This window comes from Paenibacillus sp. cl123, assembly GCF_900101595.1.
In the GTDB taxonomy this organism is placed as follows: domain Bacteria; phylum Bacillota; class Bacilli; order Paenibacillales; family NBRC-103111; genus Paenibacillus_G.
Window position 1 is genome coordinate 442,585 of record NZ_FMYY01000001.1, and the last position, 57,671, is coordinate 500,255.

Genomic DNA, 57,671 nt, shown 5'->3' on the forward strand with positions numbered 1-57,671 from the left:
AGGAGCAGGAGCAGGAGCAGGAGCAGGAGCAGGAGCAGGAGCAGGAGCAGGAGCAGGGAGCAGAGAGCAGAAGCAGGGAGGAGGAACAGGAAGAAGGAACGAGGAAAAAGAAAAAGAAAAATATGCGGGATTTAAGGCTTGCGCAATAAGTAAATGTGGATTAGAAAAAAATAAACCGTCAGCCATTTACATACATACTGTATGTATGTTAAATTAGAGCTACCAAAACCGAAAGGGGTTTTCCATCCATGAAAGTATCCAGCTTCTATCCCGTGATTTTAACAGACCAAGTCGATTCCACCGCGGCATTCTACGTAAAGCATTTTGGATTTGAAAAGGTGTTCGATGGGGAGTGGTACGTCAGTTTGAAAATGTCCGGCGCGGATCAACCGTTTGAGTTGGCGGTGCTTGATGCCGCTCATCCGACCATTCCCGACGCCTACAGGAAGAAAACGAGCGGGCTGATCCTTAATTTTGAAGTGGAAGATGTCGATACTGAGTATGAAAGGCTCATTCAAAAGGCCAAGCTTCCTTTGGAGCTGGATATCCGGAGCGAAGATTTCGGACAACGTCATTTCATCACTGCCGATCCGAACGGAATTTTGATCGATGTCATCACCGTCATCCCTCCTACGGGCGAATTCAGCAGCCAGTATGTCGAGGAAAGCTGGAAATAAAGTGTTATGAATGGAGAACCAGCCCAATATGAGGAAAAAGAAAGAGGAGGCAACCGAAACGATTAGGAAACTGATCGAGGTTGCCAGAACACATTTTACAGCGTTTGGATATGCGAATGTGGCCTTGGAATCGATCGTTCTAGAAGCGAATCTGACACGGGGTGCGGTGTATCATCATTTTCGCAGCAAAAAAGAGCTGTTTCGTATTGTCCTGGAAGATGTCCAGCGCGAAGTCGCCGAAAATGTGGAGCTGGAGGCCTCGACAAGCGATGATATATGGCAGCAGCTTTACCTGGGTTGCCGGGCGTTTATTATGGCCGCGGTAGAAGAGCGGAACCGGCGCATTATGCTGATCGACGGCCCGGCGATTCTTGGCTGGGAAGTTTGGCGAGAGATGGATAGCAACCATTCGATGCGTCTGTTGAGGGAGCAGATTAAACTTATGCAGGAGCAGGGCTGCTTCCGAATGACGCCCCTTGATGCTTTGACCCATTTTATATCCGGGGGATTGAATGAGACGGCGCTTTGGCTTGCCAATGAATCCTTGCAGAGGCCGGATGCTCTGGATGAAACCATGAAGCTGCTTGGCGTGTTTCTGAATGGATTCAAACAAAATACGGCTCCATGATCCGACCGACGCATAATGAAGGGCATGGGCGAATTGGCGAAGAGCGGGCATTGTCCCGCTCTTTGCTTGCTGCGGAGCTTGTTCGATTTCCCGGTCGGTAATCGCGCGGCTTCTAAACATGTGGGCTAAGCAGCTGCTTGTCATACCGGTGAATTATTTGAGCGATGAGAGCAAGGAATCTACGCAATTTTGTACAAATAGGCGATCGGGCCGCGCTTTCAACAGGACGGTAAGTCCGATCAATGAGATAACGAACGATTGCGCTAATGCTTTAGGGCTTGTGTCTATGGTCAATTCCCCTGATCGTACACCGCTTTCGATGGCTTCTTGAAAGATAGCCGCAAGATACATCTGATGCTCTCTTGTCAGTACTTCAAATTTCTCGTTATGAGGGGCAAGCTCAACCATCGTGTTGATGCAAAAACAGCCTCTGTTGGGACCTCCTTCATAACCGTCTGCGATCAGGCCCTCAAAAAATCCTCGGAACGCGTCTCTAACAGACGACTTGCCTTGAAGTTTGGACCGCACATGCGAAGCATGGGTTTTCGTATATTTACGCAACGCAGCTTCAAACAGAGCCTCCTTGTCTCCGAAGGCGGAATAAATACTTGGCCGTTGGATGCCCATGCGAGAGGTCAAATCGCTTAATGATGTGGCGTCGTATCCTTTTTCCCAAAAAAGCTGCATGGCTGCGTCCAAAGCTTTTTCTTCATCGAATTCACGCGGTCGTACCATCGTACGCCGCCCCCCTTCTCCTTTTGTTAACCGCTACATAACATATCGATCAGTATGATATTAGTTTAGCCATTACAGGTTTTTTTGTCAAATGTTGCGCTATATGGTAGGGTATCTTGTTCGGAAAAAGCGAAGACTACGGTTAAAGATTAGGAAATACCAACTTGACAATACCGTCCTTTATGGGCTATTTTTTAAATTAAATTTGTACCGATCGGTACGTTATAATAGTTGAATATTCACAGAGGAGCGTGGAACCGAGGATGAAGGAAACGAATACAAGCACATTGGCGTCGATTGACGAAGAGCATCGCGATCAGCTAATCGAATCGGGCACCGGAGATGTTGAGCAGGTCAGACCGGGGCGCGCTTCTTCCATATCCCGGACTATGGCGCTGTTATTTGCCGCGGCATGCGGGATGGCCGTTGCCAACATCTACTATGCGCATCCGCTTCTTGACACATTGTCGGGCGAATTTGGCATTGGGCATTCAAGGATCGGCATTCTGATCACCGTCACTCAAATTAGTTACGCGCTCGGTTTGCTGTTATTGGTGCCGTTAGGAGATCTGCTTGAGCAACGGCGTCTGATCATCAGTCACATGTTATTGTCCGTGTTAGCCTTGGTTGTGGTGGGTTGCGCGGCTACGAGCACAGTACTGATCGCCGGCATTGCCGCGGTCGGACTTCTGGCCGTTGTAACCCAGACGCTGGTAGCATTCGCCGCAGCGCTAGCTGCGCCATCCGAGCGCGGACGAGTCATCGGCTTGGTAACCAGCGGCGTCGTGCTGGGCATTCTGCTTGCGCGGGTCGTCGCAGGCCTATTGACGGATCTTGCCGGGTGGCGTTCGGTCTATCTCGTCTCCGCGGCATTCATGCTGCTTATCTCGGGCGTGCTGCTGAGGGCATTGCCGAAGGTGGAACGGGAGAAAACGACTCTTTCGTACGGGGAGTTGATTCGTTCCGTTTTCTTATTGTTTGTTCAAGAACGGATGCTGCGCGTGCGCGGGGTACTGGCTTTTTTCATTTTCGCTGTATTCAGTATATTTTGGAGCTCGCTGGCGCTCCCTCTAAGCGAACCGCCGCTCTCTCTTTCGCATAGCGCGATCGGGGCATTCGGTCTGGCAGGCATTGCCGGTGCGTTAGCGGCGGCCAAAGCGGGACGTTTGGCGGATCGGGGGAGAGGACAACGGACAACGGGCATCGCATTGGCTCTGCTGTTCCTGTCATGGCTGCCCATCAGCTTAACTCGGCATTCCCTATGGGGATTGATCGTTGGAGTGATTATACTGGATTTTGCCGTACAGGCCGTACATGTGACTAACCAGAGCATGATTCTAGGCGCACGTCCCGAATCGCGCAGCCGTCTCACCGCCTGTTATATGATCTTTTATTCGTTAGGCAGCGCGATCGGATCGATTGCATCAACTGCCATCTACGCCTATGCAGGCTGGAGCGGTGTGAGCATATTGGGAGCTTCAGTCAGCGCCGTCGCCCTGCTTTATTGGAGACTAACGCGCCGGTGATCGGGTGAGGCGCAAAGGCCACCGCCCCTCCCGGCGGCCGTGCAGCTTAATAAAAATTTTATTTATTGCCGCGCTTATTTTTAAGAAGTCTCCCTTATTCTGAATGAAAGTCAGCCAAGACCGGGAGGGAGCTAGCCGTGAAAAAGTGGGTATTTGGGATCGTGATATTGATTGGATGCAGTTATTATTTTTCTGAAATTAAGCCGCAGGCAGTGGAACAGCAAACAGAAGTGATCGGCGAAGAAGCCGTATCGACCATTCAAATAACCAAGGATCAAGTATATAAAGGGAATCTGTTGTTGGTTAATAAGGATTATCCTGTGCCTCCGGAAGCGCGGGCTTCTATCCAGGCCAAGGCTGTAACCTTGTCCAAGCATAAAAAGCTGACCGAGGGATTTGTTTTGCTTGATAACCATATTCAGCTGTCCGCCGATATGGCCGAAAAGTTCTCGGCAATGGTTGCAGCTGCAAGAAAAGACGGCGTTAATCATTTTATACTGAATAGCGGGTACAGGAATCATGAGGAGCAGCATGAGCTGTATGAGCAGCAGGGCGCCGAGCTGGCGATGCCTGCAGGCTACAGCGAGCATAATCTGGGGCTTTCGCTCGATATAGGGTCATCGCTGGGGAAGATGATGCAAGCGCCGGAGGGAAAATGGCTGGAGGAAAACGCATGGAAATACGGATTTATATTGCGTTATCCGCCGGATAAAGTCGATATTACGGGGATTGAGCATGAGCCTTGGCATTTTCGTTATGTGGGGCTGCCGCACAGTGCCATTATGCAGGAGAAGAATATGGTGCTGGAGCAATATTTGGACTATGTAAAAAAACAAAAGCGCATGACGATAACGATTGGCCAGCGCACCTACGAGGTTTCTTATTATCCAGTGACCAGGAAGGGGGGCTCTACGGTGAATGTGAAGGGTCCCTATGAGATTTCGGGCAACAATAAGGATGGGGTTATCGTGACGAGCTGGACAACAAAAGCCGCCAAGTGAATCCATAAGGCCGAAAGTTTGATACAATGAGAAGCAAACCATAGCGGGCGGGAGTGGGCAGAATGAAGCCGGTTACGATACTAATTGCGGAAGATGATGCGGAAATCGCAGACTTGATAGAGCTGTACCTGAATAAGGAAGGGTATCACTGCATAAAAGCGGCGGACGGACAAGCGGCGGTCGATGCCGTTGCGAGATATGCGATCGATTTGGCTATTCTGGATATCATGATGCCGAGGCTGGACGGTCACGAGGTGACCAGACAAATTCGCGACAAGCATGTGATGCCGATCATTTTTTTAAGCGCCAAAGGATCTGATCTCGACAAAATTACAGGGCTTATCGGCGGCGCCGACGATTATATGACCAAGCCGTTTAATCCGATGGAGCTGGTCGCCCGGGTCAAGGCGCAGCTGAGACGATCCATGCAGTTCAGCCAGCCGGTAACCGGCAAATCCATTGTGGAAGCCGGAGGATTGGTCATTCATCCGGATGAGAGGACGGTCATATGCAACGGCGTTCCCGTAGAGCTGACGCCCAAAGAGTTCGATATCTTGCATTTGCTGGCCAGCGCCCCCAAGAGAGTGTACAGCTCGGAGCAAATTTTCAAGCAGGTATGGGGGGAGGATTACTATGAAGGCAACAATACCGTCATGGTTCATATCCGGACGCTGCGCAAGAAGCTTGGAGATGACATAGACAAAAATAAATGGGTCAAAACCGTATGGGGGGTGGGATATACATTCAATGGCTAATATGCTGCGAAGTTTTCGGTCAAGAATGATCCTGCTGTTTGGCCTCAGCATGTTGTTTGCGGGGCTGATTACCTTTGTCATTTACAAGCTGCTCCAGCTTTATTACTATACGACCAGATATGAAAATCCGTTGACCCGTTTTCGTTATTTCATAAGGGAAGTGGGCGACATCAACTTTTTCTTGATTTTTTTTATTCCGCTTTCGATTTGGTTTTTCTTTCTCCTTACCGAACGATACGCCGCATACTTCCGCGTAATATCCGGCGGTATCCATCAGCTTGCAAACGGAAACTTTAACAATCAGATTTATATCCCTTCCCAGGACGAATTCGGCGATATCGCGCGGGATATTAATCTGGCCGGTGTCAAGCTGCGTGAAGCTTCGGAGAGAGGCGATGTCGCCGAAAACAGCAAGGAACAGCTGGTCTTGAATTTGGCCCATGATCTGCGCACGCCGCTGACTTCGGTTATCGGTTATTTGGATTTTATGCTGAAGGACGAGGATTTGACCCCGGCGCAAAGGAAGCGTTACATCACGGTGGCCCATGCGAAATCGCTTCGTCTGCAGCGGCTAATCGACGAATTGTTCGAAGTGGCCCGCATGAGCTACGGCCGGCTGGCGATCGAGGCAAAGCCGGTGGATTTGAGCGAGCTGCTGCTCCAGTTAACCGAAGAGCTGTACCCTGTCCTTGAGAAAAACGGCTTAACCTCCCGTCTGCAGGTGTCGCCGTTAACGGTGCGGGGGGACGGCGAGCTGCTGGCTCGGGTATTCGAGAACTTGCTGAGCAATGCCGCCCACTACGGCCGGGACGGACAATATATTGATGTGCGCGGCTTTGCGGATAAGAATGAGGCCGTCGTTCAAATCATCAACTATGGCGAATATATTTCTTCCGCGGATTTGCCGCATATCTTCGATATGTTTTACACCGGCGATAAAGCGCGTGCGTATCATGATGGAAGCACGGGGCTCGGCTTGTTTATTGCGAAAAACATTGTCGAGCAGCATCGCGGCTCCATTGCTGTGGAAAGCAGCCGGGCTTGTACCCGGTTTGAGGTTCGGCTGCCGCGGCCCGTCCCGGCTGATGCCGGCCATGCATAGACAGAGGCGGGGTTTTCTGGATTTTGCGGTGATTATACCGGGCCACGACTTATTGGAACGAATAATAATCCGCCATTCCGGCCAAGCATTGACCTGGCGTGCAAGTTTGATGATAATATAGGGGACATTCCCTTAAGCCATGCTATGCCAAAGCGGGTGATGACCTTCGGGAGATTGGAGCTGTACCGTGAGATATCATAATTTGGAGCAATGTATTAATGATCTTGAGAAACATGGGCACCTGGTTCGCATCAAGGAAGAAGTGGACCCTCATCTGGAGATGGCTGCCATCCATTTGAAGGTATATGCGGCGGGCGGACCGGCCTTGTTGTTCGAGAAGGTGAAGGGTTCGAAGTATCGGGCGGTATCCAACCTGTTCGGAACGATGGAGCGCAGCAAGTTTATTTTCCGGGATACGCTGGAGCAGGCGCAGAACGTTATTGCTCTGCGCAACGACCCGATTAAAGCGCTCAAAAGTCCTTTTCAATATATAGGAACCGGACTGGCTGCCAGAAAGGCGCTGCCGCTCAAAAAAACGAGCGGGCTGCCGGAAGGGTTCCGGGAAATTCAAATATCCGATCTGCCTCAAATTAAACATTGGAAAGATGACGGAGGCGCTTTTGTCACCCTGCCTCAAGTGTATTCGGAGGACCCCGAGAAGCCGGGGATCATGAACTCCAACCTGGGCATGTACCGCGTTCAGCTCAGCGGCAACGACTATGTGCTCAATAAGGAAGTCGGCATTCATTATCAGATCCATCGGGGCATCGGCGTCCATCAGGACAAGGCGAACAAGCTGGGTCAGCCGCTGAAGGTCAGCTGCTTTATCGGGGGACCGCCAGCCCATACGCTATCCGCGGTCATGCCGCTGCCGGAAGGCATGAGCGAGCTGACCTTCGCCGGCTTGCTCGGGGGACGGCATTTCCGCTACAGTTACGTCGACGGCTTTTGCATCAGTCATGACGCTGATTTTGTGATCACCGGCGAGATTCATCCCGGGGAAACGAAGCCGGAGGGACCTTTCGGCGATCATCTCGGTTATTACAGCCTGGTTCATCCTTTTCCGGTCATGAGGGTGCATAAGGTGTACGCCCGAGAGCGTGCGATATTCCCGTTCACGGTCGTCGGACGGCCGCCGCAGGAGGATACCTCGTTCGGCGAATTGATCCATGAGCTGACAGGGGGCGCCATCCGGCAGGAAATCCCGGGGGTGAAGGAGGTCCATGCCGTGGACGCGGCCGGGGTGCATCCTTTGCTGTTTGCGATCGGCAGTGAGCGATACACGCCCTATGAGCAGGTGAAGCGGCCGGCGGAGCTTCTGACGATCGCCAACCGGATATTGGGCACCGGCCAGCTGAGCTTGGCCAAATATTTATTCATTACGGCTGAAGAAAAGCAGCCTTTAAGCACGCATCGGATGGAGGATTTTTTAACTTATATTCTGGAGCGGGTCGATCTTCACCGTGACATTCATTTTCAAACCAACACGACCATCGATACGCTCGATTATTCAGGAACCGGGCTGAACACCGGCAGCAAGGTTATATTCGCAGCGGTAGGGGACAAGATCAGAGACTTATGTCAAGAAGTGCCCGGCGTTCTGAAGGAGCTGGGTCACGCGAAGCTGATTATGCCGGGTGTTGTGGCGCTGCAGGGCTCGGCATTTACGAGCTACGAGGAAGCGCCGCAGGAAATCAACCGTCTGTGCGGCTCGATTCGCGACAAGGGCCCGCTGCCCTCATGTCCGCTGATCGTTTTATGCGATGACAGCGACTTTATGAGTGCGTCGACTGCTAATTTTCTTTGGGCAACGTTCACCCGCAGCAACCCTTCCCATGATATTCACGGAGTGAACAGCTACTATGAGCATAAGCATTGGGGCTGCGACAATGTGCTGATTGACGCCCGCACGAAGCCGCATCAAGCGCCGCCGCTGCTGCCCGATGCGGAGGTGGAGAGCGCTATCCGGCATTTGTTTGCGCCTGGCGCGAGCTTAAGCGGCATTTCAATCTAGCGGCCGGCAGATTCACGGAAAACCATGCAGCAGAAGCATGGTTTTCTGCCGTTCCTTGCCGTTTAGCCGTCCGGAGCGGCTGGTGCGAGCCGCCAACTGACGGACCGCGGCAGCCTGTCAATCTATTCGGGGTCCCCCGGGAAAGGTGAAATGTGGATGGTCCCGCCACTTATAGACACGAAGCTGTGCATCCCGCCGTCTCGGCCCAGAGCCGTGCTTCGAGAGCGATTGATTGACCGGATTCAGGAAGGATTGTACCGGAAGCTGACTTTGATCTCGGCTTCGGCGGGGTATGGCAAAACCACGTTGGCCGGCCAGTGGTTATCCCGGGAGAAACGGCCGGCTGCGTGGCTGTCGCTGGACGAAGGAGACAACGCTCCTCATCGTTTCTTGACCTATCTCTTTGCCGCGCTGCGCACGATCGAGGCGAAGCTGGGGGAGGGCGCAGCGAAGCTGCTTCATGCTCCGCAGCCGCCTCCGCTAGCAGCGATAATAACTGTTTTGATCCAGGATCTGATAAAGTTCCCTGAGAAGTTCGTAGTCGTCCTGGATGATTATCATGTCATTCACTCGCCAGGCGTCGACGAAGCGATATCATTGCTGCTGGATTACATGCCGCCGAATATGCATATGGTCATTCTGACGCGCGAGGAGCCGAATCTTCCTTTGGCACGTTTGCGGGTCAACGGTGAAGTAACCGATCTTGGCGCTCCTGACTTGCGGTTTCATACGGCTGAAGCTGCCGGTTTTCTTACGGACGTGATGCGGTTGAAGCTTTCTTCCGAAGCGGTATCGGCCGTGGAAATCCGCACGGAAGGATGGATTGCCGGCCTGCAGATCGCAGCCCTGTCGATGACGGGACATTCCGGCGCCGCTCAACCGGTGCCGGCGTTTCAGGATAGTCCCCGGCTATTGATGGACTATCTGATGGAAGAAGTGCTGAGCAAGCAATCGGCGTCCGTGCAGAAATTTTTGCTGTATACCTCGATCCTGGGCCGATTCTGCGGTTCGCTTTGCGATGCCGTTATGCTGCATGAGGCCCGGGTGCCCGGCGATCAGATGCTGCGCGATCTAGAACGCGCGAATTTGTTTATTGTTCCGCTGGATCGGGAGCAGCGCTGGTACCGGCATCATGCGCTGTTTGCCGAACTGCTGCGGAAGCAATTCAAGCGCCGGATGCCGGCTTCCGCCGACGGGGTCGAGGAGGCCGAGCTGCATGAGCGGGCGAGCCGATGGTATGCCAGCAGAGGCTTTGCCATGGAAGCCTTCCGCCACGCAGCGGCTGCCGGCAATCATAAGCTTGCCGCCCGGCTTGCGTTAGGAGACGGCATGCCTCTGCATTTGCGCGGCGAAGTGCTCCCGGTGCTTGACTGGCTGGAGTCCCTTACCGAAGCGGAGCTGGCCGACAACCCGCCGCTATGGGTCATCTATGGCTCGGCTTTATTGCTGGCAGGCAGGCCGACCGAGATCGAGCCGAAGCTGCAAGCTGCGGAAGCAGCCATGCCCGGACCTGGGACGGATACCAGGACTGACGGACTCATCGGCTTGATCGCCGCCACGCGCGCAGCGGTAGCCTCGATAGGGATTACCGGACAGCCCGTTTCCGCGAAGCCGAGGCTGTTAGCCGCCGAGGACGCGCTGCGGCGGACGGAAGCTGACGATAAAACCCATGACCTGGTAGAGTTGATCCTCCCTGCACATGCGGCTTCGTCGCCAGAGCCGGAGCTGCTGGATACGGTAATCGCGCTGTCACGACGAGCCGCTGCCTACCTGAAGCCAGCCATGCACCCGGTCCGCCAGACGATGCTTTGGCTGATGGGGGTTGCGTATCAGCTCCGTGGAGACCGCGCCGAAGCCATGGAGGCTTATGCCGGGTGTTTGGCTATGGGCGGGAAGAAGGATGGAACGATATTGGACATGATGGCGTCCGTCGGATTGGGAGGCTTGCTGGAAGCGGACAACCGGTTGTTCGAGGCCGAGGAGTGTTATGCGAGCGCGCTGCTGTGGCTCGGCGATCTGCCGGTGCGCGCTGCTTGCGAAGCGCACCTGGGGCTGGCGCGTATCAGCTACGAACGTAACGATCTCGAAGACGCCAGGCGGCATGCACAGCAGAGCGAGCATGTGGCGCGGCAGCTGGCAAGCGGTGACAGCCTTGTCATGTGCGAAATGTTGGCCGCGCGGCTGAAGGCGGCGGAGAGCGACTGGGTTCCGGCATCCGTCCATACGGCCAACGCCGTACGCATCGCCCGTACTCACGGCCTTTGGCATCGGCTTCCCCAGATTGCCGATATTCAGGCGCTGGCTTTGCTTCGCCGGGGGGACGCGGCCGATGCCCTGCATGTGGCCCGGAAGCATGGGCTCTCGCTGACGGAGGCGCGGGCTCACCTGGCACTCGGGGACACGCCTGCTGCGTTGTCCCTGCTTGAGCCGCTCCGAAAGCGGGCGGAGGCAAGGGGCTGGGCGGATGAGCGGCTGAAGGCGATGATTTTGCAAGCGGCGGCGCTGTATGCACATGGGGACAGAACCGGTGCCGTCCGGCTGCTGCTCGAGGCGCTTGAGCCGGCCGAGGAGAGCGGGCTTCTCCGCACCCTGATCGATGAAGGCCCGGTTCTCATTCCAGTGTTGAAGGAAGCGGCTGTGGCGGGGAGATTGCGTGCATATATGGGGATATTGCTGGATTCGTATACTGAGGAAAAGAAACGGGAGGAAGTCCAAGCCTATCCTTGGATAGAGCCGTTGTCTTCGCGCGAGCTGGAGGTGCTTCGGCTTATTGCCCAAGGCCTCTCCAATCGGGAAATCGGCGAGAAGCTGTTTCTGTCGCTGGACACGGTAAAAGGGCATAATCGTCGAATATTCGACAAGCTGCAGGTACACAGACGCACAGAGGCGGTAGCGCTTGCCCGCAAGCTGGGGTGGACGGATTAATCCGGGGCAAGCCGCCGCCGGGCAAGCACAGCAACACTTAAGTGTCTATACGTCCGACTTCCTTGCCGATATGCTGGAGTTAATGCTGCATGTCGAAAGGGGAAGGGACAATGGATACTTACCAACGCAATGCCAAACTAGCAGGCGCCTTGTTTTTGCTGGCGACGGCTGCTTTTATGACGGGAAGCGGGATCATAGACGCTGTGCTGAACGAACCGGAGTTTCTCGCACGGCTCTATCCGGAGCGAATGAAAGTGCTCGCCGGATTGTCGCTGGAGCTAATTAATTCCATAGCTGTGGTCGGGATAGCGATGCTGATGTATCCGATTCTGAAGCCGCAGCATGAAAGCCTCGCGCTCGGTTACTTCGGTTCGAGAATCATCGAAGCGGTGCTGCTCGCTGTGGGGATGCTTATGACGTTAATGCTTGTTGCCGTAAGTGAAGATTATATCGCTGCAGGGAACGATGAGTCGGACGGCTATTTCGCCGCGATAGGGAGCATGATGATTCGGGGACAGGATATGGCTTTTGAGCTGGCGATGCTTGCGCTAGGTTTGGGCAGCCTTATGTTCTGCTATGTGCTGTACCGTACGAGGCTGATTCCCCGCGGTATTTCTTTGCTGGGCGTGATCGGTTACCTGGCGCTGCTGGCAAACAGCTGCTTGAAGATTGGCGGAGTTGACCCCGGGTACATCTTGTTTATTCCGGGCGGAATCTTTGAGATCGTCTGCCCGCTCTGGCTGATTGTGAAAGGCGTGAGGTTGACCGTGACCGAATGATAGCAACAAGCAACGCCAAAAAAACGCCTTGCTCGATTAAACTGAACTGTGACCCCATTCGTGGACAGATATTAAAAAGCAGCTGGCTTAAGCTGTAAGCAAGTGACTCCTGTATTCGTCAGGGGTCATTTGCTTTAATGTCCATTGATAACGTTCTGAATTGTAGTAGGCGATGTAGTTGGCCACTTGGGCCCTGACCTCATCGATGGTTGGCAGTCCACAAACTGAACATCGTCTTTGAGGTGACCGAAGAACGATTCCATGGAAGCATTATCCCAACAGTTCCCTTTTCTCGACATCGACTGTTTAAACCCGGCTTTCTGAATTCGCAGCCGAATTTTAGGATGAGTGTAGTGCATACCTTGATCGGAGTGAAGGATGGCTTCCGGATGCAGGTTGCCGCCCAAGCGCTCCAGCAAGCGATCTAACGTCCGTTCAACGAGGGAGAGCTCGAGCGTCGAGCTCACGTACTCCGCCAAGATCTGACGGGTCGCACCATCCTTCACACAGGACAGATAGGCCCACTGACCGTTTCCATAACGCAGGTAGGTAATATCGGTCAGAAGTACTTTTTCGGGCTCCCCCTGATCAAACTGACGTTTGAGAAGATTAGGGCAGGTCTTGTGCTCTTGCGTCGCTCTGGCCATCTTTCGATAGGGATTCGCTTGACGTATGGTGGCGACCAAATGAAATTTACGCATAAGCCGTCTAATCTTCTTGTGATTCATAATGACCCCGTCGATCCTCTCCAGACGCATTTTAATGACCAAGGCACCTATTTTGCCTCGCCTGGCTTCAAAGTGCTGTTTAATGAGCCGGAAGTCACACGCATCTGCCGCTGCCCGCTTTTGGCGGTGCTCCTCCGCTTTCAGCCATCTGTAATAGCCGCTGGTACTGACCGCCGCTTGATGGCACAAGTAGCGCGTCATCCGCCTAAGACCGTGCTGGCGAATCGTATGATAAATGATTTCGTAGCGCTCGGAGGGCGTTAGCCGTTCTCTTTCTGCCGCTCGAGCGCTTCGAGCTTTTTTAGGAAATCCACCTCGGCTTCCAACAGCTTAATGCGTGCGTTGGCACGTGCGAGCGCTTCTTCTGCCGACAACGCCCTAGCTTGCCGTCTGCCGGTGCTGCCTTTACCTCTTCGCTCTGCCAGGAGACCTGCTTCACCGTATTTGGCATAGGTCTCACGCCAACGCTTTAAGCTGTGCTTAGGCTTGTTATGCCGATGAGGTCAAGGTCGAATCCTGCTTTAATAAAGATTTCCGCTGGTGTTTGACCTGTTTGATAAGCAAGCACCGCCGCCACTTTAAACGCAGGTGTATACGTGATATCGGTCTCTGATACGTGATGAACGTTTGGATTGCCTTCCAGCTTTTTCATGTTCTCTTCCGTAAACAACGTCCGATTCATATTCCCCATGATTGGCTCCGCTCCTTACCTTTGATCTGATTAAAACACAAATGACCCGCAAGAGGGTCACTTTTTTCAAAGTGTCCTTCTTACGGGTCAGAGTTCAAACGGGCAAGGAGCTTTTTTGGTTTGATTCGGTATCCCGTCAACGGCGCGGCGGTTATCCATGGGATGGGGAGATGACTATTGAACCGGCTTCAGCGCCTTTACCTCGGCAATGGAGAGCCCGCTTGCTTGGGCGATCACCGAAACATCCATACCCATCGAGAGCATGTTTTTGGCAATTTCAACAGCTTTGGCAAGTTCTCCTTCAGCCCTGCCTTCAGCCCGTCCTTTCTTCAGCCCATTCTCCGTCGCCCATTCGATCATGGACGCCTCATCATGCAAGTATTTCTGACGCTCCTCGTACAAGCGGCGTGCTTCCCGGTCCTGGCTCAGAAACTCGAGCGTATCCATTGCTTTCTTCAAAGTCGGTTCGTTCATCCTCAGTACCTCCCAATTCGATTTGTCGGCCCCTTTGAGAAACAGCAACCAATTTATCAAACCGCCCTCCATCGGAACAGCCCGTTCGTCCAGCTTGGATAACTCCATAAAATGGACTTCGATATCGTCGCTCAATTCGAGTCCCGTATGGTCTTCCCTCAAATGAAACACATTATGATAAAGTTCATTAGAGATAAAAGAATAGTTCAAAATGTTGATAGTAACACATTTTTTAAGCTCTTTGTAAGTTTGTCCTTCTTGCAGCTGGCTGGAGTAGCGTTTACTCCAATAGTAAAGCGTCCGTTTTTCTATGTCATATTTATTGAAAAGCTGCATTTCGATATTTATCAATTTTCCCTCGGTCGTCTTCGCCCAGATATCAAAGATGGACTGTTTATCGAGAGGAGCGTCTTTGTCCGTGTAGGGGTTGAGCAAAACAATTTCGCTGAGCGGCAGCTCTCCGGATTCAGCAAACGTGCGATTCAAGAAAGCAAGCAGCACATCCTTATTGTCCTCGCTGCCAAAAATACGTTTAAATACAAAATCATTTCGAGGGTCAAGCAAGTCCTGCATCTGACAATCAACTCCATTTCTTCTTATTATATCATGTATGACCGCTGTTTTTGTAGCTCGGCGCAACGAAGCAAAAGCTTGCCGGGCCGTTCGATTCCTAAATTAAAGCTTGAATTCATAATTTGAAATTGAATTGACGCCTGCTTGCCTCTAGGATAGACGCGAGGGGAGAGGGGGGAGCGGCGATCAGGGTCTGAACAGGAAGGGAAGGGCCATATCCAGGTGTCGGCCGGCACATCCGCTTTTAAACGACGAAAGGATGAGAGGGGATGCAGTTATGAGAAGGCTTCAAACAGAAATGCGGCGCTTGCTCGCAGTTCTGCTTGTATTCGGTTTGATCGGCAGCGAGGCGGCTCCGCAGCAAGCTTCGGCGGAGGCGATCGCATTCCAGGACGGCTTCGAAGCGGGCTTCGGCGGGTGGACGACTGTCCACGGCACGCCTACGGCCAGCTCGCTGCGCGTGCATAACGGTAAAAGCAGCTACATACTGGACCAGGATCAGGATGTGATTCAGCGGCTTGCTTCAACGGCCAGAGGCGATGCCGTCGAAGTTTGGTTTTACGATGACGCCTCGAACAGCAATATGAGTGCATATGCATTTGTGGATGCCAATACATCGGCGGCTGTGGCGCTTGGCGTAAACACGTCGGTAAGCGGCAATGAATATGTCGTGCGCCTCGGCGCAAACAGCTCGGCGTCCGGCGTCGCGAGGACGACGGGCTGGCATTCGTTCGTATTTGACTATCGCTCGGGCAGTAAGGTCGTGTTGTATATCGACGGCAAGCAGGTTGCCGACTCCAATTCCGTAACCGCTTACAAGAGGGTGGCATTGGGCGATTATTGGAGCGACGGCAAAATTAGCGGCGCGTACTTTGACGATATCCGCATCAGCGACAAGCTGCCGTGGGAGCCGTATACGGTGCCGGCGCCGGCGGCTTCCAGTGCGCTGCCTGTGGCCGAGCCGGGGGGCGTCGTTTTCTATGACGACTTCGAATACGGGCTGGGACGCTGGACCACGCTTTACGGAACGGCAGATGCAAGTACGGCCCAGGCGGCAAGCGGAACGAGCAGCTATGCGGTGAACGAGGATCAGGATGCGATCCAGCATAAGCTGGCTGCCATGCAGTCCAAGGTGGCGGTCATCAACTTCTATGATGATGCTGCGGATCAAGAGCTCGCAGTTATGGCATATGCGGATGCTTATGATTCCGCACTGACGATTGCCGGGCTTGGCGTGAACACCGATATATCCGTGACCCATTACGTGTATCGCTTTGGTACGTCTGACGGCGCAACATCGATCCAGCGTGCCGCAGGCTGGCACTCTCTTGTTTTCGACTACCGATCCGCCCAGCAGGTGTCCCTGTATATCGACGGCGTGCCGGTCGGCCAATTTGCGGGAGACGAGGGGTTGAGCCGAGTGGCATTCGGCGATTTCTGGCAGGATGCGAAGACGGGCCATGTTTATTTTGACGATGTTCGTATCCAGGACCATCTTCCATGGGAGCAGCCTGCTTATCCGCAAGGGCTGAGCTTCCAGGAGTCCTTCGATGACGGGCTGGACGGCTGGACGACGCTGCACGGCTCGCCGACTGTTTCCGCCGACCGGGCGCGCGACGGCGAGCGGAGCTACAAGGTGGACCAGGCCCAGGATGCGATTCAGCATGCGTTCCAGGCCCCGCTGAATCAGGCGGCCGTGATCTGGTTTTATGATGATGCGGACAGGGAAATGAACGTCATGGCTTTCGCCGACAGCGGCACGGTGCCGGTCGGGATCGGGGTGAACAGCGCGGAAGCTTCGGCCCATTATGTGCATCGGATTGGCTCGGTCACAACGTCGTCCGGCATTCCCCGCTCTACCGGCTGGCATAGCCTTGTGTTCGACTACAGGTCGGGCAGCGGGGTCGTGCTCTATATCGACGGCGCGGAGATAGCGTCCAGCACGGCGGCAACGGCGCTGCAGAGGATCGCACTTGGCGATTGGTGGAGCGGCGGACCGGTTGCGGATGTGTATTTCGACCGGCTTAGCGTCCAGGACAGCTTGCCATGGGACGCGCCGTTCGCGGACGGGCTGACGGCCGAAAACTTTGACGCCGGCTTTGCCAACTGGACAGCGCTGAGCGGCACGCCCACGGTCACGACAGCGCGCGCTCACAACGACTTGTACAGCTTCGTGCTCAGTCAAGACGAGCAGACGATCGGACATAACTTTGGGATGAATTTCAATCAGGTAGCTGAAATCTGGTTCTACGACGAAGCGGGGCGTGACTCGCTGCGCACGATGGTGCGCGTCGACCGGCTGCTGACGGAAATCGGTCTTGGAGTAGATGCGGCCGTCTCAGATTCGCATTATGTGTACCAGATCGGTTCGGCGGTGACGGCTTCCCCGATCGAGCGGACAACAGGGTGGCACAGCCTGGCGTTCGACTACCGTTCAGGCACAGGGGTAGCTCTCTACATCGACGGCAAGCTGATTGCGGAATCGGCGGCCGAGTCGGCTTTTAACCGGATTGTCCTGGGCGATTTCTGGAAGGACGGTCATGTGGCGGGCATCATGTATGACCAGCTTCGCATCGGGGGAGAAGTGCCGCAGGAGCCGGGAATGATATTCAAGGACGGCTTCGAGCACGGCTTTGACCGGTGGGTCAGCGTATCGGGCACTCCGCTGGCCTCGGCCAATCAAGCCTATGAGGGGACATACAGCTACGCGCTGGACGAAGACCTCGATGTCATCCAGCATCAGCTTGCGGCGCGGTCCAACGATGTGGCGGTCATCCGGTTCTACGACGATACGTCGGTTGCCCGGACGAATGCACTGGCATATGCCGATCGCAATTCGACGGTTATCGGCCTCGGCGTCAGCACGCCGGTCAGCGCCTCTCATTACGTATACCGGGTCGGCGGCACGACTTATGCCTCCAGCGTAAGCCGCACGACCGGCTGGCATAGCCTTGTCTTCGACTATCGCTCCGGAACCGGAGTGACGATGTACATTGACGGAGTAGAAGTGTACAGCTCGACCGGAGCGACATATATGACGCGGATCGCTCTTGGAGATTATTGGACCGGTTACACAAGCGCGGTTTACTTCGATGACGTCCGCGTTCAGACGAAGCTGCCTTGGGAGACGGACCCTGTTCCCGAACCGGTCGTCACCAGCGATACCTTCGGCTTCGAGGATATCGGAGCTTGGAGAAGCGAAGCATACCTGCTGGAGGATAACCCGGGCTGGAAGGACTCCAATCTGCTGGCAACCCGTACGACGACCTTGGAGCAGCTTGCAACCGGAGGAGTAACAGCTTCCAGCGTTCATGTAAAGGAAGGGCAGTCCGCCGGCAAATGGGCTAACCATCCTTATTACCCGACGATTTCCACACGATCGTTCGAACAGGACTGGTCGGCGAGCAATTCCGTCTCGTTCTGGATCTATGCGGAGGCCGCTACGCAGGAAAACGTGTCGCTGATCCTGCATTCCGATCATCCATCGACTTCTTGGCGGGAATTTTATTCCTACACGTTCCCGATTGACTTCGCAGGTTGGAAGCAGATCGAAATCCCGTTTCGCTCCTTCACGGCCTCGGGAGAGACGGCAGGCTGGCATCGGATCGAGCAAATGAGCTTCTCGGCCAAAGCCTTCAACAAGGAGCCGAGTCCGCATACGGTTCTCTATCTGGACGATATCCAGCTGCATGACCGGGGAGTGAACGAGCTGGCGGCACTCACCTCGCTGACCGAGGCGGAGCCGAGCATGCTTGTCTCGTATGCGGTCGCCTATCCCGACGGCTTCGAGGCGATGCCGTTAACTGCTTATTTACGTTATGTGAACAACAAACTCGAATATGAAACCGCATCGCCGTCGCGTCGCCAGGAGATCGAGCAGGAGCAGGCAGCGCTGCTCACCGCTCACGGTCTAGGGAGCGATACGTATGCGCTGAGCCAGTTCGTGGAGACAAGACCGCGGATCGCGGCCCAGCACGATATCGTGCCGATGGAGGCGCATCAGTTGAATCATGGCGCCGCTGAAATCAGGGAGCAGCCTTCGGGCCCGGTCGTTCATGAGCCATACTGGAAAACCGAGCGGGCCGTATACGGATATTACCCGCAGTTTATGCCCGGACCGGTCAGCTTTGCGCCAGGCGGCAGCCGCTATGTCCGCTACGGCAACTCGGTGATTCAGGTATACGATCAGGAGAATCAGCGCTGGTATCAGCATGATCTCGAGCCGGTATTCGAGCGTTATGCGGCGCAGCAGCTCGGCTGGTACGGCTACAAGCACCGGGACGACAACTTCTACCAGGATGTCAACATCCGGTTTGATTCCGATGGCGATGCCTATATGACAGCCACGATCCAGCAGGTGAATGCCGACGGAACGACGGGCGTTCTCCGGTCGCTGCTGCTGCACTCCGCCGATCAGCTTAAAACATGGAAGGCGTACCCGCTGACCGGCTCGTTCGCCAAGCTGGAAGCGCTCGACACGCATAATACGGACGCGCTCAGCAGGCCGCCTGTCATTACGCTTCATGATTACTGGACTTCGAAGAATAAAAGCGGATATTTCGTCATCCCGCAGAAGCTGCCGAGCGGAGAGCTGTACATCCCGCCGAGAACGAAGGTGTGCGAAAGCTGCCTGACTATGGGGCCGACGCATTCGGGGGATACCAACGTAGCTGTGACGGTTACAGACAGCGTTTACTTTATCTACAGCGTCATGGAGCTGGAGAAAGCGCCGGCGATACCGGCCAATCATCCGGCGACCGCTCTTACGTGGACGGCCGGCAATCAGCTGCGCGAGAGCCGCAAGGGGCTGCCTGCTTACGTCGTCAGCTACGATATCCCGACCGGACAGCTGTCGGAGCCGGTGTTCGTCGGATACGGGGGCAGAGCCAACGACGATCATAACTGGCCGGCGATCGCGGTAGACAGCCAAGGTTATTTGCACGCCTTTGTAAATGGACACCATGATCCGGTGTATTATACGAGGTCGTCGCTGCCCCGCAACATATCGGAGTGGAACGCGCCTGAGCTGATCGGTCAGGCGAATTCCTACGCATCGGTTGTCGTGGATCAGGACGATACGCTGTATCTGGTCACGAGGAACTCCCAGCGCGGCTACAACTTCGACATGACGCTGTACCGCAAGCCGGCGGGCCAGGCTTGGGCGGCAAGCGTCAATCTGGCCGAACGCTTCAAGTCGTATTACGAGGTATGGAATCAGAAGCTGAAGGTCGACCCGGACAGCGGTGATCTGTACTTGACGTATTACAGCCAGTCGCGGCAGAGCCAAATGTTCAAGGACGAATACGACGCCTATATGTTTGTATGGCCGGACCGGGAGCAGCTGAAAAACCCGTCCGGAACGCTGACGCCTATGGGCACCTATCAGACGCAAGGCCGCAAGTATACGACATTCAGCGGTATGGTGCCGACCGGCATGAGCACGCTGATCTCCCGGGACAGCGGGCTGACGTGGCGGCTGCTGACGACAGCCGACTTCCAGTCGCCTTAACCGGGATAAGCCCGCACATCCATTCCTTCCCACGCACCAAAAGCAGGGAGCCTTACGTGGGAATGTTCAAGCACCTAGCTCAGCTAAGCTTTTCTTCATCGGACGGCTTTCCGCGCCGCCGCTCGATTATGCATTTACGCCGGGCGGATTCGTCCGTATGATGAGATGAGAGAGAACGACAGAAACGGACGGGGGCAGACGGATGAAGCGACTTATTCAACATCGATCCGATTTTTGGAGACGGCTGATCTTGTCGTATTTGGCGCTTATGGTTGTGATCATCTTGGCATTCGGAGGATACTTGACCAAGCACGCGCAGGAGCTGCATACGCAGGAGCTCTCCCAGGAAAATTTACATCAGCTGCAGCGCGTCCAGCACGTGATCGAGGAAAATTACTTGAACCGGTACGAGTTATCCGGACTGAACAAGGCGATGACGACCATCCGTTCCTCCGGTCCGGAAGAAATCAATTTTTTTCTGGAGCATGAGCTGGCGGGCAATTATTCCAAGGTAAGAAGCCTCAGCAACGATCTGAGCACGCTGAAGATGGCATCGCCCGGGCTCGAAAGCATATCGTTTTATTTCAAGCGATCGGAGATTGTGGTGGATCAGGACTATTTCTACGAAATTCCGGCCAATTCCCCAAGCCGAGAGCTGCTTGCGCATATAGACAGCCAGGAGCCGCACCGCTGGTTCGCCCGCTCGATCCTCCAGCCGGACGGGACGGAGCAGCCGCTGCTCAGTTATATTTACACCCTGCCATACCGGTCGAAAGGGGCGCAGGTCAAAGGCTATATGATTATCGATCTGAGCGTGAGGGAAGTGGTCGGCCAGCTTCAAGCGCTTATCCAGAATGAAGAGGATCGCTATTATATTTTTACGGAGCAAGGCGCGCTGGCCGTATCGAACACGCTCTTGGACGGGGGGCGGCAATCTGATCTGTCCTGGATGAACGGCTTGCTGGAGCGTGCCGGTCCGGAAGGGCGGACGACTCTGACTAGCTTCGAGGGGAAAGAGGTCAGCTTGTCGGCGTATCAATCGAACCTCGGCTGGACCTATGTCAGCCTTCGCCCGCTGAACTCGATCACGCTGCTTACTCAAGAGCTGAAAAAGAAAGTATGGATCATCAGTTCGATGACGATGCTGATCGGGCTTGCATTGTCCTATGCGATGTCGCTTGGTTTCCACAAGCGGGTGCAGGGGCTTATGCTCAGGCTGCAAAGCATGCTGGAGGTGCAGCACAACAAAAGCTTGTATGATGTGCTGGCTGGGCGGATGCCGGCCGGAGAGCAGCCGCTGCCGCTTCGCCCGGACGGACTTTTTGTAGCTGCGCTGCTGCAAGTGGAAGCTCCGCATACGGCCGAAGCGCTCCAGAAGCAGCTGGAGCTGAAGACCGGCAGCCTTCCGAGCTATGCCGTGCCGGTCGACAGCCAGCGAGTGGCGGTCATCTACTGCGTAGACGACTTGGATGGGCAGGAGATGATTCCGCATGTCCGCCGCGAGCTGGAGCATCTGCGCATCAAGCTTGGTCCCGAGTACGGCTTCGCTGCGGCGATGGGCACCGTAGCGTCCGGCACGGAGCAGATTCATATCTCCTACGCCGAGGCTCAGGAAGCGATGGGTTATGTATTTGTGTTCGGCATGAAGCTGCTGATCGCCTACGAGGAATTGGAGCATAAGCAGCCGATCTCAATGGAGCTGCTGGATATCCAGGCGCTGGAGAACAAGCTGAGGTCCGGCGACGAGTCGCTCGTCCGGCAGCATTATGCGATGTGCCGGGACACGCTGCTGCAGTCCAATCTGACGATCGACGCTTATGAGCTGCTGCTGCATCATATGGCGCTGGCGCTCGCCAAGGTCGTGATGGATTCGGGCCGGGGCAGCTTCCGGCTGACTTCGTCAGAGGTCATTGCCTTCTACCGCAAGCGCTCGCTGGATGAAACACTGCATCACCTGGAGCAGCTGAGCCTCGAGTTTGTCGCCAGCCAGAAGGGCATGGGCGAGTCGTTGTACGAGCGGGTCGCCCTCTCGGTGAAAACTTACATCGACGAACGGCTGGACCGCGACCTGTCTCTCGATGAGCTGGCCGACTATACGTCGTATTCCAAGCAATTTATCGGCCGGGTGTTCAAGGAGCAGTTCAACTGCACGATCGCCGATTATATGAGCAGGCGGCGGCTGGAGCTGGCGAAAAAGCTGCTGTCCGAGAAATCTCACACGATAGCGGAGGTTGCCGGAATGTGCGGGTTCCGCAGCGTTCCGTATTTTACAACGAAGTTCAAGCAGTTCTGGGGCGTCACCCCCGCCCAATTCCGCGATCAATAACCGACGCAGGCTTCCATTCAGCCCCGGCAACCCGCTGCCGGAGGCTGTTTTTCTTTTCCTGAAAGCCGAATTCAGATATTGAAATTGAAGAAGGCTGCGCCAAGCTGTACGCTAAGCACATGAAAACGAGAAAGGGGACACCTGCAACATGAGAGCGATTACAGCCGTGTTTGGCGCAGACGTTCGCAAAGAGTACCGCAAGTGCAAATATTTATTTCTTATGCTGCTCCCGGTCCTGCTCTACTATTTGATCTTCGAGTACGGACCGCTGTACGGGGCGCAGATCGCCTTCAAGGATTACCGGATTCGGGACGGGATTATGGGCAGCCCGTGGGTCGGCTTCAAGCATTTCCACTATTTATTTACGGCTTCGCCGGATTTCATGCGGATTATGCGCAATACGCTGCTGCTGAGCTTTTACCACATTGTGTTCGGGTTTCCGGCTCCCATCGTGCTGGCGCTTTTATTCAACGAGGTCCGCAGCCGGGTGTTCAAACGCGTGACGCAAACGATCAGCTATCTGCCGCATTTTCTGTCCTGGGTCGTGCTTGGCGGGCTGCTGATTACAATTTTGTCGCCTACGACCGGCGTTGTGAATCAACTGCTGGCGCTTGTCGGCATCGATCCGATTTATTTCCTCGGAGACCCGGAATACTTCCGGTTTACGCTGGTCGTCTCCTCCATCTGGAAGGAGATCGGCTGGGGGACGATTATTTATTTGGCCGCGCTGGCCGGGGTAGATCCGTCCCTGTATGAAGCCGCCGTCGTCGATGGCGCCGGACGCTGGAAGCAGATTATGCATATTACGCTGCCGGGGATCGTGCCGGTTATTACGATTATGTTTATTTTCCGGATCGGAGCGGTGCTGAACGCCGGGTTCGACCAGGTGCTGAATTTGTACAGTCCCAATACGTACAGCGTCGGGGATATTTTGGACACCTATGTGTACCGGGCCGGCCTGACGCAGCTGCAGTACAGCTTGACCGCCGCCGTAGGGCTGTTCAAAAATGTTGTCGCTTTCACGCTGGTGCTGCTTACGAACTATGTGGTCAAAAAGCTGGGGCAGGAGGGAATTCTGTAATGAAGCTCATAGGCGCCCGCAAGGCCGAAGCCGTCTTTCAGTTCTTCCTTCTGCTGTTCATCACCTTGTTCTGCATCAGTATTCTGTATCCGTTCATCCATGTGCTGTCCATTTCGCTGAGTACGCCCGAGGAAGCGATCCGGCCGGGCATCCATCTGTATCCGCGATCGTTCACGACGGCGGCCTACGCGCAGGCCTTCCAGACGAAAGGAATCTGGATGGGTTACTACAATACCATCTTCCGTACGGTAGTCGGAACCTTCCTCTCTCTGCTGGTCATGACGCTCGGCGCCTACGCCTTGTCGAAAAAATATTTGCCGCACCGCAGCTTCTACACAATGCTGATCGTCATCACGATGTTTTTCAGCGGAGGCTTGATTCCGCAGTTTTTATTGGTGAAAAGCTTGGGGCTGTATGACTCCCTGTGGGCACTGATCATTCCCGGACTGATCAATACCTTCTACATGCTGATCATGCGGAACTTTTTTATGGGCATGCCGCAGGAGCTGGAGGACTCCGCCAAGATGGACGGCGCGCAGGACTTTCAGATTTTATTCCGCATCATTCTGCCGATTTCCAAGCCCATCCTCGCTACTATCGGCTTGTGGCTGGCTGTTCATCATTGGAACGAGTGGTTCCAGGGCTTGATCTATATTCAGGACCAGTCCAAGATCGTGCTGCAGATCTATCTCAGGCGGCTGATCGTGGAGAGCAGCGATGTCGAGATGCAGCAGCTGATGGCTCAGACGTCGGAGCAGGAGGTAGTGGCGGAAAGCGTGAAAGCTGCCGTGCTGATGATCGCGACGCTTCCGATCCTGATGGTGTATCCCTTCATTCAGAAATATTTCGTCAAGGGAGCGCTGGTCGGCTCGGTAAAAGGCTGATAAGCGGCGGATAAGATCGGGATCACGGCCGAGAGCGCGGTCATGAGAGGGGGGATGCCTGCAGGAGAACAATGCTGTATGGTGGATGGTATGAAGCGCACGAGCAACAAGGGGAATAGTAAACTTATATACCGGGAGGTCTTCGCATGAAAAAAACAGCAATCAAGTCCGTACTGGCCATCGCCTTGTCGGGAGCGCTGCTGCTCGCCGGCTGCTCCAAGACGGAGCCGGCGCCGCAAGGAGCCGCGCCGGGCGCCGCCGAGTCGGATAAACCTATCGAAATCAGCTGGCTGAGCTTTGATTTTCCGGAGGGAGACGAGTCCTACGTTCAGAAGTGGATGGAGCAGAAGTTTAACGTCAAGATCAAAAACATGCGGGTTGACCGGACCAACTGGAAAGACCAGCTGAACGTGCGGCTTGTGGCCAATGAGCTGCCTGACGTATGGCTGCTGTGGGGGCTGGCCGATGTTCGCGCTTATTCGCAGCAAGGGCTGCTGGCCGAGCTGCCGGTCGACGAGATCAAGAAAAATATGCCGAGCCTGGCCGAATTCATCGATAAAAATCAGCCGGATGCTTGGAACGACGGATTGGTGAACGGGAAAAGCTACGGTATTCCGATCACGAATCTCGAGGGCGTTATTCCCCTGAATCCGTTCTACAATCAGGGCTGGCTGAAGGCTGCCGGCTACGATCAGCCTCCCACAACGCTGCAGCAATTCGAAGATGTGATCTACAAGTTCCGCAACAACGATCCGGACGGCAACGGGAAAAAGGATACGTACGGGCTGACAGCCTTCGGCAAAGCGAATATCGCCGATTCTCTGCAGTATGTCTTCGGCGCTTTCCAGACGCATCCCACGTATTGGGTGAAGGATCAGAAGGGCGAGCTGAATTACGGGATGGTCACCGCGCAGTCGAGGGAAGCTTTCCGTTATCTGAACAAATGGTTTAAGGACGGGGTGCTCGATCCCGAGTTTCTGACTAGTGACGGCAAGAAGGAGGAATTCGTCAACAAGCGGGTGGGCGTATCCTCCGACAATTGGTCCAACTTCCGTCCGAGCGGGAAGATCGGTCAGGCCGCCGCCAAAAATGGCGTAACGCTCGTAGCCGGCAAGGCGCTGGAGGGGCCGTACGGCCCGGGCAAGCTGGCCGGCTGGGGCTTGACGGGCAACTATATGGGCATGGGCGTCGACGCAGGCAAGGATCCGAAGAAGCGGGCCAAAATTTATGAAATCCTGAATTCGTTTTATTCGGACAAGGAAAGCTTCCTCGCGTCGCAATTCGGTCAGGAAGGCGTCCACTATACGATGCAGAACGGCGTTCCGACGTATACAGAGGCGTTCAAGGACAACAAAAAACGAATTTCGGAGGGTTTAGGCAACTACTACGGCTTGCTGTCCCGCAAATCGAAGGCGTTTGAGCCGTTTTCGTTCCCGGCTGAGGAGCTGGCGCTGCGCGAGCAGCTTTCCCAAGGCGTCGAAGTGCTTTATAACGTGAAATTCAATATCAACGCGCTGCAGAAGTATCCGGATATTACCAATATCGAGAAGGAGTACTTCATCAAGTTTATTACCGGCGAGGTCGATCTGGACAAAGGCTTCGATCAATTCGTAGAGACGTGGAAGAAGGCGGGCGGCGAAGAGATTACAGCCGAGGTGAACGCGACTTACAAATCGTTGTCTGCCGCCAAATAAGGCAGGTTCCTTGTATCCGCCGCCCATCCCTTGAGGGAGCGGGGCGGCGGATTTTATGCGGCTGAGGGGATAACCGAGAGGAGAGATGCAGGATGAAACAGGAAGAGCAAGCTGCCGGGACGGGGACGAGAGTGCCGCGAATTTTGCTCCGGTCTTCTTGGCAGGTGGTCAATATCGGCGATATTGCCCATACGCCGGGCGTTTTGGCTTTGCTGGAGCAGCAGCTGCCGGAAGCGGAGGTGAGGCTGTGGGCATCCCCCGACTTGACGGATGAAGTGATCGAGATGGAGCATCGGCGCTTTCCCGAACTGAAGATCGTCAAAGGTACTATTGGCCCGGATGGTCAGGCCACTAGCCGGGAATTGGCCGAAGCGGTCGAGTGGTGCGATTTTCTGCTGCACGGCTCGGGGCCGTATCTGGTGGCGAATGAGGATGTGCAGGCGTTTGTGCAGGCGACGGGCAAGCCCTTCGGCGTGTTCGGCATCACGTATTCGGGCAACCCGGCCGAGAAGGACATGCTGGACCAGGCGGAGTTCGTTTATTTCCGCGACACGGTATCGCTTGAGAAGGCGCGGGAGTGCGGGGTCGTCAGCCCGGTGATGGAATTCGGCCCGGATGGCGCGTTTTCCGCCGATCTGCGCAATGACGCGAAGGCTGAGCGTTACCTGCAGGAGGCCGGGCTGCAAGCGGGAGAATTTCTCTGCTGCATCCCGAAGCTCAGGCTGACCCCTTATTGGACCATCAAGCCGGAGGTCGCCTTCGATGCGGCCAGGCATGAGCGCAACGAGCGGATGAAGGAGCATGATCATGTGCTGCTGCGGGAAGCGGTGGCCGCCGTTGTCCGGCAGACGGGCAAGCGGATTTTGTTATGTCCGGAGGACAGCACCCAGATGGCGGTGGGCAAGGAGATGATCTTCGACAAGCTGCCGGAGGATGTGCGCTCCCATGTGGTCTGGCGCGAGAGCTTCTGGCTCACCGATGAAGCGCTCAGCGTGTATGTCCGCTCCGCCGGACTGTTCGGCAACGAGATGCATTCCCCGATCATGTGCGTGGGCAACGGGATTCCGGCGATCGTGTGCAGGTGGGAGGAGCAGACGAGCAAGGGTTATATGTGGCGGGATATCGGCCTCGGAGACTGGCTGTTCGATCAGGACAACGAGGCCGACCGGAGCCGGCTGGTCGCCGCCGTGCTGGAGATGGCGCAGGATACGGAAGCGGCCAAGCGCAAAGCGGAAGCTGCGCGAGACTATGTGCGCGCCAGCCAGCTTCGCATGATAGCAACGCTGAGGCGGTCGTTGGGGCGCTGTATGGAGCGTGCGGGCTTATGATCGCGCAAGGCGTGGAGCTGCACAATGTCGCAGAGGCGGAGCCGTGCAAGCTGACGACAGGGGCCATCTTGCAGCGTTACCCCCGGGAGGTGCGGGAGGCGCTCGGCGAGCGGGGGCGCTTCATCTCCCAGCAAGCGAGCGGCTGCGAGCTCCGGTTCGTGACCGACGCGGCCAATGTCCGGGTCGCCTTGACGGCGCTGGATGACGACGGGGATGTGATGGTATTCCAGGGGGAGTTTTTCCACTCCCATCATAGGCTGAAGGCCGGCGTGCTTAGCGTGCTGCATCTCGAAAAGAAGCTTGATCCGGAAGCGGCGAGCGGATTGGTTTCCGGGCAAGCGCGCTTTTCGCCCCTCGTCTGGCGCGTGTTTTTATGCCGGTATGCGGTCAGCTTTCACGGAGTCGAAACGTTCGGCCATCCGCTTCGGCCGCCGATGCCGGGCGAGGTGCCGGGCAAGCGCTGGCTGAGCTATGGCTCTTCCATCACGCACGGAGGCGCGGCGCTGAACAACTACAACTCGTATGTTCAGCAGGCGGCACGCCGTCTTGGCGTCGATGTGCTGAATAAGGGACTGAGCGGAGCCTGCCTGTGCGAGCCGCAGGTGGCCGACTTCTTGGCGGCGCAGAACGATTGGACTGTCATGACGCTGGAAATTGGGGTCAACATGCGCGGAACGGTTGCGCCCGATGAATTTCGGCGGCGCGCGGCTTATCTGATCGATACGTTATGCGTCCGGCATCCGGATAAGCCCGTCGTGCTGATCACGGTATATCCCAATGTGCGAACGTACGCGGCCGAGCCTGATCTGGAGAGCCGGAATGAAGCCGCGTACAACGCTATCCTGCGCGAGCTGGCGGGCGGCGGCCGCCACAAGCGGCTTCATTTGATCGAAGGCAGCGATGTGTTGACCGACTTCTCCGCTCTGAGCTGGGATCTGCTCCATCCGTCGGATTACGGCCACACGCTTATGGGGGAAAATTTGAGCAGGCTGCTGGCCAAGGTCATGGCATAGGCCGCCGTCATGCAGCGAAACACCGCGCGCCGAGAGAGGCGCGCGGTATGTTTTTTGCCGGGACAGAGAGTTTGCCGTTTGTTTTATGATAAAATAAACAGGCAGCAACGTTTCATTTTCCTCTCTGGCAAAGGAGTCAGTTATGCTCAAAGCGACCGGTTACGATATACGTCTGGTGATTTATGAAGATGCGGCTATTATGGTGTGTCAGGCATGGTCGGTGAAGGAGCGCCGCGATGTGCTGTTGAAAATCGTGAAGGAAGGCCCGAAGGCGATTATCGAAAACGCTAAGGTGATGAATGAATATGAAGTCGCCGGAAGTCTCGATTTCCCCGGCATTTTAAAGCCGTTGTCGCTCTTCAGGGAGGGCAACCGGTTAATTATGGCGAGCGAATGGGCGCATGGCGTGACGCTGAAGCATTTTGTCATGTCGGGAGCTGTATCCCTTCCGGTCTTTCTAAAGATAGCCATCGGCATTACCGCCATATTGGAGCGGCTGCACCAAAAAAACATTATCCATATGAATATACGGCCGGAAACGGTCGTTGTTGTGCCGGCTACGATGCAGGTGTACCTGACGGGGCTCGGACATGCGTTTGCGATGAACGAGGACAGACGTCAGACAGGCAACATGCCGCTGATGGAAGGCAGTCCGCCTTATATGGCACCGGAGCGCAGCAGGCAGCTGGACGGCTGGATCGGGGCAGGCGCCGACCTGTATTCGCTCGGCGTGACCCTGTACGAGGCGCTTGCCGGCAGGCTCCCCTTTCCGGCGAAAAATGTGCTGGAATGGGCTCACGCCCATGTGGCCAGAGCCCCTCTGCCGATGGACGATGTCTCTCCTGACGTTCCGGTCATTTTGCAGCAAGTTATTCTCAAGCTTCTGGAAAAATCGGTCATGCGCAGATATCGGAGCGCAGCGGGCCTTAGGGCGGATCTGGAAGCTTGTCTTAAGCAGTATGAAGAGCAGGGTCGCATTGACGGCTTCGAGCTCGGGCGGCAGGACAGCTGCGGGCCGGCCGGTGCGCCCTCGGAGAAGCATCCGGACGCCAAGCTGCCGGATGGAAAGCGGATGGAGGCCAAGGGGAGTTATGCCCAGGTGCTGGATCTGGAGGCGGTCCTGAGAGCGTCCCAGGCGTTCTCAGAAGAGAAGGATTCGCTGAAGCTGCTGTCCAGATTGATGACCATTATGATGGAGGCATCCGGAGCGGACAAGGGCGTTTGGGTCAAGTCCGCAGGAGGGGAGCTTTTCACGGCACTGAAGCTGGATTTGAAGCAAGACGCTTCGCTTTGGACAGGTTTTCTTCCGCTGGACGCGTGCGGCGAAGTCAGTCCGGCCATCGTCCGTGAGGCGGCCATAAGCCGGGAGCCCGTCATCCGAAGCGATGCCGGAGGGGGCCGGTTCGATGAGGCTGATCCTTATATGCTCCGGCATGGGCCGAAGTCTGTGCTGGGTTTGCCGGTGCTGATGCAGGGCGAGTTGCAGGGCGTGTTGTATTTGGAGAACAACTACACGGCCGGGGTATTTGTGGGGGACGGCTTATCGCTTCTGCAAATGCTGGCCTTGCAAATGGGCCAAGTGCATGCGCTGACCCAATACTTCGAGCCTTCGAGCCGGGAGGAGTCTGGCCGCGAACCCTTGCCCGGGTCTGCACCGGCTCTGACGAACCGGGAGCTTGATGTGCTGCAGGGCGTGGCCGCCGGATTATCCAATAAAGAAATTGCGGATCGGCTGGTCATGTCGGCCGGGACGGTCAAAGTTCATGTCCGCAACGTGTTCGACAAGCTGGGGGTCAACAACCGGGTAAAGGCCGTCGCGATGGCCGCCAAGCTGAACCTGCTGCAAACGAAAGGAATACCCCAAATGGGGTATGTACAGGATGAGAAGTGAGCTTATAATTAAGAGCATGCCCGACGAAAAAGAAAAGAAAACGGATGAGCCGGACTGTGCGCTTGACACGATTCGGCTCTTTCATTTGTTCGGCATCAAGCGGACGAGGTTCTTGGAAGGAGATCTGTTTTCTTGAATAAGCTTATATTTCTGGATATTCCGCTCTTCGCAGACTTGTCCCGGGTCCATAAGGCTGCGCTGCTGCAGGAATTTACCCAGCTCAGCTACCGCAAAGGGGATTTATTGTTCGAGGAGGGCGAGTTCGGCGATTCGTTGTACATCATTATGCAGGGCCAGGCGAGAATTTATTTGAGCTCCGAAGCGGGCGGCGAAACGACTCTGGCTGTCCTCGGGGAGAAGGAATACTTCGGCGAAATGGCTTTGCTGACGGGCGACCCGCGCTCCGCCTCCGCGATGGCGGAAAGCGATCTGGTCGTGCTGAGGCTGGTCAAGGAATCGTTCGACCGGATCTTGCTTGAGCATAATGCGTTAGCCGTTCAATTTGCCGGCATTTTGGCCCGGCGGCTTGCCCGGGTGAACCGGCAGTCAAGCCAGGCGGCCTCGTCGCAGGAGGAGCCGGGCGAAGCGAAAGCGCTGACATCCGGCGGGGCTCTTCGGGAGGACGCGGTTGCAGAGGAGCGGCCGGGGGAGCAGCGGGAAGAGCGGGAACGGCTGGACCAGCGGGACCAGCGGGACCAGCGGGACCAGAGAGAGCAGGGCGAACGGCGGGCGCAGAAGGAGCAGAAGGAACAGGGAAAGCAGAGGGAGTGGCAGGATCGGAGTGAACGGCTGGATCAGCGGGAACAGCGGACGCAGCGGGAACAGAAGGAGCAGGGAAAGCAGAGGGAATGGCAGGATCGGAGTGAACGGCTGGACCAGCGAGACCAGCGGGACCAGAGAGAGCAGGGAGAACAGCGGCAAGGGGTCGGTGCTGACGCGGCCAGCCGACGTTCTCCGCAGGTCCGGACGCTCGGGGCCGTCATTTCCCTGGCTGCCGGCCTGCTGCTGTTTTCCGCGATGCAGACGGGCGGTCAGCCGACGGCGGCCGCCGCGCTCGCCGGGACCGGACTAACGGCCTTGCTGCTCACGGCCTGCGGGGTCGTGTCGCCGCTGCTGGCGGCCATGCTCATGGCCGCATCCGCCGTCTCGCTGCCCGGCATCGGGCTTGGCGGCGGCATCTCGGCTTCATCCGCTTCATTCGCTTCATTCGTCTACCCGCTGCTCACCGCGCTCGCTCTCGCCATGTCCGCGCAAGCGGTCTACCGGACGGGCGTCGCGCAGCGCTTGCTGCTCCGCTTCGCGCTCCGGCTCCAGGCCAGCGGCGTCAGACCCGGTTCCATGATCGGACTGATGTCCCTTTTAACGGTATGGCTGCTTCCGTCCTCAAGACTGCGCAGCGAGGCTTTCGCTCTTTTGCAGCTTACGGAACGGGAACGCCACCATGCGGCTGCGTATCCGATCTTGCTGCTCCAATCCTCGAGCTTATGCTGGTTTGCGGCGGCGCTGCTGCCGGGAAGCTTGACGGATCGGGAGGGCTTTATTCATTGGATGATCACGGCATGGCCGCTGGCCGCAGTCCTGCTTCTTATTCATCTGATCTTGCCGTTTCTGAAGCGGGAAGGTGAGCGATTGGCGCCCGACTCGTCGATCATGAGCGCGCAGCTCTCGGTGATGGGCAACTTGTCGGCCAAGGAGACCGCCGCCCTGATCGTCATGCTTGGCGGCGGGTTGGCTATGACGCTGGCTTATTGGCTTGGCCTCAGTCTGCTCGGAGTCAGCTTGCTGATGGCGCTGGCTTTATCCGCTTGCGGACTGCTGACCAAGGCTGTCGCCCGCGGGGTGAACTATGAGCCGTTTATCATGTTTGCGCTGCTTGCAAGCGCAGCGGGATTATATGAGGAAGCCGGTCTGCAGCGTTTGACGGCAGGGTGGATTAGCCAGCATATGTCGGCTGCGGGCGCGCTCGTCGCGTTGTTTGCCGTCGTTGCGCTGCTTGCCCGCTTCGTTCCTCCGATGCTGGCTATTTTCGCCGGCCTGACGGCTTTGGGCTTCGGCTCCGGCTCCGTCGAGGCGGGGGCGAGCGGAGCGCAAGCGGCTGTTGCGGCGGTGCTGGCCGCGCAATGGCCCATCAGCCTGCCAGTCGCTAAGAAGGTATGGGGTCCGGCTGTTCTTTATCGCGTACTGCCGGCCGGTCTGTCCCTCCTCGCTGCGGTGTCCGTCTGGCACTGGACGGGCGCGCGGGAGGGACAGCCGCCGGTCCCGATATCGGTCATGGCGACGGCCGGCGGTCCGGCGGCGCTCGAGGTGCCGATTGCCGTCCAGCTTCCTCATGATGCGCTCGCCGCCGCTTCCGTCAAGCAAGGCGTCGAGCTGGCCGTCGCCGATGCGGAGCTGAGCTCCGCCTCGCCGCCCTTGCAGCTGAGGCCGGACTACCGCGGCAGCGGGGAAGCCGGACGAAGCGGGGGGGCTGCTCCCGTATTCGCCATCGCCGCAGCCGAATCGGACTCGGCATCAGCATCGGCGGTCAGAAGGGAGCTGCCGACCTTGCTCCTCGACGGAGCCGCATTGGCCGGGGGGCCGTCTGTAGCGCTGGCGCCTGCCCCCGAAGCCTATGCCGCGGAAGTGGCGGACCTGCTGCTGGGCCAGAGCCTCCATAAGGTCGCGGTATATTACGAGGATAGCGTCCCCGGCCGGCAGTTTGCGGCGGCGCTGGAACAAGAGGCCGAGCGGAGAGGGATCAGGGTGGTGGATCGGCTTGCCGCGATTGCCGGACGTTCGGCGCTCACGGATGCGTTTGTCCGCTGGAAGCTGCTGGAGGCCCAAGCCGTAGCCGTCTACGACGGCAGCGGAGGGGTCGCTCCGGAGCTTAGCGCGGGGCTAGCCCAGGCCGGGACGCCATACCCGCTCTTGGTCGGACCATCGCTCCCGGGTGCGGATGTTCTTGCGGCGTATAAAGGCAAAGTGTACGGCTATACCGACTTGGACGCCCAAACGGGCAGAACGGAGGCTGCGGCTTTCGCGGCGCGGTACCGATTGGCATACGGAGCCGAGCCGAGCAGGCTGGCGGCCGCCGCCTATGACGCTGCGCGGCTGATCGCGCAGTCCGCAGGCCTGGCCGCCGCAGCCGAACCGGCTCCGATGCGTGAGGCGCTGGCCCGGATCGGAGCTTGGGAGGGCGCAGTCCGCCGCTATGCTTTCACTCCCCTTCAGGGAGGCGGCGGAGATAGCGGGGCGTCCGTGCATATCGTTTCATTAACGCCAGAGCCAGCGCCAAAAACGCCCAAATCCGCGACAACAGGAGAGACGAAGCGATGAAGCCGAATATATTCAGGCAATCTGCCTTGGAGAAGATGTCGTCGCCCGAAAAGCTGGACGTGCTGATGACGATCGCCCGTCCGAGGCATTGGATTGCCCTGCTGTCCATTTTCATGCTGCTGGCTGCGTTTTTCATATGGGCGGTGGCCGGAACCTTGACGGTCAAGCTGAACGGAAGCGGCGTATTCCAGCTGCAGGACGGGCTCGCAACCATCGTGCCTGCCGCGGCCGGGCAGGTGACGGATATCGGGGTGAAGCCCGGCGATGTCGTGCGGCGGGGCGATGCGGTCGCAAGGCTGTTCGACCCTTCCTGGCCGGAGGCCGGGACCCGGGACGACTCCCCCGACCGCGCTGAGCGGCTGCTGCTGAAGTCCAGAGTCGTCAGCTTGCAGCATGGCCGGGTGCTCAAGGTCCATGTGAAGCCGGGACAATGGGTTCAGAGCGGAGAACCGCTGTTCACGCTGGAGGCATCGGGCTCCGAGGAGAAATTCGAGGCCATCGTCTACGTGCCGGTGAGCCAAGGCAAAAGCTTGAAGCCCGGCATCGCGGCAAGGGTATGGCCGAGCGGCGATTATGCCAGCGCCGGCGGCGCCGTATTCGGCGAGGTGGCTGCCGTAGCGCAGGTGCCGGTCACGCTGGCGGATATGGAGCGGGCGATGGGGAACCGCGAGCTTGCGGCAGCTTACCTGGAGGCCGGTCCCCTGGTGGAGGTCCGGGTTGCGCTGCAGCAAGATGCGGCTCACCCGAGCGGAATGCGCTGGACCGCTTCGCGCGCCGAGCCCGGCATGACCGTTACGACGGGCATGTTATGCTCGGTCGAGTTCATTCTGGGAAAAATGCATCCGATCGAATGGATGTTTTGATCGGGCAAAGAGGTGAAGGGCAATGAAGGCGTCGTTACGTTCCAAATTATATGGAAGTACCCGGGCCGCTACGCCGACGCTGCTTCAGATGGAGGCGGTCGAATGCGGCGCGGTGTCGCTTGCGATCGTACTCGCTTATTACGGCTGCCACATACCGATCGAGACGCTCCGGTACGATTGCGGGGTATCCAGAGACGGAAGCAAGGCAAGCCATCTGTTGAAAGCCGCGCGCAAATACGGCCTGGAGGCCAAAGGCTACAAAAAAGAGCCTGAAAGCCTCAGGTCGCTCAAGCCTCCGTTTATCGTACACTGGAACTTCAATCATTTTCTCGTGGTGGAAGGCTTCTCCCGCGGCAAAGCGTTTCTGAACGATCCTGCGCACGGCCCGTATTCGGTAAGCCTTGAAGAATTCGAAAGCTCCTATACGGGAGTGGTGCTGACTATGGCGCCGGGAGAGCGCTTTGTCCGGTCGGGGCGGCGATTTTCCGTAAGCTCGTCGCTGCTGCAGCGGGTGAAGGGGTATGAATGGGAGGTCGTCTACCTGCTTGCCGCGGGTCTTGCACTGGCTGGAACCGGAGTACTGGTACCGCTCTTCCTGAAGTTTTTCGTCGACCGGATGCTGCTGGCGGGCAAGATGGAGTGGGCGGCAGCGCTGCTTCTCGGCATGCTGGCCGTCGTCTTTCTCCGCGGGGTGCTGACCGCGCTCAGGCAATATACGCTGCTGAGACTGGAAACCAAAATATCCCTCAGTCTGTCCGGCGCGTTCGTCTGGCATATTCTCCGGCTGCCCGTCGGCTTCTTTGCGCAGCGCTTTGCCGGGGAAATTGCGGGAAGAGCGCAGGCCAACGACCGAATTGCCCAGTTTTTGACGGAGAAGCTTGCCGGGACGGTGATCGATGCGCTGCTGGTCGGGTTTTATTTCACCTTCATGCTGCTCTATGACTACCGTCTGGCGCTTGCAGCCCTGCTGGTCGCCGGGCTTAACGTGATCTATCTCCTGTATGTGTCGCGTAAGCAGACCGACCAAAACCAGAAGCTGCAGATGGATCAGGGGAAGCTGTGGGGCGCTTCGATTGCCGGGCTCATCAACATGGAGTCCTTGAAGGCTAGCGGCCGGGAATCTGATTTTTTCGCCCGCTGGGCGGGCCATCAAGCCAACATGACGCGTGCGGAGCAAAAGCTCGGCGTGTCCAACCAGTACTTGTCGGCGATGCCTGTGCTGCTTGAGCAGTTGAACCACACCGTTATTCTCGTCATCGGGGGCATTCTCGTCCTGAACGGGTCGTTTACGGTCGGGATGCTGCTCGCCTTTCTAGGCTTTACGGCAGGCTTCCTCGCCCCGGTCAACAGCTTGGTGGCGATGGGCGGAGAGGCGCAGGAGCTGCGCGGGCATTTGGCCCGGCTGGACGATGTGCTGAAGCATCCCGCCGATTCTGCGCTGTCTGCCTATCCGGACTCCGGCGAAGCGGCGAAGCCGGCCGCGGCCGATTGGCCGCCCAAGCTGTCCGGAGCGCTCGCCGTGCGGAATGTGACATTCGGCTACAGCCCCTTGGACCCTCCGCTGATCGAGCAGATTACGCTGGACATCGCTCCCGGAACTATGGTCGCCATCGTCGGGGGCTCGGGCAGCGGCAAGTCTACGCTATCCCGGCTTCTGTCCGGCTTGTACCAGCCGTGGAGCGGAGACGTGGAGTTCGACGGAAAGCTGCGTTCCGCGCTGCCTCGACATGTATTGGTCAATTCCGTATCGCTGGTCGACCAGGAGATCCGGCTGTTCGAGGGGACGATCCGCGACAACCTGACGTTATGGGATCAGACCATCCCCGAGGCGACCGTCGTGCAGGCGGCCAAGGACAGCTGCATCCATGAAGTCATCGCGGCAAGACCGGGCGGCTACGATCATCTGCTGGAGGAGGGCGGACGGAATTTCAGCGGAGGCCAGGCGCAGCGGCTGGAAATTGCCCGGGCGTTGGCGCAGCAGCCGTCCGTCCTGATCCTGGATGAGGCGACCAGCGCCCTGGACCCCGAGATCGAAGCGGCTATTTATGCTCATATTCGCCGGCGGGGCTGCACTTGCGTTATCATTGCCCATCGGCTCAGCGCTATCCGGGATTGCGACCTCATCGTCGTGCTGGACCAGGGAAAGCTTGTCCAACAGGGGACCCACGAACAATTGATCCGTTCGGACGGGCATTACCGGCGCTTGTTCTACGCGCCCGGAGAGGAGTATGCTTCATGACATCCGGCTGGCTGAACATCGCCGAGGAGCGGTGTCATTACCCGTCCAGAACTTCCTTGCTGCTGCAGGGGCAATCGCCTTTGACGCTGCATATGGTCGAGCAGGGCGAAGTAGAGATTTATTCGGTCGAGCTGGCGCATGGCCGGGCGGCCGGGTCGAAATCGTATGTGCTTACGGTGAAGGCAGGACAACTATGGCTGGAGCTCCCGCAAACCGATGAAGGCGACTTCGGCTGGATCGCCGAGGTGATGCCGGACACGGTGCTGGCAAGCCGCCGACTGGAGCAGGAGGAGGGCGCTCCGGAACTTCAGGCCAATCTTGATATGGAACGGCTGGAGCGTACGGAGCGGCTGGAACACCTGGGCCAATTGGAGCGACTGGCCGAAATAGCAGAGAAGCTGGACGAATGGCTGCAGAATCTGGCCTTGGCCGTGGTGAAGGAGGCGGCTCCTCTGCATGCCCAGCAGGTGGCGGCGGCAGAGTCCCCATCGGAGATTGTCGTCTGGGAGCCGGCCGTCTTCACTTCGGAGGCCCGGCTCATCTGGATTCGCGCCGCAGACGGACTGCCGGGCTTATGGCAGGATCGCGCCCTGCCGCAGGTACCCCCGGACGCCTATGTGCCGATGATGCGCTCCGTCTGGGTGGCTTCGCCCAAGGGCAACCGCTTGTATACGGCGGATACGCTTGCTCTGCTGCAGCTGCATGATTGGCAAGCGTCGGTGCGTTTATTTCACCGCTTGCTCGTATACAAGCGACTCCATCAGTTGCGCCGGGCACAGCGGGACGAACAGGCCAGGGTGGCCCGGCGCTTGGAGCAGGATGAGCGCAATGTGGAGGAAGCGGTCAGCCGCTTCTCGGCCGTTGCCGACAAGAATGCCTTCGGGGAGCTGGAATATTTCGAGGAGCGGCGCGATCCCTTGGTCTATTGCGCCCGTCTGGTCTGCACCTTTCTCGGAATTGAGCTGACTTTGCCGAAACGCTGGGAGCCCGGCGGCAAGGCGGAGGACTTGTTTCGCGAGAGCGGCATTCGCTGCCGCAAGGTGGCGCTGCGTGCGGGGTGGTGGAGGGAAGACAACGGACCGCTGCTGGCCTTTCATGCCGACGGCCGCCCGGCGGCGCTGCTGCCGGCGGGCGAGAACGCCTACGAGCTGAGCAGCGAGGCCGGGGAGGCCCCGATCTCCGTGACGGAGCAGCTGGCTGCGCAGTTGCGTCCGTTTGCATATGAGCTGTACCGCCCCTTGCCTTACCGTTCCCTGGCGCCCGGGGATATCGTCCGATTTCTGCTCACCCCCCGAGCGAGGAAGGAGATGGCCTGGGGGCTGGCGTCCGGGCTTAGCCTCGGTCTGCTTGGTCTCGGTTTGCCGGCGGCGACCGGACTGATTATCGACAAAATCATCCCTGCCGCAGACGCGGATCAGCTGTTTCAGATGATGATGCTGCTGATTTGCCTGGCTTTTGCCGGCTTTGGCTTCCGGGTTACCCAGTCCATGGCCTGGCTTCGGTTGTTCGGGACATGGGGCGCTTCCCTGCAAAGCGCGGTCTGGGACCGTCTGCTGAATATGCCGGTCGGCTTCTTCCGCGACTACAATGCCGGAGATCTGGCCAGCCGGATCGGCGGCGTGAGCGCGATCTTTCATCTCATATCCGGCTGGCTCGTCTCGGGGATGTCGATTGCGCTTTTTTCCATCCTGCAGTTTGGCCTGCTGTTCGGGTATGAGCCCCGGTTGGCCGCACTGGCGGTTATATTGACTGCCCTTTATGCGGCGCTGTTTGCTTTGCTGAGCTTTCAGGCGGCGAAGCACACGAGGCGGAAAACGGAGCAGGAGGGCCGGGTAGGTGGTCTGCTTGTGCAGCTTCTCGTCAACATGCCCAAGCTGCGGGTGGCTGCCGCGGAGCGGCGCGCCTTCAACCTTTGGAGCCGTGCGTTCAGTGTGCAGCGCGCTCATATGTACCGGCTTCGCGAGGCGGGCAACCGATTGGCTGTGGTGAACAGCTTCTATCCGCTCCTGTCGAGTCTCACGCTGTTTGCGATGATGACTGCTTTCGATATCAAAATGAATCCCGGCGCTTTCGCCGCCTTTCATGCCGCATACGGGACCTTGATCGGCTCGGTCATCGCCTTCTGCGCTTCGTCGCTGCCGCTCCTGGAGCTGAAGCCGCTGTACGAGCGGGTCAAGCCGCTCATGCAGCAGCAGCCGGAGACGGAGGCGAGGCGGGAGGATCCCGGAGACCTGCAGGGCGGCATCGAGCTGAGCAAGATTACCTTCCGTTATGACCTGAGCGGACAGCCGATCCTCGACAACGTTTCGCTGCGGATCAAGCCGGGAGAGTATGTGGCGGTCGTCGGCGCCTCCGGCAGCGGCAAATCCACGCTGCTGCGCCTGATCCTGGGCTTCGAGAAGCCGGAGCAGGGCGCCGTCTATTTGGACGACAGGGATTTGAGCGGGCTGGACCTTCGATCGGTCAGGCGGCGCTGCGGCGTAGTGCTGCAGAACGGCCGCTTGTGGGCAGGGGATATCGCGCAAAATATTATCGGGCAGAGCAGCGAATACACCGTGGAGGACGCTTGGCATGCGGCGCAGCTGGCAGGACTCGACGAGGAGATCGGCCAGCTTCCCATGGGCATGCACACCGTCCTTCCGGAAGGCGGGGGAAGCTTGTCCGGCGGGCAGAGGCAGCGCATCCTGATTGCCCGCTCTATCGTGCACAAACCGAGGATCATCCTGCTCGACGAGGCGACCAGCGCGCTGGATCAAACCTCGCAGGAGAAGATTACAACGATGCTGCGCTCCTTAAGCAGCACGAGAATTGTCATCGCTCATCGGCTCAGTACTATTATTCACGCCGATCGGATCATCGTGATGGATAAAGGGCGGATCGTCCAGCAGGGCAGCTACGAGGAGCTGCTTCGGCAGGAAGGGCTGTTCGCCCGGCTCGCTGCGCGCCAGGTAGTGTGATCGGATCAAAGATACCCCGTATGGGGTACGGATTTTTGCCTTTTTTCCCGCTATAATGAGGCGTAGCTGTTCACTATAACGCAGGAGGCGGAAGCATGAGCTGGACGATGGAGAAAGCCAATGAGCAATTCGAGGTATTTAAGCAGCGGGCATCGGAGGACGCCGAGTTCCGGGCACTGGCGCTGAGCGACCCGAAACGGGCGATTCGTGAGCTGACGGGACTGGAGCTGCCGGAAGGCGTCGAGGTTGTAATTACGGAGGACGAGCAGGGAGAAATCCAGGCGAAAACCTTGTTCGGCGCTCCGTCCTCTGACGCAGAGCGCGAGCTGGATGAAGCGGAATTGGAGCAGGTCGCAGGCGGCACGTCGTTCTCGGCGTTTATCCTGTACGGACCTCCTTATCCGGAGCGCACGAAGAAAAAGTAATGTTCGAAATTGTCCGGCTTGCCCTGGGGAGGGCGGCGTCTTACCAGTCTTTTACGTACCGTTCTTACCGCGGCTGGCTGGTCAAGCCGGCTGCCGGCACCGAAGCGGAGGCTGACGCTGGAACTGGAGCTGGAGCTGGAGCTGAAGCAGAAGCTGACGCTGACGCTCAGAAAATCATTCTGGGCGCCTCCTTCATGGGCCGGCCGGTCGGCCTGCTGTTGGCCCATCCTCCCGTGGAGGATGATCCCGCAAGGGTGCTGTCCGTGTTCGTCGACAAGCCGTACCGGGGGCTCGGCATCGCTACGGCGCTTATGCAGGAGTTGAAGGCATCCTTGAGCAGCATGAACCTTGAGCAAGCGTGCGTGGAATATTACGCGCTGCACAGCTATGAAGCGCTGGAGCGGGTGCTGGCCAAGTCAGGCTGGCAGCCGCCCTCGGTATACAGCCGGTTTTACCGCTGCGACATCGCCGCCGGCCGGGACAGGAAGTGGATCAGCCGGTTCAAGCTGCCGTCCAGCTGCACCGTAATTCCTTGGAACGAGCTGCGGAGGGGCGAGCTGTCCCTGATGAACCAGCTTCAGGAGAAGGATTACAACGCCTACTTCATGCCGATGCGCGCAGAGGGCGTGATCGAGCGCGACTGCAGCCTGGTGCTGAAGCTGGACGAGGAAATCGTCGGCTGGTCGATCGTCGATCGCCAACTGCCGGAGACGCTGCTGTACAGGACGTTATATATCCGTGAGGCGTACCGCGATAATGGGCTGGGGCTGAGCCTGGCCGCGCAGTCCGCGCAAAGGATGCTGAGGACGAATGCCTCGCATCTGGTTATCCAGATTTTGCCCGGCAACGAGCGGATGCAGAAGGTGGCAAACCGGCTGCTGGCTCCGATGCAGCCTGTCGTGACAGATTACAAGCGGGCGGTTCTGGACCTATGAGTCAAGGAAGGCCCGGGAGAAACAAAAAGAAACGAGGCTGTGCCCTTTGGAGGGTGCAGCCTTGTTTAACGAACGACAGGTTGGTTGTTACGATTTAGGTTTTTCGTTCGCTTGGAGACCTGGGTCCTAACGGATGCCCCGCGCGAATCCCCCATTTTGGCTGAAGTCGGGGAGAGGTTAACCGGTTTTTCGCACAAAGCCCCACAATTTAGCCGAGGTCGAAAACGTTTTATACGATTTTCCACATAAACCCCATTAGTTGACGGCAAACCGGGAGCATTTTGTACGGTTTTCCGCCTAAATCCGATATGCTGCCCGCTAGTAGGGAGTATTTGTACGGTTTTTCCGTTACTGTTTGGGGCTGCATCATCAAGCGAGAAGACTCGCGTGACGATGCAGCCCCTTTTTGGCTTGCCGGGCTCTGAGCATGAGCCTTGAGGCCCTATGATCAGAGCCTGAGGCAAGCCCCGCGGGCCGGCTCAGTTTGACGGCAGCGCTGGCGCCGGGGCCAGGGCCAGGCTGGCGCGTTCCATCAAGGGTGCCGGCAGAAGCAGGCTGTCCGCTGTCCCGGCTCCGCCCGGCAGCTCGGCATCCAGACTTTGTCCCTGCAAAAATAATGCCGTCCGCTCAGCAGGCGAGCAGCGATGGATGCGCGAATAGGGAAGCAAGCTGTAGCTGCAACATAGCAATCCAGAAGAAACTATACAGTTATCCTATGTTATTGTAAGCATCAAGTATAAATTATGCAGTAAGAAAGGAGTAAGGCATGGCAAATATCGAGCACCTGCAAACCGTACATGCCCCAGCATCGAAGGAGTATGAAACTTTAACCACTGCTGAGGGACTGTCGGAAATATGGACCAATGAACTCATAATTGATCATCAGTTTGGCTTTATTAATGAATTTCGATTCGGCGGCAGCGATATAACCAAGATGAGAATAGAGGAATTGATCCCTAATAAAAAAGTCGTTTGGCTAAAGGGAACCGACAGCTCAACAAGCCGCCTCTTCCCCCGGGGCGCAGCTTGAATCATTGACAGCAAAGCCATTTTCAATTACAATCTTTTTTATTCCGACTGTTCAATATAAAATGATAAGGTGAGTGCATGCCCAAATTAGGAGCGGAACCGAAGCGCCGAGCGGAGGTCATTAATGCTACGTTAACCTGCATCAGTATTCACGGGATTGACGGCATGACCTTGGATAAGGTCGCTGAATATGCCGATTGCTCCAAAGGAGTTGTCGCTTATTACTTCAAAAACAAGGAAAATTTGACGGTCGAAGCCTTCAAGTCTTTTATGGCTTATTACGGTCTAAAAATCCAGTCCGAGCTCAAAGCCACAATGACTGCGGCGGAAATGATTGACGTTACTTTGAAGTATATTTTGCCGCCATACCGGGACGATACGGGGAAGAGGATTAATGTGTCGCAGCTTGACGGAATTGAGCGAATGTTTATCCCGTTTGAAGCTCAAGGCAAGCTTTTCCTGCAGTTTTTCTCTAAGGCTGTATTGAACAGCAGCTTGCAGGAGGTTGTAGTCAAGAGCTACACCACGGATCTTCAAGGGATAGCCAAAATTTTCGAATACGGCCACAAGACGGGGCAAATGACGGTGGAAGACGCTCAGAGCGCGGCATATGGGCTGATGGCGATGGTAGTCGGTCTAAGCTTCTTTCGAGTGGCGAACATTCCCCCCGCGCACGGCGAAGATAACCGTTATATTGGCGAAGAATACGTGAGAAAATTTTGCCGCACAACACTTTTAGGAGGAGAATTATGAATATAACGAAGATAGAAACAGCCGGCGGAACGATTGCCGTTGTAAGCGGCAGCGAGATTTTGATAACCGATGTTCAATCCGCACTGGATCTGATAGCAACCGTACAGTATGAAGCGGACAGCAATCGGATCGTCATGCACAAGTCGCTGCTGAGCGAAGCGTTTTTCGATCTGAAGACGCGGCTTGCGGGGGAGATTCTTCAGAAGTTCATCAATTATCGTGTAAAGATGGCGTTCGTCGGGGATTTCTCGGTATATGCCAGCCGGAGCTTGAAGGATTTTATCTATGAGTGCAATAACGGTTCCGACTTCTTTTTCGTGCCGAGCGAACAGGAAGCCATCGAAAGGTTAAGCATACTGAGGTAGGGAAAGAAAGGTGAGGCGTTATGTCAGACAGGGGCAACCATCCGGCCGACTATCCGATGATGGCCATTCCGGCCGGCTCCATTGATTTAAGAGATGATCGGATTCAGGCCCAGTGGACGGTACAGCTCGACTCGTTTTTACTTGCGCCGGTCCCCGTGACGGAAGCGCTATACAGCTCAATACTGCAGAAGAAGGCTGACGCTGCCAAGGAAAGCCAGGCTCCGGTTGTGGATGTTTCCTGGCAGGATGCGATCTCCTTCTGTAATTTGTTTTCCCGGCAGTCGGGTCTCAAAGAATGTTATTCGGTAAGCGAGGACGGCGAGCAGGTCGTCTGCGATTGGGAGGCGGATGGCTATCGCCTGCCAACAGAAGCGGAGTGGCAGCATGCGTGTCAAGCGGGAACGAAGGGGTACCGGTACGGCGAATTGGAGGAGATAGCCTGGTACCAAGGCAATTCGGAGGGCAAGGTCCATAAAGCAGGCGCTAAGCTGCCGAATGCTTGGGGGCTGTATGATATGCTGGGCAATGTGTGGGAGTGGTGCTGGGATGTATACGATGCCCGGGTATACGGGTCCTATCGCATATTCCGCGGCGGGAGCTGGGCGGAAGAGGCCCGGGGCTGTGGAGCGACTTGCCGACGACGCAGCCATCCGACGTTTCGCATTGACGATCTTGGCTTTCGTGTGGCCAGGTCTTTGAGCGGCGGAGCGAGCTCTGACATGTAAACCAGGAAGACTTCACCGACACCAACAAGTGGGGCGAGGTCTTTTTTTATCTGCTGCTTCCAAGAAACAAGTAGCCGAGCGAGGATTGATTATTTATCTCTCCTATTTTATAATGAGTAAAAACTCACTCATAAAAGGAGGGCTTATGCCGCGTACCAAAGAGCAGCTGGAAGAAATACGCCAGGTAACAAGAAGTAAGATACAATCGGCAGCCATGCATTTGTTTGTGCAAAAAGGCTTCGGTTCCACCAATGTTCAGGAAATCGCGGATCAAGCGGGGATCAGTATCGGACTTCTGTACAGACATTACAAGTCCAAAGAGGTTTTATTCAATGAATTGGTGGAATATGCGCAAGTGGGCATGGAAAGGGTAACTGAACGCTTCGAGTCGGACGAATCGCCCAAACAACTGATTGAGCAGTTTGCCGATGAAATCTATAACGACATGATATCCGGCGAAGAGCTCGCCAATCTGATGATTCTTATGGCGCAGTCGTTTTTCTCCAGAGGCGAGGCCAAAGAGAATCAACGCGACGTCGCCCGAATAAACAGCAAGCTGCTCAGTGAGATGAGCAAGCTGATCCGACGGGGCCAGCAGCTTGGCGAGTTCGGCTCAGGAGACGCCTCGGAGATGGCTATCTATTTCTTCTCCGCGGTTCAGGGGCTGGCCGAGATGAAGATCGTATTGCGTGACAGCTTCACCATGCCTTCCCCTTCGATCCTCACCGCTTTTTTGTACAAGAAAGGAGAATAGCCCTCAATGTTTACTGTGATTAGAGCGGATCAGGCGCAAGCGGAAGCGAAAGCAGACGCACGAGCGCAGATGGCTGATATTTTTGCCGACGGCTTTACTCAGTGGCTGGGCTATTTCTCCAAAGACAGAAGCATAATTGCCCAAGCGTTTGCTCATATGTTTGTTTTGGATCAATTCTATCTGGCGATGTCGGACGGTCAAGTTGCGGCTATGGCTGCGTGCACGGACGGAAAAGCAACGTCGGTGAGGCTTGACGCCCGATTGCTGAGGAAGCACTTGGGGTTGTTGAAGGGAAGCTTGGCGGCCTTTTTCTTAAAAAAGGAATTCGAAGGGCTTTTGGACAATCCAGACGGGGACGCATGCTCGATCGAATTTGTCGGAACGGCTCTGCCTTTCAGAGGCCAAGGCGCAGCATCCCACTTGCTGGGGCATATAGTTCGGCATACTTCCTACCGGACCTATTTAATTGAAGAGGTCGCCGACACGAATACTCCCGCCATGAAGCTATATCAGAAGCTAGGGTTTCAGGAATACAAACGGAAGGCGCTGCCGGAAAAGCTGGCCCGGAAAAACGGCATCCACCATCTCGTATCGTTGAAATACGTCAAGTAAACAAGAGCCCGTCCACTCACGAGGCCAAACGAAAGTCCCGGCTTATTCCGCTTGGAAGGAAGCCGGGACTTTTGCGCGCGACCCGCATCGCGCCGGTCACAGGGACTGCTGCTGGAGCAGGTGATGATAGAGCCCCTTTCGCTGAAAAAGCTGCTCATGCGTGCCGCTCTCGACAACCGCGCCTTGATCCAGCACGACAATCAGGTCCGCATGGCGAATCGTACTCAGCCGATGAGCGATAATGAGTGTCGTGCGGCCCTGCAGCATCTCGTCCATATTTTGCTGGATGATCCGTTCCGATTCCGTATCCAGCGCGCTTGTTGCCTCATCGAAAATAAGGATGCGCGGGTTGTTGACCAGCGCGCGAGCAATGACGATGCGCTGGCGCTGGCCGCCCGACAGCCGCATGCCGCCTTCGCCAATGATCGTATCGTAGCCGAGCGGCAGGGCTTGAATGAACTCATGCGCTCCGGCAAGCTGCGCCGCCCGCTCGATTGCTTCGAAGGCGGCGGGGTCGCCGCTTAAAGCGATATTTTCCCGTACGGTACCGCGGAACAGCATCGTATCCTGCTGCACGACGCCGATCTGCTTGCGGATGGAGGCCGCGTGCACCTCATGCAGCGGGTAGCCGTCGATGTAGATCATGCCGGCCGACGGTTCCAGCAGCTTGAGCAGCAGATTGGCAATCGTCGATTTCCCCGAACCGCTTCGTCCGATAAGCGCTACCGTTTGGCCCGGCTTCAGCTCCAGATCGAGATTTTGCAAAATCATCTTGCCCCCGCGATAGTACTGGAACGATATGTGATCAAAGCGGATATGGCCTTGAATGGCCGGCAGCATCCGCATCTTGTCGGGGTCCGGATGCTCCGGGGTCGACTCGTATACATCGTTCAGCCGTTCCATGGAGATACGCGCTTCGGACAATTCGCTGCTGCGCTGCGAGATCATCTCCAAAGCGAACATAAAGGAAGTAAACAGGACGGTATATGCCACAAGCTCGCCTACGCTAAGCGCCCCCTCCAGGACGTATCTGGAGCCAAAATAAAGCAGGGACACTTTACTCAGGGAGCGCAGGCCCACTGCGGCCGCCTTGGCGGCTGCATCCAGCTTGTTGCCCTCCAGGCGCAGCGCGAGCAGGCTGCGCAGCTTGAGCATCAGCTTGCTGCGAACGGTTTGCTCCATCGCCAGTCCTTTCACCGAAGCGATGGCCTGGACGGCCTCCACAATCTGCGTCTGGGATTCGCCTTCGGCGATGAGCTGCTTGCGCAGATTGCGGCGTATCTTCGGCAAAAGATAGGCATACAGGGTGATGTACAGCGGCATAAAGGCGAACGAAACGAGCGCAAGTCCCGGATGATAATACACCATCAAGCCTCCGTAGACGAGCAGCGTCAAGAAATCAAGCAGCAGCTCGATGGCATGATCGGTCAGCAGTCTGCGGATTTTCTCATTCTCCTGGACCCGGGTTAGAATGTCGCCCGACGTGCGTTTGGTAAAGTAAAAGTAAGGCAGGCGGAACAGATGGCGGTAAAATTGCTCCAGCATCGCATGATCGATAAGATAGGCGAGCCGTCCGATCAGCAGCTGGCGAACGGCAATGCCCGCGATATTGAAGCCGATCAGGGCAAGCATGGCCGCCATAATCATGCGCAGCAGCGACCAATCCTTCGTATCCAGCACCCGGTCGAAAATTTGCTGCGTCATGACCGGAAACACCAGAAACACCAGCTCGATCGTGATCGACAACCCCAAAGCCGAGCCAAGCAGCTTCTTGTAAGGGCGGAAATAACCGAGATACCGTTTCCACAGCTGCTCCTGGTCATCCAATGGCTCCAGCGGGCCGGCCGGCTGCAGCGTAATCACGTAACCGGTCCAATGACTGCCGAACGCAGCGAGCGGAAGGGTGTCGAGGCAGCCCACAGCCGGGTCGGCGACAACTACGCCGCTTTCGCCGATCTCATAGACGACGATATAATGGTTGCCGTTCCAGTGGGCGATGAATGGAGTTTTCAGCTCGTTCAGCAGAGCGCTTGTCGTCTTCAAGCCTTGGGCTTCAAAGCCGATCGATTCGAGGGTTTCGATCAGTCCGAGCATCGACGTGCCCTCGGCTCCTACGTTGCAGCGCTCGCGCATCCGGTTGACGCTGGCGTTCAGGCCGTAGTAGCGGGCGAGCATCGTCAGGCATGTCGGGCCACAGTCCATCTCGTTCTGCTGCAAGAGCGCCGGGTATTTGCGCCGCCGGCCCCATGTTCGCCAAGATGGGCCGGCAAGTGAGGCCGCAGGCTCGGAAGCGTCCGTCGGACGGGCTGCGTCGGAAAGCGCCGCCTCCCCGGTTTCTTCCGCTTCCTCAGGGGCTTTAACCATAACCATCGCTTGGGCGGTGTAATGGGCGGAGATGCGGCGGATCGACTCTAGGATGACCGGATAGGTCTGAATCAGCTCGTCGAAAGCCGTCTTGGACAAGCGAAAGGCCGTCACCGGCTCGGCGGCCCGGATCGTCGCTTGGCGCGGCTGCCCCGTCAGCAGCGCCAGCTCGCCGAAGAAATCTCCCGGATACAGCCGGTTGACGACCGCTGCTTCCTCGCCTTTTTCTACGAGCGCCGAGCCGTTCTTCAAGATGTAGAAGGCGTCGCCGGCGTCTCCTTCGCGAACGAGACATTCCTCAGGGGCATACGTGCGCACCTCCAGCCGATCGAGCAGCGAACGAAGCGCCGCATGGTCGACATGGGTAAGCACGGTGTTGTTCTTGAGAAAGGAGCGGATAACATCAGAGGCGACAAAATCCTGGACATATTTCTGAATGGCCGGATGATCGGCGGCCATCTCCTTGAACTGGCGGCGGCTGATCCTTAGCACTTCCAGGTCCGTGGAGGCGCGGATGATATAAGGGGGGACGGTCTTGTCATCGAGCAGACTATGTTCTCCGAAGTGCTCCCCCGGCTTCAGCAAGCCGAGATTCGTTTCTTTGCCGGCGGCGCTGATTCCGATTTTTCTGGCTTGACCGGTTACCAGGATATAGAAGGAATCCGGCGAAACATCCCGGTCGACGATCGTTTGCCCCATCGCATACGTCGCCGGCTGAAACTGCCCGGCCAACAGCTCCTTTTCTTCGGAAGTAAATACATCAAACAGCGGAATTTGGTGCAAAACCTGCATACGGCTTCCGTTCACGAGCTCATTCCTCTCCCAGCGTCCATACATCTTCGTGAATCTGGAGCGTACGTTGATACGCCTCAAGCCTGTCTTGAAAAAGCTGTTCCCGGAAGCCGGCCGCGACGTTCCCGGTCAGCTCGGCAGGGTATAGTCCTTCCACCAGGATGAGGCTGTAGTCGCGTCTGCGCTCGAAGGGACCGACAATCGTTCCCGTAGCTGCGCCAAATACGGCTGCCGCCGTCTCCGGCTCCAGATCGTCGCGGGCGACCAGTCCGGCGTATCCCCCCGACTTGGCCGTTGCCGCATCCGACGAATACTGCCGCGCCAGCCTGTGAAAATCGCCGCCTTCCTCCACCCGAAACCGCAATTCCTGAGCGGCTCCATATTCCGGCGTTATAATCAGCGAGATTTCGGCGCGGTCGTACTGCCTGGCAGCTTCAAGAAATTGCCGCTCGATCTCTTCGTCGGAAACGACAGCCAGGGCCAACGCTGTCCGCAGCACCTGCGGACGCAGGATGTCGATCAGTTCATCCAGCGTCATGCCGCGTTCTGCCAGCCACTCATTCGTTTTGGCGGCGGTAAACAGCCCGATCGCGCGTCGGAACCGGGTAACGGCCTCCTGCAAATCGCCGCTTCCAGCCGCGATGCCAAGCTCTTCCGCCCAGCATTCGACCGTCAAGTCTTCCTTGCACAGGCCGATAGCGGCAAGAGCAGCGTCCACCCGCAATCTTTGAAGCAGCTGCTTCATGGTAAGCGTTCTATGTTGAACCCGAATCGCGCTTATGCCTGCCGTGTTCAAAGCGTTTTCCCTCGCGTTTCATTGTAAGGATTTATAAGTAAATTCTAGCATGTACAAGGGCTTTTTTGCGATGCATTTATTTTTGCGGACTTAAACTAGACTTAAACTTGCTGCTGTATAATGAGGCCATGATGAAGAGGGAGGTTGTGGAATTATGGCTGAAAACAATGAGAAAAAGCTGAGCGAAAACGAGTCCGTCGAACTGCAGGACTTGTCTCAGGAAGTGTCCGAGGAGCAGATGAAGGATGTACAAGGCGGAGACTTTCACATGAGCACGAGAGTGATCGTCAAGAAGGTCGCCATTCGCCCATAATGCGGCCAATGCTGTCACCCAACTAAAAAGGCAAGACGTAAAGCCCCTAGCTGCAAGTAATGGCTCGGGGCTTTTGCTCATGTTTGCGGCTTGCAGCAAGCGGGAGGGCCGGAGCGACAAGCAAGGCTTCGGATCAAAAGCGGTCAAGCTTCTGCCGCTTCGCCTTGTCAAGTATTCGTTCAGCCCCGGGCCAACTTCGCGTCAAAGCCGGGCTTCTCTTGTTCGGGCAGCGTGCATGGCTCCTGCTTGGCGAGCGTGCCCGCCTGCAGCTTCACATCGATAAAGTCGATGATCTGCTTCAGCGACTCCATCTGCTGCACCACCTTCTGACGATGGGCGAGCATCATCTCCGACACCTCGGGAGCGCCGGTCAAATCCCCCGTTAGCGTCATGCCAAGCAGAGGCTTTATTTCGTCAAGCGACAAGCCGGCTTTTTTGAGACAAGGAATGAGTCTCATGGTGGCGACCTCGTCATCCGTATAGACGCGATGCCGGTTCTCTTTGCGCTGAGGGCTTGGCAGCAGTCCGATTTTCTCATAATAACGGATGGTATCTGCAGATAAGCCGGTCTGTCTTGCGGTTTCCTTGATAGTGAGCATGGCGTTCATGAAGCCCCTCCCGATTTCCTTTTTGCCTCATTCACATCTTATTGCTTCATGGGCTGTTCTTCTGCTGCTTCCATTGTACAACTTGGAGTTAGCTCCAAGTCAATCTCCCTTGTCTCTTCCGAAGTTTGACTTGGGCGGGCCGGCCGGTTTTCTACTGCAGAAAAAAACGTTTGACTTGGAGCCGGCTCCAAGTTGTAGAGTGTTCAGCATAAGGCGATAAGGCCGAAACCTGGACGAAGGAGGAGCAGCGATGACAGAACATACGGGCACTGAAATTGCCATGATCACGGGCGCCAGCAGCGGAATCGGGCTGGAGCTTACGCGCAGGTTGCTAAGCGAGGGGTGGGAGGTGGTCGCGCTGAACCGCACCGGATTTTCGCAGGATGATGCGCAAGTCCGGGACGCCATAAAGACAAGGAGGCTTCGGGAATACAAAGCCGATATTACGGATTTTGCAGCGCTGCGCCGGGCGTTAGGGGAGATCAAGTCGGCGGAAGCGCGGCTGGATGTGCTGTTCAACAACGCAGGAGGCAGCTTTCCGGAGCTTGCGTTCTCGAAGCAAGGGAGGGAGCTTCATTACGAGCTGCAGACGGTTGCGCCGTATGCGATCATGATGGAATTGAAGGAGCTGTTGAAGAAGGGAAGGCACAAAACGGTTGTCGGCACGTCGACCAATGCGTTTCAAACCTACAGGCAATTTCATCCTGAGGAGCTTCCCCATCCGCCATCGTTCCGGAAGCTGATCGGTCCTTATGCCGCCACGAAGCTGGCGCTCAGCTTATGGACGCGCGAGGCGGCCCCGTCGCTGGCGAAGGAAGGCATACTAATCCGCTCGGTGGATCCCGGAGCTAACAATACGCTGCGAAGCGACAAGCAGTCGGGACTTCCGGTTGTGGTGAGGCTGATGATGAAGCTGTTCTTCCCGCCGCCGACCCGGGGAGCGTCGAGATTGTACGAAGGCGCATTTGGCCGCAGCCCCCGCGAAACGGGCGTTTATTTGAGCCATAACCAGGTCAAGGAGCTGAAATTTACCGGGCAGGGCAAGGAGGTGCTGCAGCAGGTGCAGGCCATCTACGAACGCGAGTTTGCAGGGGGACAAGGCCCCAAGCTGCCGTGAACGCTTGGGGCTCTTATTCCGTCATTTCTCTGCGCCGAACTTGTAGCCGAAGCCGCGGATCGTGACGATATATTGAGGATTCGAAGGATCTTTCTCAATTTTTTTACGCAAGTTGTGGATATGAACCATCACCGTCCGCTCGTCGCTGAGGCCGTTCAGGCTCCAGATTCGCTCGTAGAGCTGGCTGACGCTGAACACCTGCTTCGGATGCTCCAGCAGATGAAGCAGCAGCTGAAGCTCTTTGGCCGCCAGGGCGACCGGGGTGTTGTTCACCAGCACCTCCAGCCGGTCCTTATGAATGGTGAGCCATCCGTCCCGCCATATGCCTGCGCCTGCTTCGGTCTTTCCGCCCGCCGAACGGCAGCGGCGAAGTCCGGCCAGTACGCGGGCAACCAGCACCTCCGGCTCGAACGGCTTTGTGATATAATCGTCCCCGCCCAGACGCAGGCCGGCCACGATATCCTGCGGCGTCTTCCTGCTCGTCATGAAGATGATCGGAATGTCGGAGCGGGCTCGCAAGGTTTGCATCAGCTGCAGTCCGTCCATGCGGGGCAGCGTAATATCCGAGAGCAGCAGATCGTAGCTCGAGCGCTGAAACAGCTCCAGCCCTTGCTCCGCACTGGGCGCAATATCGACCCGGAGCCCTTCCCGCCGCAAATAGAGGGCGACAAGCTCGCAAATATCCGGATCATCTTCAATCAGCAGTATGCTCGTGTCCATGGTTTCCTCCTTCGTCGAAACGGGGTTGGCCGGCTTCGGCCGTCCGGACTTTCACAGGGAGCGTGATAAAGAAATCGCTCCCTTGGCCAACCTCGCTGCTTACGCCGATCTCGCCGTCATGGCGGGCCATAATGGCCGTGCAGATCGCAAGCCCGAGGCCGCTTCCGGCAGGGGCGTGCTGCACGCCCGGAACCTGATACCGGCGCTTGAAGATGTGGGGCAGCTCGGATTCCGGAATGCCGATCCCGTTGTCGGTTACGTGAATGACGGCCAGCCCGTCGTCCGGATCGCCGCCGGGTTGAAATTCCGCCCATACGCGAATTATGCCTTCGGCAGGTGTATATTTCACGGCATTGGCTATCAGATTGGCGAATACCCGCTCGAAGCGGAACAGGTCTATGCGCGCGCGAAGCTCCTTGGCAGCCGGCAGCGGCAGCTGCGGCTCTTCCCAGACCAGGGTTAACCGGCGAGCGCTCGCCTCGGCTTCATACCGATGGCTCAGCTGACGCAGGAAAGGCATGAGCGGAATGTCCACGAACTCGAACTGAACCTCGCCCGTCTGCAGCTGGCTCAGCTCGACGACGCTGTCGATCAGCTTCTCCAGCAGCTGGCTGCGCTCGTAGATGCGTCCTGCATACAGCGGCGCTTCTTCCTTGGAGATGACATCGGTCATAATGGCTTTGGAGAAACCCTTGATGGAAGTGATCGGGGTCGATAAGTCATGATGAACTTCCGCCAGCAAGGCGCTGCGCGTTTGTTCGATCCGGCTCAGCTCCCGGTTGCCCTGCTCGAGCTTCGCGTTCAGCTCTTGCAGCGAGGAGGTTCGCCGCCTGATCGTCTCCTCCTGGGATTGGATCACTTGGTCCAGCTCCAGGGTCAGCCGCTCCGACCGGGTGACGGCCCGGGTAAACATCAGCGACAGATTCAGCAGCTGGGTAAGCAGAAAAAACAGCAGTCCGAACGAAACAAGTCCTCCGTACGGGACAAAGCCCGTATAATACATAATCTCATGAATGACAGAGGCGAAAAAGCCGATGAAGCCGATCATATTGACGCGCGAGCCCGTTCTTCGGTTAACAGCAGCGCGGATATAGACGTACATGACGTAGAGAAAAACGGGCAGCAGCAGCAATAAAATATAAGGCACCATCGCTTGCGTGTAGACGCTCGCCGGGGTTGAGAGCACCACAAGGCCGAACCCGGCCAGCGCGATGCCGAACAATCGGAAGAAGCGCCACCGAGCCTCATGCGGATATTGCTTGTTCACGAAGGCGGCGATGCCGACAATCGTGGCAATCTCCGAGAGGTATTCCAGCTTGACCCCCCACTCCCACGACAGCCCCGGGAACAGCACATAGGAAAATGATTCTCCGAGCAGAGAAGATCTCAGGCAGGTGGCCAGACAGATGAGCCCGAACCATAGGGCGGCCAGCTCCTTTTTGCGGAACAGGTAGAGGAACACGGAGAAGACAGCCATAAGCAGCAAGCTCCCCGCAAGAAAAGTCCATACCATCACCCGGTCCCGGTGCAGGGAAGCGATCTGCCCCGCGTCTCCGAGCTCGATGCTCTCCCAGATGCCGCCCGTGCGCTGGACAAAGTTGGAAACCTGGATGACCAGCTCGTTGTCGCCGGGCCTTGGCACAATGAAATACGTCCTCGGGTAAGTTCTTGGAATCATGCGGCTTCCGTCGCTGCCGACGGTTCCGTTGCCGCCGATCAATTCTCCGTTAATCCAGAGCCGGTAGGCGCTGGCTACGTTATGGACATAAAGGCCAAGCGGCTGTTTCGCCGTCTCGCCGGATAATCGAAGCTTCATCCGGTAGGTCGCATACCCGAAGTTAGGCAAGGCGAGTCCCTCTGCTGCGTAAGATTGCCATTGGGCCGGGATGGAGACGCTTAAGGCATCCTCCAATGGGCCTTCAGCGAAATCACCGGGCTCAAGGAGCCGGTTCCAATACAGCTCCCAAGGTCCGCTCAAGGCTGCGATCCCGTCCTCACGGGGGTTCCATGATTGCAGATCGAGAATGTCATGTCCGGCTTGAGCGGGCGGAAGCGCAGCTGCGGCAGAAAGCGGCCAGCCGCACCAAGCGAGCAGGACAATAACTAGGACGCTGACAAGTCTATACATGTGCATTCACCCCCGAGCACTAGGCATTATAGCCTATACAACCTAATATCGGAAACGGGGCGGATGAATTCAAGCGAAAATTTAGACGGAGCGGGCTTGGCTGCGTGTCATGTATGTTGGCAGTTGACTTTCCCCTTAGGGCAACGTGTACATTGAGGTAGAACAAGAGCGCGACAACAAGAAGAAAGGAGGAGAGGGCTTGCTGTCGATTGGCGAATTTTCAAAAATATGCGAGGTATCCACCAAGACGCTTCGTTATTATGACGAAATCGGCTTGATCCATCCGGAAGAGATTAACCCTGAGAACGGGTACCGGTATTATTCCATCCGGCAGCTCAAAAAGATGCTGTTGATCAACCGTTTGAAGTCGTATTATTTTTCGCTGGAAGAGATTAAAGCGGTATTGGAATGGGAAGAGGACCCATCCGAAGAGAAATTATTCGCCGCACTGACGCGCAAAAGAAAAGAAATTCAGGAGAAGTTGACTGCTTACGAGGTTATTCTGGGACAGATCACGCAAGATATCGGGAAAGTGGAGAAAGGCCGGTCGATCATGTCGCATCTGGATCAGATCGACGTTCAGCTGGCGGAGACCCGGTCCATGAACATTCTTTATACGCGTCAGATGCTAAGGAGCGAAGACTATGCGGCAGGATACGGGGGGTACTTCAACAGGCTGTATGAACGAATTGCCAAAGAAAAGCTTACCTTGCTCGGCACGCCCCTCACGATCTACCACAGCGCCGAATACCATCCGGCCGGCAACGATACGGAGTTTGCCGTCCCGGTTGAGGAGGCGGTTGCGGGAACGCGGGTTTTGCCGGGGGAGCTGTGCGCAAAATCTGTCTTAAGAGGGCCGTATTCGGAATTGACCTCCGTCTATGCGAAGCTGCGGGAGTGGATAGAGCTTAACGGATATGAAGTGGTGAAATCCCCCTATGAAGTATATGTCACAGCCCCGGTTGAAGCCGCCGGTCCCGGGGATATGGTGACCGAGGTGTATTTTCCCGTGAGGAAGCGGTAGGTATGGCATCGGGCGGGAGCTTCGGCGTTTGTTCAAAAAATATCGTACGGGAGGCAGCAATCTTGGCGCAAAACTATGGGGCCGCTACCGAGTGGCGAATTGAAAGTCCGGAAGCCTTAAGCATCGACGAAGCTAAGCTGGAGGAGCTTGAGCCTGTGATCCGGTCCGAATACAGCAATATAAACGGGATGATTATCGTAAGAAACGGAGCTATTGCTTATGAGCGTTATTTTAACGGCTATGGCCCGGAGGATGCGCATCATGTGGCGTCTGTGACGAAAAGCGTCATATCGGCCCTTATCGGGATCGCCATCGAAGAGAGATACTTGCATGCCGACCAGCGGGTGCTTGATTTTTTCCCCGAATATGTCCCGGGTGAGGCGGACAGTCAGAAGGGCGAAATTACGATACGCCATCTGCTTACGATGACGGCTCCGTTTGCCTTTGCCGACTGGCAGGAGCCGCTGGACAAGATGTGCATGCAGCCGGACTGGGTAACCTATGCGCTCGATTTAATGGGAGAGCCGGGGGAGCCGGGAGCGTTTAAATATTCCACGGCCGGCGCGCATCTGTTATCGGCGGTCCTTACGCGCGCCACAGGGAAAAACGCCCGCGAATTTGCCAATGAACGTTTGTTCAAGCGGGTCGGCATGAAAGAAATACCGGACTACGGCATGAAAACCTTTGGCTTCGAGGAATTATTCGGGAAAGAAGTGAAGGGGTGGGTCCAGGACCCAGGCGGCAATTCGACAGGAGGCTGGGGGCTTGCGCTGACTCCGCGGGATATGGCGCGGTTTGGCCTGCTCTATCTGAATGGAGGCGTATGGGACAATCATCCGGTTATACCGCAGGCATGGATTGACGAATCGACGGCCATGAACCCCAATCGTTATGGCTATCTGTGGTGGCTGCTGGAGGATGCGGGCGTATCGGCCTACTCGGCTATGGGCGACGGAGGCAATGTCATCTGCTGTGTGCCGTAGAAAAATCTGCTTGTAGTCATGGCGTCAAGTTTTCTCATGAAGCCTCGCGACAGATGGACGCTGATCAAGGAACGGGTGCTCCCGGCTGTCCAGGAATGATACGGCATAAGCAGGCGCAGCAGCGGCGTTTCGTCTCCGCTTGTCCGGCGATTCTGAGCCCGAACGAGAAGAGCAAGCTCCGCGTATGCTGAAGGGACGGAATACGAGGAGGGAGCCCGCTTGAAAAAAATAGCGTCAGCGCCTGGCGTTTCGATCATCGTTTGCACCAATCGTCCCCGTTATTTTGACCAGATTCTGGATAATTACCGAAGACAGCGCTATGCGAGGAAAGAACTGATCATTATTCTGAACAAGGACAGCATGAACCTCCGCAAATACCGGTTTCTGGCAAGCGGCTGCCGCGATGTGTCGGTCTATCAGGTCCCCGAACGCATCTCCTTGGGCCAATGCCTGAACTGCGGAATTTCCAGAGCCAGGTTCCCGCTCATGACCAAATTTGACGACGACGATTATTACTCGCCCTATTATTTGACGGAGCAGGTGAGGGCTTTCAGACGTACCGGATGCGATATTGTCGGCAAGCATGCTTGTCTGGTCTATCTGGCTGCCGGCAGGAAGCTCGTTATCCGATCTCCGCAGGAGAAGCAGAAGCACGTCGAATTCGTGCAGGGAGGCACGCTCTTATTCACCAGACGGCTTTCGAAGCAAGTAAGGTTCCCGGATCGCTCTCTCGGGGAGGATGTGGCTTTCTTAAGGGCGTCCCGAGCGAAGGGATACCGGGTATTCGCCACCTCGCCTTTTAACTACGTTTATATACGCCGAAAAAACAAATCCGGTCATACGTGGAAGGTCAAAGACCAGTTTTATTTGGACAAAAGCGTTCCGGTGGCCGTGACCGACGACTACCGCGTCATTGCGCGGCGTCCTGTCCGGTAAAGACAAGCGGCGTGAGCGGAAGGAGCAAACGGGAACAGCCTGCGAGAGGTCTCGCAGGCTGTTTGTATGTTGATAGAGCCTGTAGCCGTTTAGCGTATCCGGGAAGCGGGGTCCGCCGTGTGCAGATCATGCGTTGACGCCTCACGCACAAGATCGTTGCGCGGCTCGCCGTCGAGGCTAACATACGTGTCCGCATTCAGCGTGCCGTAACGGCGGAACACCTCGTATACGTGGCTTCGCTGGCCGGGGAGCGCGTCTACCATCACCAGCAGCTTGTTATCCTTGACATAATCGTTATAGCGCTCGGCTTCCTCTCTCGGAATGCCGAGCCCGACCAGACCGCCGACCAATCCGCCTGCGCCGGCCCCTACGGCAGCGCCCGTGATGGTCGCGGCGATCGGTCCGGCAGCCAGCAGCGGGCCGATGCCGGGGATGGCGAGTACGCCAATGCTCGCGAGCAGCCCGGTTAAGCCGCCAAGTACGCCGCCTGTGGCCGCCCCGGCCGCCATGCCTTCCGGAGCCTTCGTGCCCGTCTCTTCCTGAATCGTATGCATCTCGTCCTTGCTGCGGCTTACGACGGAGAT

The 57,671-nt window shown here is 56.7% G+C and carries 44 protein-coding genes and 1 pseudogene (1 of these 45 running past the window's edge); 34 read left to right on the top strand and 11 right to left on the bottom strand.

Going from position 1 to position 57,671, the window contains the following annotated elements:
• Positions 1-248: 248 nt before the first annotated feature.
• Both BLR08_RS01945 and BLR08_RS01950 read left to right on the top strand, forming a co-directional pair.
• On the top strand, positions 249-677 hold the full coding sequence (locus BLR08_RS01945; protein WP_072327901.1) for a VOC family protein: 429 nt from the start codon (positions 249-251) through the stop codon (positions 675-677).
• Between the two features lie 28 nt (positions 678-705).
• Entirely contained in the window at positions 706-1,305 is a 600-nt protein-coding gene (locus BLR08_RS01950; RefSeq protein ID WP_072327902.1) for a TetR/AcrR family transcriptional regulator, read from the top strand.
• 153 nt (positions 1,306-1,458) lie between these two features.
• On the opposite strand, the gene BLR08_RS01955 is transcribed toward BLR08_RS01950, so the two are convergent.
• On the bottom strand, positions 1,459-2,040 hold the full coding sequence (locus BLR08_RS01955) for a TetR/AcrR family transcriptional regulator (RefSeq protein WP_072327904.1): 582 nt from the start codon (positions 2,038-2,040) through the stop codon (positions 1,459-1,461).
• Positions 2,041-2,429: 389 nt separating this feature from the next.
• Here BLR08_RS01955 and BLR08_RS01960 point away from each other — a divergent pair, with 389 nt between their 5' ends.
• The 7 genes from BLR08_RS01960 (at position 2,430) to BLR08_RS01990 (ending at position 12,142) form a co-directional block, all read left to right on the top strand.
• Entirely contained in the window at positions 2,430-3,566 is a 1,137-nt protein-coding gene (locus tag BLR08_RS01960) for an MFS transporter (RefSeq protein WP_371117078.1), read from the top strand.
• A 137-nt stretch (positions 3,567-3,703) separates the two neighbouring features.
• On the top strand, positions 3,704-4,567 hold the full coding sequence (locus BLR08_RS01965) for a M15 family metallopeptidase (RefSeq protein WP_072327906.1): 864 nt from the start codon (positions 3,704-3,706) through the stop codon (positions 4,565-4,567).
• 62 nt (positions 4,568-4,629) lie between these two features.
• On the top strand, positions 4,630-5,322 hold the full coding sequence (locus BLR08_RS01970) for a response regulator transcription factor (RefSeq protein ID WP_072327907.1): 693 nt from the start codon (positions 4,630-4,632) through the stop codon (positions 5,320-5,322).
• Positions 5,315-6,424 (top strand): sensor histidine kinase, encoded by a 1,110-nt coding sequence (locus BLR08_RS01975; protein WP_072327909.1) that lies wholly within the window; start codon positions 5,315-5,317, stop codon positions 6,422-6,424. The genes BLR08_RS01970 and BLR08_RS01975 overlap by 8 nt, the downstream gene beginning before the upstream one ends.
• 187 nt (positions 6,425-6,611) lie before the next feature.
• Positions 6,612-8,438 carry a UbiD family decarboxylase gene (locus tag BLR08_RS01980; protein WP_072327911.1) on the top strand — a complete coding sequence of 609 codons (1,827 nt, stop codon included), beginning with the start codon at positions 6,612-6,614 and terminating at the stop codon, positions 8,436-8,438.
• A gap of 156 nt (positions 8,439-8,594) precedes the next feature.
• Positions 8,595-11,363, top strand: a complete 2,769-nt coding sequence (locus tag BLR08_RS31980) for a winged helix-turn-helix domain-containing protein (RefSeq protein WP_072328354.1) — start codon at positions 8,595-8,597, stop codon at positions 11,361-11,363.
• A 110-nt stretch (positions 11,364-11,473) separates the two neighbouring features.
• Positions 11,474-12,142, top strand: a complete 669-nt coding sequence (locus BLR08_RS01990) for a DUF4386 domain-containing protein (protein ID WP_072328355.1) — start codon at positions 11,474-11,476, stop codon at positions 12,140-12,142.
• An 87-nt stretch (positions 12,143-12,229) separates the two neighbouring features.
• Here the strand turns inward: BLR08_RS01990 and BLR08_RS31545 are convergent, their stop codons facing one another.
• The 4 genes from BLR08_RS31545 to BLR08_RS02000 all read right to left on the bottom strand — a co-directional run bounded on the left by BLR08_RS31545 (position 12,230) and on the right by BLR08_RS02000 (position 14,608).
• Positions 12,230-12,316, bottom strand: a complete 87-nt coding sequence (locus BLR08_RS31545; RefSeq protein WP_256257413.1) for an IS3 family transposase — start codon at positions 12,314-12,316, stop codon at positions 12,230-12,232.
• Entirely contained in the window at positions 12,277-13,110 is an 834-nt protein-coding gene (locus BLR08_RS31550; protein ID WP_371117079.1) for an IS3 family transposase, read from the bottom strand. The genes BLR08_RS31545 and BLR08_RS31550 overlap by 40 nt, the downstream gene beginning before the upstream one ends.
• 229 nt (positions 13,111-13,339) lie before the next feature.
• Entirely contained in the window at positions 13,340-13,561 is a 222-nt protein-coding gene (locus BLR08_RS31555; RefSeq protein WP_256257375.1) for an HTH domain-containing protein, read from the bottom strand.
• Positions 13,562-13,735: 174 nt separating this feature from the next.
• Complete coding sequence (locus tag BLR08_RS02000; RefSeq protein ID WP_072327912.1) at positions 13,736-14,608, bottom strand: Rpn family recombination-promoting nuclease/putative transposase; 873 nt, start codon at positions 14,606-14,608, stop codon at positions 13,736-13,738.
• A 277-nt stretch (positions 14,609-14,885) separates the two neighbouring features.
• Between BLR08_RS02000 and BLR08_RS02005 the strand changes: the two genes are divergently transcribed.
• From BLR08_RS02005 to BLR08_RS02100, 20 genes are all read left to right on the top strand, one after another.
• The gene (locus BLR08_RS02005; RefSeq protein WP_176835392.1) at positions 14,886-20,117 is read left to right on the top strand and encodes a BNR-4 repeat-containing protein; all 5,232 of its coding nucleotides are present in this window, start codon (positions 14,886-14,888) and stop codon (positions 20,115-20,117) included.
• 202 nt (positions 20,118-20,319) lie between these two features.
• Positions 20,320-22,443 (top strand): helix-turn-helix domain-containing protein, encoded by a 2,124-nt coding sequence (locus BLR08_RS02010; protein WP_072327916.1) that lies wholly within the window; start codon positions 20,320-20,322, stop codon positions 22,441-22,443.
• A gap of 148 nt (positions 22,444-22,591) precedes the next feature.
• Complete coding sequence (locus BLR08_RS02015) at positions 22,592-23,524, top strand: ABC transporter permease (protein ID WP_072327917.1); 933 nt, start codon at positions 22,592-22,594, stop codon at positions 23,522-23,524.
• On the top strand, positions 23,524-24,408 hold the full coding sequence (locus BLR08_RS02020; protein ID WP_072327919.1) for a carbohydrate ABC transporter permease: 885 nt from the start codon (positions 23,524-23,526) through the stop codon (positions 24,406-24,408). Before BLR08_RS02015 ends, BLR08_RS02020 begins: the two co-directional genes overlap by 1 nt.
• A 146-nt stretch (positions 24,409-24,554) precedes the next feature.
• A complete protein-coding gene (locus tag BLR08_RS02025) occupies positions 24,555-26,102 on the top strand; it encodes a DUF3502 domain-containing protein (protein ID WP_072327921.1) in 1,548 nt (515 codons plus the stop codon).
• 92 nt (positions 26,103-26,194) lie between these two features.
• The gene (locus tag BLR08_RS02030) at positions 26,195-27,430 is read left to right on the top strand and encodes a polysaccharide pyruvyl transferase family protein (RefSeq protein ID WP_072327923.1); all 1,236 of its coding nucleotides are present in this window, start codon (positions 26,195-26,197) and stop codon (positions 27,428-27,430) included.
• A complete protein-coding gene (locus BLR08_RS02035) occupies positions 27,427-28,443 on the top strand; it encodes a GDSL-type esterase/lipase family protein (RefSeq protein WP_072327925.1) in 1,017 nt (338 codons plus the stop codon). The genes BLR08_RS02030 and BLR08_RS02035 overlap by 4 nt, the downstream gene beginning before the upstream one ends.
• Positions 28,444-28,585: 142 nt before the next feature.
• A complete protein-coding gene (locus BLR08_RS02040) occupies positions 28,586-30,334 on the top strand; it encodes a protein kinase domain-containing protein (protein ID WP_072327927.1) in 1,749 nt (582 codons plus the stop codon).
• Positions 30,335-30,466: 132 nt separating this feature from the next.
• A complete protein-coding gene (locus BLR08_RS02045; RefSeq protein ID WP_072327929.1) occupies positions 30,467-33,649 on the top strand; it encodes a cyclic nucleotide-binding domain-containing protein in 3,183 nt (1,060 codons plus the stop codon).
• Complete coding sequence (locus tag BLR08_RS02050) at positions 33,646-34,512, top strand: HlyD family efflux transporter periplasmic adaptor subunit (RefSeq protein ID WP_072327930.1); 867 nt, start codon at positions 33,646-33,648, stop codon at positions 34,510-34,512. Before BLR08_RS02045 ends, BLR08_RS02050 begins: the two co-directional genes overlap by 4 nt.
• A 22-nt stretch (positions 34,513-34,534) precedes the next feature.
• The gene (locus tag BLR08_RS02055) at positions 34,535-36,751 is read left to right on the top strand and encodes an NHLP family bacteriocin export ABC transporter peptidase/permease/ATPase subunit (protein ID WP_072327932.1); all 2,217 of its coding nucleotides are present in this window, start codon (positions 34,535-34,537) and stop codon (positions 36,749-36,751) included.
• Positions 36,748-39,708, top strand: coding sequence for an NHLP bacteriocin export ABC transporter permease/ATPase subunit (locus BLR08_RS02060; protein ID WP_072327933.1), 2,961 nt, complete (start codon positions 36,748-36,750; stop codon positions 39,706-39,708). The genes BLR08_RS02055 and BLR08_RS02060 overlap by 4 nt, the downstream gene beginning before the upstream one ends.
• A gap of 95 nt (positions 39,709-39,803) precedes the next feature.
• Complete coding sequence (locus BLR08_RS02065) at positions 39,804-40,133, top strand: hypothetical protein (protein WP_072327935.1); 330 nt, start codon at positions 39,804-39,806, stop codon at positions 40,131-40,133.
• The gene (locus BLR08_RS02070) at positions 40,133-41,068 is read left to right on the top strand and encodes a GNAT family N-acetyltransferase (RefSeq protein ID WP_072327937.1); all 936 of its coding nucleotides are present in this window, start codon (positions 40,133-40,135) and stop codon (positions 41,066-41,068) included. The genes BLR08_RS02065 and BLR08_RS02070 overlap by 1 nt, the downstream gene beginning before the upstream one ends.
• Before the next feature lie 766 nt (positions 41,069-41,834).
• Positions 41,835-42,098 carry a hypothetical protein gene (locus BLR08_RS02075; RefSeq protein WP_072327939.1) on the top strand — a complete coding sequence of 88 codons (264 nt, stop codon included), beginning with the start codon at positions 41,835-41,837 and terminating at the stop codon, positions 42,096-42,098.
• A gap of 77 nt (positions 42,099-42,175) precedes the next feature.
• Positions 42,176-42,850: a TetR/AcrR family transcriptional regulator gene (locus BLR08_RS02080; RefSeq protein ID WP_072327941.1), complete on the top strand. Its 675-nt coding sequence runs from the start codon at positions 42,176-42,178 to the stop codon at positions 42,848-42,850.
• Positions 42,847-43,215 (top strand): DUF4180 domain-containing protein, encoded by a 369-nt coding sequence (locus BLR08_RS02085; RefSeq protein WP_072327943.1) that lies wholly within the window; start codon positions 42,847-42,849, stop codon positions 43,213-43,215. Before BLR08_RS02080 ends, BLR08_RS02085 begins: the two co-directional genes overlap by 4 nt.
• Before the next feature lie 20 nt (positions 43,216-43,235).
• Positions 43,236-43,940: a formylglycine-generating enzyme family protein gene (locus BLR08_RS02090; protein ID WP_072327944.1), complete on the top strand. Its 705-nt coding sequence runs from the start codon at positions 43,236-43,238 to the stop codon at positions 43,938-43,940.
• A gap of 145 nt (positions 43,941-44,085) precedes the next feature.
• Positions 44,086-44,694: a TetR/AcrR family transcriptional regulator gene (locus tag BLR08_RS02095; protein ID WP_072327946.1), complete on the top strand. Its 609-nt coding sequence runs from the start codon at positions 44,086-44,088 to the stop codon at positions 44,692-44,694.
• A 6-nt stretch (positions 44,695-44,700) separates the two neighbouring features.
• A complete protein-coding gene (locus BLR08_RS02100) occupies positions 44,701-45,306 on the top strand; it encodes a GNAT family N-acetyltransferase (protein WP_072327949.1) in 606 nt (201 codons plus the stop codon).
• 96 nt (positions 45,307-45,402) lie between these two features.
• Here the strand turns inward: BLR08_RS02100 and BLR08_RS02105 are convergent, their stop codons facing one another.
• A complete protein-coding gene (locus tag BLR08_RS02105) occupies positions 45,403-48,477 on the bottom strand; it encodes a peptidase domain-containing ABC transporter (protein WP_072327951.1) in 3,075 nt (1,024 codons plus the stop codon).
• 4 nt (positions 48,478-48,481) lie between these two features.
• On the bottom strand, positions 48,482-49,258 hold the full coding sequence (locus BLR08_RS02110; protein WP_072327953.1) for a peptidylprolyl isomerase: 777 nt from the start codon (positions 49,256-49,258) through the stop codon (positions 48,482-48,484).
• A 154-nt stretch (positions 49,259-49,412) separates the two neighbouring features.
• Between BLR08_RS02110 and BLR08_RS30950 the strand changes: the two genes are divergently transcribed.
• The gene (locus BLR08_RS30950) at positions 49,413-49,571 is read left to right on the top strand and encodes a hypothetical protein (protein WP_176835393.1); all 159 of its coding nucleotides are present in this window, start codon (positions 49,413-49,415) and stop codon (positions 49,569-49,571) included.
• Positions 49,572-49,750: 179 nt separating this feature from the next.
• Here the strand turns inward: BLR08_RS30950 and BLR08_RS02115 are convergent, their stop codons facing one another.
• A complete protein-coding gene (locus tag BLR08_RS02115; RefSeq protein WP_072327955.1) occupies positions 49,751-50,179 on the bottom strand; it encodes a MerR family transcriptional regulator in 429 nt (142 codons plus the stop codon).
• 250 nt (positions 50,180-50,429) lie between these two features.
• Here BLR08_RS02115 and BLR08_RS02120 point away from each other — a divergent pair, with 250 nt between their 5' ends.
• Positions 50,430-51,296 (top strand): SDR family NAD(P)-dependent oxidoreductase, encoded by an 867-nt coding sequence (locus BLR08_RS02120; protein ID WP_072327957.1) that lies wholly within the window; start codon positions 50,430-50,432, stop codon positions 51,294-51,296.
• 21 nt (positions 51,297-51,317) lie between these two features.
• On the opposite strand, the gene BLR08_RS02125 is transcribed toward BLR08_RS02120, so the two are convergent.
• The gene (locus BLR08_RS02125) at positions 51,318-52,016 is read right to left on the bottom strand and encodes a response regulator transcription factor (RefSeq protein ID WP_072327959.1); all 699 of its coding nucleotides are present in this window, start codon (positions 52,014-52,016) and stop codon (positions 51,318-51,320) included.
• The gene (locus tag BLR08_RS02130; protein WP_072327961.1) at positions 51,991-54,144 is read right to left on the bottom strand and encodes a sensor histidine kinase; all 2,154 of its coding nucleotides are present in this window, start codon (positions 54,142-54,144) and stop codon (positions 51,991-51,993) included. The genes BLR08_RS02125 and BLR08_RS02130 overlap by 26 nt, the downstream gene beginning before the upstream one ends.
• 199 nt (positions 54,145-54,343) lie before the next feature.
• Between BLR08_RS02130 and BLR08_RS02135 the strand changes: the two genes are divergently transcribed.
• From BLR08_RS02135 to BLR08_RS02145, 3 genes and pseudogenes are all read left to right on the top strand, one after another.
• Positions 54,344-55,168 (top strand): MerR family transcriptional regulator, encoded by an 825-nt coding sequence (locus tag BLR08_RS02135; protein WP_072327963.1) that lies wholly within the window; start codon positions 54,344-54,346, stop codon positions 55,166-55,168.
• A gap of 62 nt (positions 55,169-55,230) precedes the next feature.
• A pseudogene (locus BLR08_RS02140) lies at positions 55,231-56,250 on the top strand (serine hydrolase domain-containing protein).
• Between the two features lie 120 nt (positions 56,251-56,370).
• A complete protein-coding gene (locus BLR08_RS02145; protein ID WP_072327965.1) occupies positions 56,371-57,087 on the top strand; it encodes a glycosyltransferase family 2 protein in 717 nt (238 codons plus the stop codon).
• A gap of 89 nt (positions 57,088-57,176) precedes the next feature.
• Here the strand turns inward: BLR08_RS02145 and BLR08_RS02150 are convergent, their stop codons facing one another.
• Positions 57,177-57,671, bottom strand: partial view of a general stress protein gene (locus BLR08_RS02150; protein ID WP_072327967.1) — the 3' portion only. Its footprint extends 117 nt past the window's final position; the window shows 495 of its 612 coding nt (coding positions 118-612); its start codon lies off the right edge, out of view — the gene reads right to left on this strand; its stop codon occupies positions 57,177-57,179.

What these genes read in the sequence shown, in the direction of transcription:
- BLR08_RS02040 (WP_072327927.1), top strand. Translation starts at nt 28,586, where the DNA reads ATGCTCAAAGCGACCGGTTACGATATACGTCTGGTGATTTATGAAGAT.
- BLR08_RS02100 (WP_072327949.1), top strand. Translation starts at nt 44,701, where the DNA reads ATGTTTACTGTGATTAGAGCGGATCAGGCGCAAGCGGAAGCGAAAGCA.
- BLR08_RS02085 (WP_072327943.1), top strand. Translation starts at nt 42,847, where the DNA reads ATGAATATAACGAAGATAGAAACAGCCGGCGGAACGATTGCCGTTGTA.
- BLR08_RS02095 (WP_072327946.1), top strand. Translation starts at nt 44,086, where the DNA reads ATGCCGCGTACCAAAGAGCAGCTGGAAGAAATACGCCAGGTAACAAGA.
- BLR08_RS31980 (WP_072328354.1), top strand. Translation starts at nt 8,595, where the DNA reads ATGGTCCCGCCACTTATAGACACGAAGCTGTGCATCCCGCCGTCTCGG.
- BLR08_RS02020 (WP_072327919.1), top strand. Translation starts at nt 23,524, where the DNA reads ATGAAGCTCATAGGCGCCCGCAAGGCCGAAGCCGTCTTTCAGTTCTTC.
- BLR08_RS01955 (WP_072327904.1), bottom strand. Translation starts at nt 2,040, where the DNA reads ATGGTACGACCGCGTGAATTCGATGAAGAAAAAGCTTTGGACGCAGCC.
- BLR08_RS02070 (WP_072327937.1), top strand. Translation starts at nt 40,133, where the DNA reads ATGTTCGAAATTGTCCGGCTTGCCCTGGGGAGGGCGGCGTCTTACCAG.
- BLR08_RS02025 (WP_072327921.1), top strand. Translation starts at nt 24,555, where the DNA reads ATGAAAAAAACAGCAATCAAGTCCGTACTGGCCATCGCCTTGTCGGGA.
- BLR08_RS02005 (WP_176835392.1), top strand. Translation starts at nt 14,886, where the DNA reads ATGAGAAGGCTTCAAACAGAAATGCGGCGCTTGCTCGCAGTTCTGCTT.
- BLR08_RS01945 (WP_072327901.1), top strand. Translation starts at nt 249, where the DNA reads ATGAAAGTATCCAGCTTCTATCCCGTGATTTTAACAGACCAAGTCGAT.
- BLR08_RS02080 (WP_072327941.1), top strand. Translation starts at nt 42,176, where the DNA reads ATGCCCAAATTAGGAGCGGAACCGAAGCGCCGAGCGGAGGTCATTAAT.
- BLR08_RS01975 (WP_072327909.1), top strand. Translation starts at nt 5,315, where the DNA reads ATGGCTAATATGCTGCGAAGTTTTCGGTCAAGAATGATCCTGCTGTTT.
- BLR08_RS01960 (WP_371117078.1), top strand. Translation starts at nt 2,430, where the DNA reads ATGGCGCTGTTATTTGCCGCGGCATGCGGGATGGCCGTTGCCAACATC.
- BLR08_RS02120 (WP_072327957.1), top strand. Translation starts at nt 50,430, where the DNA reads ATGACAGAACATACGGGCACTGAAATTGCCATGATCACGGGCGCCAGC.
- BLR08_RS01970 (WP_072327907.1), top strand. Translation starts at nt 4,630, where the DNA reads ATGAAGCCGGTTACGATACTAATTGCGGAAGATGATGCGGAAATCGCA.
- BLR08_RS01990 (WP_072328355.1), top strand. Translation starts at nt 11,474, where the DNA reads ATGGATACTTACCAACGCAATGCCAAACTAGCAGGCGCCTTGTTTTTG.
- BLR08_RS02060 (WP_072327933.1), top strand. Translation starts at nt 36,748, where the DNA reads ATGACATCCGGCTGGCTGAACATCGCCGAGGAGCGGTGTCATTACCCG.
- BLR08_RS02075 (WP_072327939.1), top strand. Translation starts at nt 41,835, where the DNA reads ATGGCAAATATCGAGCACCTGCAAACCGTACATGCCCCAGCATCGAAG.
- BLR08_RS31555 (WP_256257375.1), bottom strand. Translation starts at nt 13,561, where the DNA reads ATGGGGAATATGAATCGGACGTTGTTTACGGAAGAGAACATGAAAAAG.
- BLR08_RS02050 (WP_072327930.1), top strand. Translation starts at nt 33,646, where the DNA reads ATGAAGCCGAATATATTCAGGCAATCTGCCTTGGAGAAGATGTCGTCG.
- BLR08_RS02055 (WP_072327932.1), top strand. Translation starts at nt 34,535, where the DNA reads ATGAAGGCGTCGTTACGTTCCAAATTATATGGAAGTACCCGGGCCGCT.
- BLR08_RS02015 (WP_072327917.1), top strand. Translation starts at nt 22,592, where the DNA reads ATGAGAGCGATTACAGCCGTGTTTGGCGCAGACGTTCGCAAAGAGTAC.
- BLR08_RS02090 (WP_072327944.1), top strand. Translation starts at nt 43,236, where the DNA reads ATGTCAGACAGGGGCAACCATCCGGCCGACTATCCGATGATGGCCATT.
- BLR08_RS02000 (WP_072327912.1), bottom strand. Translation starts at nt 14,608, where the DNA reads ATGCAGGACTTGCTTGACCCTCGAAATGATTTTGTATTTAAACGTATT.
- BLR08_RS02010 (WP_072327916.1), top strand. Translation starts at nt 20,320, where the DNA reads ATGAAGCGACTTATTCAACATCGATCCGATTTTTGGAGACGGCTGATC.
- BLR08_RS02130 (WP_072327961.1), bottom strand. Translation starts at nt 54,144, where the DNA reads ATGTATAGACTTGTCAGCGTCCTAGTTATTGTCCTGCTCGCTTGGTGC.
- BLR08_RS02030 (WP_072327923.1), top strand. Translation starts at nt 26,195, where the DNA reads ATGAAACAGGAAGAGCAAGCTGCCGGGACGGGGACGAGAGTGCCGCGA.
- BLR08_RS02115 (WP_072327955.1), bottom strand. Translation starts at nt 50,179, where the DNA reads ATGAACGCCATGCTCACTATCAAGGAAACCGCAAGACAGACCGGCTTA.
- BLR08_RS30950 (WP_176835393.1), top strand. Translation starts at nt 49,413, where the DNA reads ATGGCTGAAAACAATGAGAAAAAGCTGAGCGAAAACGAGTCCGTCGAA.
- BLR08_RS02125 (WP_072327959.1), bottom strand. Translation starts at nt 52,016, where the DNA reads ATGGACACGAGCATACTGCTGATTGAAGATGATCCGGATATTTGCGAG.
- BLR08_RS02065 (WP_072327935.1), top strand. Translation starts at nt 39,804, where the DNA reads ATGAGCTGGACGATGGAGAAAGCCAATGAGCAATTCGAGGTATTTAAG.
- BLR08_RS02035 (WP_072327925.1), top strand. Translation starts at nt 27,427, where the DNA reads ATGATCGCGCAAGGCGTGGAGCTGCACAATGTCGCAGAGGCGGAGCCG.
- BLR08_RS01950 (WP_072327902.1), top strand. Translation starts at nt 706, where the DNA reads ATGAGGAAAAAGAAAGAGGAGGCAACCGAAACGATTAGGAAACTGATC.